At 68.4% G+C, this 56,486-nt stretch carries 53 protein-coding genes and 1 pseudogene (1 of these 54 running past the window's edge); 28 read left to right on the forward strand and 26 right to left on the reverse strand.

From position 1 onward, the window contains the following. Positions 1–157: 157 nt before the first annotated feature. The 3 genes from HNP73_RS21740 to HNP73_RS21750 all read left to right on the forward strand — a co-directional run bounded on the left by HNP73_RS21740 (position 158) and on the right by HNP73_RS21750 (position 2,782). Positions 158–340, forward strand: coding sequence for an excalibur calcium-binding domain-containing protein (locus HNP73_RS21740; RefSeq protein ID WP_221289003.1), 183 nt, complete (start codon positions 158–160; stop codon positions 338–340). Positions 341–1,185: 845 nt separating this feature from the next. Then, the gene (locus HNP73_RS21745) at positions 1,186–1,407 is read left to right on the forward strand and encodes a hypothetical protein (RefSeq protein WP_184155166.1); all 222 of its coding nucleotides are present in this window, start codon (positions 1,186–1,188) and stop codon (positions 1,405–1,407) included. Positions 1,408–1,885: 478 nt separating this feature from the next. Continuing rightward, complete coding sequence (locus tag HNP73_RS21750) at positions 1,886–2,782, forward strand: ArdC family protein (protein ID WP_184155169.1); 897 nt, start codon at positions 1,886–1,888, stop codon at positions 2,780–2,782. A gap of 97 nt (positions 2,783–2,879) precedes the next feature. Here HNP73_RS21750 and HNP73_RS21755 read toward each other — a convergent pair whose 3' ends face one another. Both HNP73_RS21755 and HNP73_RS21760 read right to left on the reverse strand, forming a co-directional pair. Next, entirely contained in the window at positions 2,880–3,440 is a 561-nt protein-coding gene (locus HNP73_RS21755) for a VirC2 family conjugal transfer protein (RefSeq protein WP_246400031.1), read from the reverse strand. Positions 3,441–3,499: 59 nt separating this feature from the next. Further along, positions 3,500–4,192 (reverse strand): nucleotide-binding protein, encoded by a 693-nt coding sequence (locus HNP73_RS21760; protein WP_184155175.1) that lies wholly within the window; start codon positions 4,190–4,192, stop codon positions 3,500–3,502. A gap of 492 nt (positions 4,193–4,684) precedes the next feature. On the opposite strand from HNP73_RS21760, the gene HNP73_RS21765 reads away from it, so the two are divergent. Genes HNP73_RS21765 through HNP73_RS21775 form a run of 3 tightly spaced genes read left to right on the forward strand, consistent with a single transcriptional unit; the run spans position 4,685 to position 8,813 of the window. Further along, on the forward strand, positions 4,685–5,218 hold the full coding sequence (locus HNP73_RS21765) for a DNA mobilization endonuclease VirD1/MobC family subunit (RefSeq protein WP_246400029.1): 534 nt from the start codon (positions 4,685–4,687) through the stop codon (positions 5,216–5,218). Continuing rightward, the gene (locus HNP73_RS21770; protein WP_184155178.1) at positions 5,215–6,927 is read left to right on the forward strand and encodes a relaxase/mobilization nuclease domain-containing protein; all 1,713 of its coding nucleotides are present in this window, start codon (positions 5,215–5,217) and stop codon (positions 6,925–6,927) included. The genes HNP73_RS21765 and HNP73_RS21770 overlap by 4 nt, the downstream gene beginning before the upstream one ends. After that, positions 6,927–8,813: a type IV secretory system conjugative DNA transfer family protein gene (locus HNP73_RS21775; protein ID WP_184155181.1), complete on the forward strand. Its 1,887-nt coding sequence runs from the start codon at positions 6,927–6,929 to the stop codon at positions 8,811–8,813. The genes HNP73_RS21770 and HNP73_RS21775 overlap by 1 nt, the downstream gene beginning before the upstream one ends. A 213-nt stretch (positions 8,814–9,026) precedes the next feature. On the opposite strand, the pseudogene HNP73_RS21780 reads toward HNP73_RS21775, so the two are convergent. The 16 genes and pseudogenes from HNP73_RS21780 to HNP73_RS21855 form a co-directional block, all read right to left on the reverse strand. Continuing rightward, positions 9,027–10,192: pseudogene (locus tag HNP73_RS21780) on the reverse strand (3-hydroxyacyl-CoA dehydrogenase family protein); the annotation flags it as partial. A 158-nt stretch (positions 10,193–10,350) separates the two neighbouring features. Then, complete coding sequence (locus tag HNP73_RS23545; protein ID WP_184155324.1) at positions 10,351–10,677, reverse strand: glutathione S-transferase family protein; 327 nt, start codon at positions 10,675–10,677, stop codon at positions 10,351–10,353. Positions 10,678–10,767: 90 nt separating this feature from the next. Continuing rightward, complete coding sequence (locus tag HNP73_RS21790; RefSeq protein ID WP_184155184.1) at positions 10,768–11,205, reverse strand: DoxX family protein; 438 nt, start codon at positions 11,203–11,205, stop codon at positions 10,768–10,770. Between the two features lie 28 nt (positions 11,206–11,233). Then, positions 11,234–11,866 (reverse strand): NADPH-dependent F420 reductase, encoded by a 633-nt coding sequence (locus tag HNP73_RS21795; protein ID WP_184155187.1) that lies wholly within the window; start codon positions 11,864–11,866, stop codon positions 11,234–11,236. Between the two features lie 199 nt (positions 11,867–12,065). Then, positions 12,066–12,905, reverse strand: a complete 840-nt coding sequence (gene ygiD, locus HNP73_RS21800) for a 4,5-DOPA-extradiol-dioxygenase (protein ID WP_184155190.1) — start codon at positions 12,903–12,905, stop codon at positions 12,066–12,068. Positions 12,906–13,078: 173 nt separating this feature from the next. After that, complete coding sequence (locus HNP73_RS21805) at positions 13,079–13,990, reverse strand: LysR family transcriptional regulator (RefSeq protein WP_184155193.1); 912 nt, start codon at positions 13,988–13,990, stop codon at positions 13,079–13,081. A 156-nt stretch (positions 13,991–14,146) separates the two neighbouring features. Beyond that, positions 14,147–14,842 carry a trimeric intracellular cation channel family protein gene (locus tag HNP73_RS21810; protein ID WP_184155196.1) on the reverse strand — a complete coding sequence of 232 codons (696 nt, stop codon included), beginning with the start codon at positions 14,840–14,842 and terminating at the stop codon, positions 14,147–14,149. 203 nt (positions 14,843–15,045) lie between these two features. Continuing rightward, on the reverse strand, positions 15,046–15,903 hold the full coding sequence (gene purU, locus HNP73_RS21815) for a formyltetrahydrofolate deformylase (RefSeq protein WP_184155199.1): 858 nt from the start codon (positions 15,901–15,903) through the stop codon (positions 15,046–15,048). Between the two features lie 2 nt (positions 15,904–15,905). Next, complete coding sequence (locus HNP73_RS21820; protein WP_184155202.1) at positions 15,906–17,300, reverse strand: L-serine ammonia-lyase; 1,395 nt, start codon at positions 17,298–17,300, stop codon at positions 15,906–15,908. A 104-nt stretch (positions 17,301–17,404) separates the two neighbouring features. Continuing rightward, a complete protein-coding gene (gene glyA / locus HNP73_RS21825) occupies positions 17,405–18,673 on the reverse strand; it encodes a serine hydroxymethyltransferase (protein ID WP_184155205.1) in 1,269 nt (422 codons plus the stop codon). Between the two features lie 19 nt (positions 18,674–18,692). Continuing rightward, positions 18,693–19,196 (reverse strand): sarcosine oxidase subunit gamma, encoded by a 504-nt coding sequence (locus HNP73_RS21830; protein WP_246400030.1) that lies wholly within the window; start codon positions 19,194–19,196, stop codon positions 18,693–18,695. Positions 19,197–19,219: 23 nt separating this feature from the next. After that, positions 19,220–22,219, reverse strand: coding sequence for a sarcosine oxidase subunit alpha (locus HNP73_RS21835; RefSeq protein WP_184155211.1), 3,000 nt, complete (start codon positions 22,217–22,219; stop codon positions 19,220–19,222). Continuing rightward, positions 22,216–22,530: a sarcosine oxidase subunit delta gene (locus HNP73_RS21840; RefSeq protein ID WP_184155213.1), complete on the reverse strand. Its 315-nt coding sequence runs from the start codon at positions 22,528–22,530 to the stop codon at positions 22,216–22,218. Before HNP73_RS21840 ends, HNP73_RS21835 begins: the two co-directional genes overlap by 4 nt. Positions 22,531–22,540: 10 nt before the next feature. Next, a complete protein-coding gene (locus HNP73_RS21845) occupies positions 22,541–23,794 on the reverse strand; it encodes a sarcosine oxidase subunit beta family protein (RefSeq protein WP_184155216.1) in 1,254 nt (417 codons plus the stop codon). Between the two features lie 189 nt (positions 23,795–23,983). Further along, positions 23,984–25,801: an amino acid permease gene (locus HNP73_RS21850; protein ID WP_221289005.1), complete on the reverse strand. Its 1,818-nt coding sequence runs from the start codon at positions 25,799–25,801 to the stop codon at positions 23,984–23,986. Positions 25,802–25,994: 193 nt separating this feature from the next. Further along, positions 25,995–27,218, reverse strand: coding sequence for an aminopeptidase P family protein (locus tag HNP73_RS21855; RefSeq protein WP_184155219.1), 1,224 nt, complete (start codon positions 27,216–27,218; stop codon positions 25,995–25,997). Between the two features lie 106 nt (positions 27,219–27,324). Between HNP73_RS21855 and HNP73_RS21860 the strand changes: the two genes are divergently transcribed. Continuing rightward, positions 27,325–28,203 carry a LysR family transcriptional regulator gene (locus HNP73_RS21860; RefSeq protein ID WP_184155222.1) on the forward strand — a complete coding sequence of 293 codons (879 nt, stop codon included), beginning with the start codon at positions 27,325–27,327 and terminating at the stop codon, positions 28,201–28,203. 16 nt (positions 28,204–28,219) lie between these two features. Here HNP73_RS21860 and HNP73_RS21865 read toward each other — a convergent pair whose 3' ends face one another. The 5 genes from HNP73_RS21865 to HNP73_RS21885 form a co-directional block, all read right to left on the reverse strand. Then, positions 28,220–29,314 (reverse strand): ABC transporter ATP-binding protein, encoded by a 1,095-nt coding sequence (locus tag HNP73_RS21865; protein ID WP_184155224.1) that lies wholly within the window; start codon positions 29,312–29,314, stop codon positions 28,220–28,222. A gap of 13 nt (positions 29,315–29,327) precedes the next feature. Beyond that, positions 29,328–30,140, reverse strand: coding sequence for an ABC transporter permease (locus tag HNP73_RS21870; protein ID WP_184155227.1), 813 nt, complete (start codon positions 30,138–30,140; stop codon positions 29,328–29,330). After that, complete coding sequence (locus HNP73_RS21875) at positions 30,137–30,937, reverse strand: ABC transporter permease (RefSeq protein WP_246400032.1); 801 nt, start codon at positions 30,935–30,937, stop codon at positions 30,137–30,139. Before HNP73_RS21875 ends, HNP73_RS21870 begins: the two co-directional genes overlap by 4 nt. Positions 30,938–31,080: 143 nt before the next feature. Further along, positions 31,081–32,214 (reverse strand): extracellular solute-binding protein, encoded by a 1,134-nt coding sequence (locus HNP73_RS21880; RefSeq protein WP_184155230.1) that lies wholly within the window; start codon positions 32,212–32,214, stop codon positions 31,081–31,083. Between the two features lie 101 nt (positions 32,215–32,315). Beyond that, positions 32,316–33,233 carry a LysR substrate-binding domain-containing protein gene (locus tag HNP73_RS21885; RefSeq protein WP_184155234.1) on the reverse strand — a complete coding sequence of 306 codons (918 nt, stop codon included), beginning with the start codon at positions 33,231–33,233 and terminating at the stop codon, positions 32,316–32,318. 93 nt (positions 33,234–33,326) lie between these two features. Here HNP73_RS21885 and HNP73_RS21890 point away from each other — a divergent pair, with 93 nt between their 5' ends. The 12 genes from HNP73_RS21890 (at position 33,327) to HNP73_RS21945 (ending at position 46,556) form a co-directional block, all read left to right on the forward strand. Continuing rightward, positions 33,327–34,118, forward strand: a complete 792-nt coding sequence (locus tag HNP73_RS21890) for a creatininase (RefSeq protein ID WP_184155237.1) — start codon at positions 33,327–33,329, stop codon at positions 34,116–34,118. A 64-nt stretch (positions 34,119–34,182) separates the two neighbouring features. Next, on the forward strand, positions 34,183–35,364 hold the full coding sequence (locus HNP73_RS21895) for an MFS transporter (RefSeq protein WP_184155315.1): 1,182 nt from the start codon (positions 34,183–34,185) through the stop codon (positions 35,362–35,364). 353 nt (positions 35,365–35,717) lie between these two features. Further along, on the forward strand, positions 35,718–36,443 hold the full coding sequence (locus HNP73_RS21900; protein ID WP_221289006.1) for an FCD domain-containing protein: 726 nt from the start codon (positions 35,718–35,720) through the stop codon (positions 36,441–36,443). Continuing rightward, positions 36,440–38,023 (forward strand): ABC transporter substrate-binding protein, encoded by a 1,584-nt coding sequence (locus HNP73_RS21905; RefSeq protein ID WP_184155244.1) that lies wholly within the window; start codon positions 36,440–36,442, stop codon positions 38,021–38,023. The genes HNP73_RS21900 and HNP73_RS21905 overlap by 4 nt, the downstream gene beginning before the upstream one ends. 76 nt (positions 38,024–38,099) lie before the next feature. Beyond that, positions 38,100–39,059, forward strand: a complete 960-nt coding sequence (locus HNP73_RS21910; protein WP_184155247.1) for an ABC transporter permease — start codon at positions 38,100–38,102, stop codon at positions 39,057–39,059. A 1-nt stretch (position 39,060) separates the two neighbouring features. After that, the gene (locus tag HNP73_RS21915; RefSeq protein ID WP_221289010.1) at positions 39,061–39,930 is read left to right on the forward strand and encodes an ABC transporter permease; all 870 of its coding nucleotides are present in this window, start codon (positions 39,061–39,063) and stop codon (positions 39,928–39,930) included. 18 nt (positions 39,931–39,948) lie between these two features. Next, a complete protein-coding gene (locus tag HNP73_RS21920; RefSeq protein WP_184155253.1) occupies positions 39,949–40,863 on the forward strand; it encodes a dihydrodipicolinate synthase family protein in 915 nt (304 codons plus the stop codon). After that, on the forward strand, positions 40,860–41,891 hold the full coding sequence (locus HNP73_RS21925) for an ABC transporter ATP-binding protein (RefSeq protein ID WP_184155256.1): 1,032 nt from the start codon (positions 40,860–40,862) through the stop codon (positions 41,889–41,891). Before HNP73_RS21920 ends, HNP73_RS21925 begins: the two co-directional genes overlap by 4 nt. Next, positions 41,888–42,841, forward strand: a complete 954-nt coding sequence (locus HNP73_RS21930) for an ABC transporter ATP-binding protein (RefSeq protein ID WP_184155259.1) — start codon at positions 41,888–41,890, stop codon at positions 42,839–42,841. The genes HNP73_RS21925 and HNP73_RS21930 overlap by 4 nt, the downstream gene beginning before the upstream one ends. Positions 42,842–42,916: 75 nt before the next feature. Further along, positions 42,917–43,951 carry an SIS domain-containing protein gene (locus tag HNP73_RS21935; protein WP_184155262.1) on the forward strand — a complete coding sequence of 345 codons (1,035 nt, stop codon included), beginning with the start codon at positions 42,917–42,919 and terminating at the stop codon, positions 43,949–43,951. Between the two features lie 30 nt (positions 43,952–43,981). Then, entirely contained in the window at positions 43,982–45,139 is a 1,158-nt protein-coding gene (gene nagA / locus HNP73_RS21940) for an N-acetylglucosamine-6-phosphate deacetylase (protein WP_184155265.1), read from the forward strand. Positions 45,140–45,524: 385 nt separating this feature from the next. After that, on the forward strand, positions 45,525–46,556 hold the full coding sequence (locus HNP73_RS21945; RefSeq protein WP_184155268.1) for a PLP-dependent cysteine synthase family protein: 1,032 nt from the start codon (positions 45,525–45,527) through the stop codon (positions 46,554–46,556). Between the two features lie 18 nt (positions 46,557–46,574). Here HNP73_RS21945 and HNP73_RS21950 read toward each other — a convergent pair whose 3' ends face one another. Together HNP73_RS21950 and HNP73_RS21955 are read right to left on the reverse strand one after the other, a co-directional pair. Continuing rightward, positions 46,575–47,576, reverse strand: coding sequence for a Gfo/Idh/MocA family protein (locus HNP73_RS21950; RefSeq protein WP_184155271.1), 1,002 nt, complete (start codon positions 47,574–47,576; stop codon positions 46,575–46,577). Position 47,577: 1 nt separating this feature from the next. Then, positions 47,578–48,546, reverse strand: coding sequence for a Gfo/Idh/MocA family protein (locus HNP73_RS21955; protein ID WP_184155274.1), 969 nt, complete (start codon positions 48,544–48,546; stop codon positions 47,578–47,580). Between the two features lie 160 nt (positions 48,547–48,706). On the opposite strand from HNP73_RS21955, the gene HNP73_RS21960 reads away from it, so the two are divergent. The 8 genes from HNP73_RS21960 (at position 48,707) to HNP73_RS23800 (ending at position 55,632) form a co-directional block, all read left to right on the forward strand. Next, positions 48,707–49,438 carry a GntR family transcriptional regulator gene (locus HNP73_RS21960; protein ID WP_184155277.1) on the forward strand — a complete coding sequence of 244 codons (732 nt, stop codon included), beginning with the start codon at positions 48,707–48,709 and terminating at the stop codon, positions 49,436–49,438. A 65-nt stretch (positions 49,439–49,503) separates the two neighbouring features. After that, complete coding sequence (locus HNP73_RS21965) at positions 49,504–50,178, forward strand: N-acetylmannosamine-6-phosphate 2-epimerase (protein ID WP_221289028.1); 675 nt, start codon at positions 49,504–49,506, stop codon at positions 50,176–50,178. Continuing rightward, positions 50,171–51,034, forward strand: coding sequence for an ROK family protein (locus HNP73_RS21970; RefSeq protein ID WP_184155280.1), 864 nt, complete (start codon positions 50,171–50,173; stop codon positions 51,032–51,034). The genes HNP73_RS21965 and HNP73_RS21970 overlap by 8 nt, the downstream gene beginning before the upstream one ends. A 14-nt stretch (positions 51,035–51,048) precedes the next feature. Further along, positions 51,049–52,368, forward strand: a complete 1,320-nt coding sequence (locus tag HNP73_RS21975; RefSeq protein ID WP_184155283.1) for an extracellular solute-binding protein — start codon at positions 51,049–51,051, stop codon at positions 52,366–52,368. A 74-nt stretch (positions 52,369–52,442) separates the two neighbouring features. Beyond that, positions 52,443–53,312 (forward strand): carbohydrate ABC transporter permease, encoded by an 870-nt coding sequence (locus tag HNP73_RS21980; protein ID WP_221289031.1) that lies wholly within the window; start codon positions 52,443–52,445, stop codon positions 53,310–53,312. Further along, on the forward strand, positions 53,309–54,127 hold the full coding sequence (locus HNP73_RS21985; RefSeq protein ID WP_184155287.1) for a carbohydrate ABC transporter permease: 819 nt from the start codon (positions 53,309–53,311) through the stop codon (positions 54,125–54,127). The genes HNP73_RS21980 and HNP73_RS21985 overlap by 4 nt, the downstream gene beginning before the upstream one ends. Positions 54,128–54,163: 36 nt before the next feature. Next, the gene (locus tag HNP73_RS21990) at positions 54,164–55,234 is read left to right on the forward strand and encodes an ABC transporter ATP-binding protein (RefSeq protein WP_184155290.1); all 1,071 of its coding nucleotides are present in this window, start codon (positions 54,164–54,166) and stop codon (positions 55,232–55,234) included. 191 nt (positions 55,235–55,425) lie between these two features. Then, positions 55,426–55,632 (forward strand): deoxyribodipyrimidine photo-lyase, encoded by a 207-nt coding sequence (locus HNP73_RS23800; RefSeq protein ID WP_343063426.1) that lies wholly within the window; start codon positions 55,426–55,428, stop codon positions 55,630–55,632. Between the two features lie 32 nt (positions 55,633–55,664). Here the strand turns inward: HNP73_RS23800 and maiA are convergent, their stop codons facing one another. Then, positions 55,665–56,144, reverse strand: coding sequence for a maleylacetoacetate isomerase (gene maiA, locus HNP73_RS22000; RefSeq protein ID WP_281379331.1), 480 nt, complete (start codon positions 56,142–56,144; stop codon positions 55,665–55,667). Between the two features lie 272 nt (positions 56,145–56,416). Here maiA and HNP73_RS23805 point away from each other — a divergent pair, with 272 nt between their 5' ends. Next, a protein-coding gene (locus HNP73_RS23805; RefSeq protein WP_281379327.1) for a hypothetical protein crosses the window boundary here: on the forward strand, positions 56,417–56,486 show its 5' portion. The gene runs 62 nt beyond the window's last position; only the first 70 of its 132 coding nucleotides appear in the window; its start codon is at positions 56,417–56,419; the stop codon falls past the right edge of the window.

Genomic DNA, 56,486 nt, shown 5'->3' on the forward strand with positions numbered 1-56,486 from the left:
CGAGGCTGAGGCGGAGGCGGCACGGCTCGGGATCTGGTCGACCGAGTTCGAGATGCCGTGGGACTATCGCCGGGCGCATTAGCGAAGGCGCGAGGCCGGCATTGAGCGGTTGCACGGCGATGCCTTAGGGTCTGGTCCGGGGAGCTGGGGGGCGGTCGTGCGGTTCATTCTGGTTGTTGCGGCGATGCTGGCGGCGCCGGTGGCGTCGGCAAGGGACTACGATTGCGGCGATTTCTCGACCCAGGCCGAGGCGCAGCGGGTCTACGAGGATGCCGGCCCGGGAGACCCCTATCGGCTCGATCGCGATCATGACGGGGTCGCCTGCGAAACCCTGCCCTGACGGATGCGACGGGCGCGTCCCGGCATCGGCCGGGACCGGGCTCTACTCGGCCGCGCCGGCCTCCCCGAGCCGGCAAGCCGTCTCGGCCCATTCGGGTGACGATCCCTCGCGCGAGCCCCCGCCGTTGTCCGTGGTTGCAGACCGGCCACGTGGCCCCAATGGCGCAGCTTCGAGCTAGCGGTTCAGTCTCCTTCTGGGAAATCACAGTGACAGTACCACTGACCGTTCTGCGAGAGCGTCCTACAGCCGACCACGTTGCAACGGCGATTGCTGGGTGCACATCCGCCAGCAATGAAGACGCAGCGATTATCTCTAATCTCTTCATCCTTGACTGTAATTCCTAAATCGCTTTCTATTAATGTTTTCCACTCCATTGGAGTAAGAGGCTGTAAAAACTTGCGTCCCTCTGAAGAGACTACGATCCGAAATCCATAAGGAAAGATAACACCTTGTGCGGCGTCCAAAAGTCCCGCTTCGCTTAGTGCCGCCACTACCGAATCTGGATCTACCTGGGGCATGATGTTCCCTACTAACTGGGGCGTCCTCGAAGCGTACAGTTCCCGCCTGAGTCGAAACAGTGCGATTTAAACGCGCGTGCGGAGCTGGTGCGAATGGCAAGATTGTGGCCACGCCAGACGGATCAGAACGCTTAGATCGACGAGCCACGGTCAGCCTCCTGTTTCGCAGCGATGACACCCTCGCGGATCGCAGCCAGGGCGTGCCCGGCGCGGACGCGCCGGCAACCACGAATACGGCTTCCGCTTCGCAGATCCTCCGCATTCGCGGTTGCCCCCTGCCCTCTTCCGATCCGCCGGCCGGTCGTCACCGAAACAACGGAGGCTGACATGACCCGCTACGTCCTTACCGTCCCCTACACCTTCGAGCGCAACGGCCAGACCGAGACCCGCTTCCGCCGCGTCGGCGCGATCTTCGAGAACGCCCGCCGCGAGACCGGCGAGGTCTTCCTCTCGGTGAAGCTCGACTTCCCCGTTGCCGCTACCGAACTCGTCGGCTTCCCGCCCCGGCCGGAAGACGACCCGGCCTCGGACGAGGTCACGCAGTCCTGACGGACCTCGGAGGGCGGCCGACAAGGCCGCCCTTTCCTTCGCTATGCGACGGTACGGATATACGGCAAAGCGGCAGAACGCCGATACGTCATAACGGCTGAGATCGCCAAGGCGATCGTGATGATCAACGGCCAAGACGGGAGATCGACGGGCCGAGGCCCGCTCACCCCCTCCCTGACGACTTCGCCATGCCTGACGTCCGCCCAGCATCCGGGCGCCCGCGCGTCAACCGGCAAGCGGCGGCGAGGGCCGCCGGCTCCGCCGCCCCCCGTGTCCTCGCCTCCGGCTGCGGGCCGCGCCAGGGGCGTCTCCGCCCGGTTGACCCGCGTCCGCCCGGCCGCGGGTCGGGCAGCGCCCTCCCCGCTCTGCCCACCCGGGAAATGCGGAGAGCATTTCCGGTCGGTCGACCGGGAGGCGCCGCCCAGACGGCGGGCCGAGGGCAGAAGACCCCGACCGCTCCACCACGAAGGAGACGGACATGACCGGCAAGTTCGACGCGCAGCAGGAAGTGACGGACCGCATTATCGCGGCGATCGAGGCCGGCACGCCGCCGTGGCGGAAGCCGTGGACCGGAGACCGGGGCGGCGCGGCCTTTCCGCTGCGGGCCTGCGGCGAGCCCTACCGTGGGATCAACGTCATCCTGCTCTGGCTCGAGGCCGACGCGAAGGGCTACACCTCGCCGCACTGGTTCACCTATCGGCAGGCGCAGGAGCTGGGGGCCCATGTCCGGAAGGGCGAGAAGTCGGCACCGGTGATCAAGTTCGGCACTTTCGACACCGAAAAGGCCGAGCCGGCGGGCGAGGATGCCGCGACACGCAAGGTGATGTTCACCAAGCTCTACCACGTCTTCAACGCCGACCAGATCGACGGGCTGGCGGAGGGCTACTATCGGCGGCCGGAACCGGCTCGCGACCTCGGCACCGAGCCGGACGCCGAGCTGGAGGCCTTCTTTGCGGCAACCGGTGCGGTCATCGAGACCAGCGACGACCCCCGGGCCTACTACAACCCGGTGGCCGATCGCATCCACATGCCGCCGGTTCGCACCTTCGAGTCCGCGGGCGCCTACTACGCGACCCTGGCCCACGAGGCGGCGCACTGGACCGGGCACGGCACCCGCCTCGACCGCATCAAGAAGTTCGCCGACCGGAAGGCCTATGCTTTCGAGGAGCTCGTCGCCGAGCTCGGCAACGTCATCCTTTGCACCCACCTCGGGCTCACCCCGGATTTCGAGCAGAGCGGCGCCTACGTCGAGAGCTGGCTCAAGGCGTTGAAGGAGGACAAGCGGGCGATCTTCCGTGCCGCCGCCGAGGGGCAGAAGGCGGCAGACCTGCTTCTGGCGCTTGCCGACGTCGACGAGAAGGAGGCGGCCGCATAGCGGCCTCCCCTGCCCTACTAAGAAATTTGGCCGGTTGGGCAATCTCTGGATTGCCCAACCGGCGTAGCGCCTCCGGCGCTGGCCCAAGGACCGATCCTCAGCCCTCTTCGTTCGCGGCTGGCAAGGTCGGTGCATGTCCGGCCGATACCCGTATTCCTCTCTCGAGGTATCGGGCCAGCGCGGCCATGCTGATAGCGCGTCCCAATCCGCCGGGAGTCTCCAGATCCAAAGGGTCGAGAGCCGCCTTGGCGGCAGCATAGAGCCCAGGGCTCAGCATCTTGGTAGTGTTGAGGCTGACCTTTCCGGCGGGATAGGTCGCAGGACTGATCCTCTCGCCCCGCTCCACCGCGTCGGCCAAGTCGGAAAGCGAACGAGAGAGCAGCCGTTGCAATGCGCGCTTCTCTCCCATGGATGCCGCGGCCTGGTCGAACAGCGGAAAGGCGCCCGGCTTTGGAGCCGGAACGCGTAGCTTCACCGGAACAGTTCCCTCGCTGTCCTCCGCTGGTGACCTCGTTGGCGCCGCCCTCGGAGGGCGAGCTTTCCGTGTGACAGGCTGAGGCCGCGCTTTCCTATCAGCTTGGGGTTCTGGGGCAGCCGTCGGCGGCGCGGCGGCAGGTTCCTCGGGTGCCTCTGCGGGAAGAGGCAACCCGCGCTTCATGTTGAACTCGCGCCGCTGCGCCTCGTAGCTCTTTTTCGGTTTGACGATGCCCGCCACTGCTATTCCTCCAGAGCCACGAGTACGTCTGTCGCCAGCTCGTCGGCTTCGGCCATGGCAATCTTGAAGTGCTTTGCCGAAATGCGGCTCGCTGGATCCAACTCCTTTGCACGGACGGTCAGGTGGAGCATGCCGTCCCTCTTCATGCTGGCGTAGGCATCGCGATCCCGCAGCTTGGTGGCTAACATGGGAAAGACTTCCAGCCGATCGATCTCGATCTGTCGGGACTTGTTCGGCGTGTGGGGGAGCTTCGTGACCAGCAACGCTATAAGCGTGTTGGTCCCCTCCTCCTCGATCTGGTCGTGGACAAACTCCATCGTGTTGACCGCCTCGTCGATGTCGTATGTCGTGATCGCCGTGGGGACGATGACCAGCGCCGAGTTCGCGACGACGATGCTGTTGATTTCGGACCCGCCACCGTGGGTGTCAGCGAGCATGAACTCGACCCCCTGTTTCTCGGCTTCCACGACCGCTTTCTCAAAGCTGTCGAGATCGGCTGCGAAGTAGATCTGACAGGTGTCGTCCCAGCGGCCGGCGGCTTTGGCGTAGCTGCGCCACTGCGAGATCGGGGCGTTCTCGTCGCCCTCGAGAAGGGCAACCTTGCGGCCGCGAGCCAGGAGGGCCGAGCAGAGGGCGCTCAGCGCCGTCGTCTTGCCGGCCCCTCCTTTCAACGAGACGAAACTGATCAGCTTCATTCGGTCCCTTCCACCACTTCCCAGAACCGCAATGCGGCATCACGGCGAAGCGGCAAAATTCGAAAACGCCAAAACGGCATAGCCACCGATACGCTTAAACTACCCTAGCGGCGATGCGTCAACGCGCGGATACGGCACAGCGTTGAAGCGGCGACGCGCCGTTGCGAAAAAGCGACAAACACTGAGATACGGAAAACAGCAAAGAAACGCAAAAGCGCCTGAAGGCCGGATACCCCATAAACGGCAAAGCGCGGTTAACATCAAAACGCCATAACCGCAGAACGTCATAAGTGCTATAATCAAAAAACGACGAAACGCATAAACGTGAATACCGCCGTGCGTCACTACGGCAGAGCCTTTTGGGGTCCGCGGGAGGGTCGAAGCAACGAGCGCCCCAGCGGCCCGCTGAGCCGCCGGGAGAAAGGGTTGAAAAGAGTGAGAGGGTTGGGTTAGATTGATGGCAGGATATATAAAAATGTAGAACATTTAACGATGACCCAACCCAAGGCCACCGACCGAGCCAGCAAGAGCGCCGCCAATGACGGCGCCGCCTCCGGCTGGCGCGATCGCCAGATGATCCGCGGCAAATGGCAGGATCCCGAGGCGGCGAAGAAGGAGCCGCGCGCCGATCGCACGATCTCGATCCGCCTGACCGAGGCCGAACTCGCCGAGTTCGACGCCCAGATCGCGGGCCTCGGCCTCAACCGAAACCGCGCCTTGCGGATCGCCGCTCGGCGGATCGGCGGCTTTCTGGAGGTCGACGGGGAGACGGTGGAGGCGCTGCGCTCGATCAACCGGCAGCTCGCCGGCGTCGCGACGAACATCAACCAGATCGCGCATTCGGCCAACCGGACGCACGATCCGGACTATCGCGCCTTCATGGCGCAGCGGGCCGAACTCGGCCGGATCCTGATCGAGACCCGCGGCGCGCTGCAGCGGATCCTCGACCTCGGTGCCCGGCGCGAGGACGGCCTCGGGCGGCTGAAGGCCGCGGCCGCGGCCGAGAGGGCAGGGGGGCCGGAATGAGCGTGCCGTCGGTTCCCGAACTCCTGCGACGCGGGGCGCAGGCGCCGGCCTGGGTCTCGGCGGTCGACGCGGTGATGGGCGAAGACTGGGCGCATCTCGAGCTCGGACGCGGCAGCGCCGTGCGGCTGCCGGTGGACGAGGGGCGGCGGACGGGAGCGCGGCGGCGGGCGGCGATCGGCGGGGCGCTGTCGCCGAACCCGCAGGCGCTGGTGAAGCTGATCTGCTCGGGCGGCACGGCGACGAGCGGCGCGCTGCGGGCGCAGATGGACTATCTGAGCCGGCAGGGCGACGTGCCGCTGGTGTCGTCCGAGAGCACCTTCGGAACCGAGCTCTGGGTCGGCGATGCGGCGCAGATCGCCGCTGCCTGGGGGCTGCCGGATGTTGACCGGGGCGGGGCCGACCGGACCTCGCACTTCGTGGTCAGCTTTCCCCAGGGGACCGATCCGGACGCGGCCGAGCGGGCAGGGCGGGCGTGGGCGGCGTCGCTCTTCGACAGCGGCGCCCATGGCGACCGCTGGGACTATTACACCGCCTTCCACAAGGACACGGCCTATCCGCACATCCATGTCGTCGTCGGCCGGCGCGGGCTCGACGAGGGGCAGTGGCTGCGGGTGTCGTCGCGCGGAGAGCTGACCTTCGACCGGCTGCGCGAGGTGCAGGTCGCAGTGGCGGCGCGGGAGGGGATCGCGCTGACCGGGACGACGCGGCTGTCGCGCGGGGTGCATGATCGGCCGGTGCCGGATGCCGAGTACCGTCGCGCCCGCACCGAAGGACGGGAGGCGGTGGCGCCGGCGCATACCGAGGCCTCGGCGCTCGCCACGGCGGCGGAGATCCTCGACTACGCCCGGAACTACCAGGGCGCGGCGGCATCGATCGCCGAACGGGCGCCGGAGCTTGCCGGTCGGCTGGAAGCCGCGGCGGCGACGATCCTTGCAGGCCAGGAACTTGTGGCGGAGCGCGCGGCGGCGCCGAGATTGACACCAGAGGAGGCCATGCGGATGGCGGAGACGATCGAGCAGCTGCAGGCCGAGGTGCGGCAGAACTTCGTCGAGCTCGAGGCCGACGTGCGGTCGGTCGAGAATCCGGCGAAGCGGGCGGAGTTCCTGCGCGACCTCGCCGGGCTGAAGGCCGAGGCGGCGCCGTTCATCCGCGACGATATGGGGTTGCAGGGCTACCGGGCCGAGGCGGTCCACGCGGACTACCGCGGGCTGGCGGTGCCGGCCGGCGATGCGCGGACGGCAGCGATCAAGGTCGAGGCCGACAGGGACGTGGCACGGCTCGCCGAGCGGTTCGGCTTGCAGCCCGAGGCGACGCTGGCGCGCTTCGCGGCCGGGACGGTGTCGATGGGGCTCGGGCGCGACTACCGGGCAGAGGAGCTCGCCGAGCGGGCGGCGGATCGCATGGCGCGGGGTCAGCCGGCCGAACGGGTCGACGAGGCGACGGCGCAACTCGCCGACTTCCACCGCCGTGTGGGGACGATCTACCGCGAGGCGGCCGAGCGGGTGCGCGAGATTGAACGCGAGGACCCGCGCGGCGCGCCCGACCTCGGGACGACGCGGGACGCCGTTGGTGGACGCGGGCAGGCTCGCGGCGGGGAAGGGGGCGCCAGGCCGTCGGCCGGTCGTGATGACGACGTGCCGGAAGGGCGCGGCAAGCCCGAGCGGCCGGGCCGGCGCCGCGACCGCGACGACGACGATCGGAGCCGGTGATGACGCGGCGCGGACAGGACATCCTGCTCGGCGGCGGCGTGGGGCTGATGGTCGGCATCCTGCCCGGCCTGCTCGCCGCCGGTGCCGTCGTCACCTGGCGGCTCGGCGGCGATCTGGGCGAGATCGATCTCGCGACTTATTTTCGTACGCTGCCTGCTGCGGCGCGCTGGGAGGGATTGCCGACGACAGCGGCGTTGATCGGGGTAGGGGTGGCGCTCGCCTTCGCCCTGGCCGGCATCGCGCTGCTGTGGCGACCGCAGCTGAGCCTACACGGCACGGCCCGCTGGGCCGAGCCGGGCGAGCTGCGTCGGGCCGGGCTGCTGGCGCGGCGGCTCGAGGAGGTGCGCGGGCCGATCTGGGGCAAGCTCGGATCGCCGAAGTCGCGGGCGCCGTACCTGAGCTCGGAGAAGATCGTGCATTCGCTGGTGGCGGCGCCGACCGGGGCAGGGAAGGGGGTCGGGGTCGTCATCCCGACATTGCTCACCTACCCGGGGTCGACCGTGGTGCTCGACGTCAAGGGCGAGAACTACGAGAAAACCGCGGCGCGGCGGCAGGAGCTCGGCGACCGGGTGTTCAAGTTCGCCCCCTACGCCAAGGATCGACGGACTCACCGCTACAACCCGTTCGACGAGGTGGCGGCGGCTCCGGAGCGGCGGCGGTTCTCCGAAGCGCTGCGGCTGGCGAACAGCCTCGTGGAGGCGAAGGGCAAGGGGACCGAGTCCTGGGTCGACGGTGCGCGCGAGATCTTCGCGGCGACGGCGGTGGTTGCGCACGAGCGCCGAACGCCGACGATCGCTGCGGTCTACGACCTGCTGACGGAGGCGGGAGCGCCGGGAGCGCTGCTCGAAGGGCTCGCGGCGAGCACGCAGTCCGGGGAGGCGCGGTCGGTGTTCAATCGCTTCGCCGGCCAGCCAGAGAAGGTGCTCGGCAGCTACATGTCGGTGCTCTTCGACGGTGGTCTGCGGCTCTGGGCCGACCCGGACGTCCGCGACGCGACCGCGGCAACGGATTTCTGGATCACCGACTTCCGCTCGGACCCGGCGAGCGTCTTCCTGTGCGTCAGCCAGAAGGACCTCGGCGTGCTGTCGCCGCTGATCCGACTGATGTTCCAGCAGATGTTCACACTGCTGCAGGAGACTGACCAGACCGAGAAGGATAAATTCGACGTGCTCTTCCTGCTCGACGAGTTCGCCTCGCTCGGAAAGATGCAGGAGATGGGACGGGCGATCACCACGGTGCGCTCCTCGGGCGCGCACCTGATGCTGATCGTTCAGTCGCTCGCCAACCTGCGTGAGGTGTATGGCACCGACGGTGCAGCGAACTTCATGGGCAACTGTGAGCTGCAGCTCTTCATGGCGCCGACCGATGCCGATACGCCGCGGTACGTTTCCGAGGCGATCGGCGACCAAACGCGGATGGTGCGGGTGAAGTCCTGGCGGCAGCGCGGCTGGGACGCAGCGTCGATCCAGGAGCGGCAGGAGGGAATCCGGCTGATCCGGCCGGAGCAGATCCGCATGCTGGGGCCGGATGCGGCGATCGCGTTGGTGCGGGATCAAAACCCGGTGCGGATGGCGAAGGTGCGGTACTACGAGGACCGGGGGCTCAGGGCGCTATACGAGGGGCAGAAGGGCGTCGGACCTTTCCAGGAGATCGGCGAGATGCCGGAGGCAATCCCGCCTGGGGGGGACAACGAGAAGAAAGTGGCCTCCAACAACGGACCTGAAAAGCGGGCCGAACCCTCGCTGGACTCGGGCCACGATGTCGTTGTGAAGTCAGCGATTCTAGAGACGCCGGTAGCGAAGCTTAGGATTGTCCGAGGAAAGCAGGTCGACCTCAGGCAGGCAATAGCTGTCTACCGACAAGGTCCGGAGGCTCTGAGAAAGTGACAGGGCTGACCAGACTCACCCAACCCTAAGTTGGTCAGTCCATCGTCGGAGTGTCGGAGTGACGAACTCGGCCGAAGCTCGCATTCTGGTCGTCCAGCGCGGAAGCCCTCTCGAGAGTGTGCACGTTGTGATTGCCGAAAGAGCGAGGCCTTCTGACCTGCCCCTGACCCGCCGCGCCCAGCCCGCCATCTTTTAGGCAGATGACGCCAGCTCTCAGGTGATTGACCTTCCGCTTTGAAACATCGGTCCACCGCGGCGGCGGGGAAAACCGTAGCCATGGATCTCTACCAGGTCGATATCAGCCGGCTGGGCTGCTATGCCCTCGCAGAGAATAGCCGCGCCTTCGGCGCCATTTCGGCGACCAGATGCTCAGCGATATCGGAAGGCGTCTCGCCCGGTGTCAGTGCAGCGGCGAGGAGTTGCGCCACGGCCGGTGAGGAACGCGGAGCACGGTCGCCCTGAACGTAGTCGTACCAACCCCCTCCGGTTTTCTGGCCCTTGCGACCGGCCCGGACGAGGAGGTCGCCGAGGGTCTCCGGTACGTCCTCTCCACGCCCGCGGGACCCTTCGCGCTGGAGAAACGCGATGTCGAGACCGCCTAGGTCCTGGGCTTCGAAAGGACCCATCGCGAAGCCATAGGCGCGCATTGCGGCGTCGACGCCGGCAATAGGAACGCCCTTGCGGACGAGGTCCTCGGCGGCGGCCCGGTAGCGCTTCAGGATACGGTTGCCGATGAAGCCGTCGCAGATGCCGGCTTGAACCGGAATCTTGCGGAGCCTGGCCGCGAGGGCGAAGCCCGTTGCCAGGGTCTCGGGGCTGGTGTCCGGCGTGGGCACGATCTCGAGGAGCTTCATCACGTTGGCGGGGCTGAAGAAATGAAGGCCGATGAAGCGGGCCGGGTTGGGAAGACCCTCGGCGATCGCGCGGGGATCGAGATAGGAGGTGTTGGTCGCGAGGATCGCGTCCGAGCGGCAGACGGTGCCGAGGGCGTCGAACACGGCCAGCTTGACCGAGATTTCCTCGAAGACGGCCTCGATCACGAGGTCGGTGTCGTCCAGGGCGGCGTAGTCCGTCGTCCCCTGGAGGTCGGCCATCCGAACCGCCCCGTCCGCCTCGGTGAGCCGCCCGCGCTTCACCGCCCCTTCGAAGATCCCGGCGACGTTGGCGAGGCCGCGCGCCAGCGCCTCGGCGTCGCGCTCGACGAGCGTCACCGGAATGCCGCCGTCGCGCAGGGCGGCGGCGATGCCGGCACCCATGGTGCCGCCGCCGACGACCGCGGCCGTGCGGAGGGTCTTCGGCTCGACCCCCTTGACGGAGGCGGGACGCAGGGCGGCGCGCTCGGCGAAGAAGACGTGGCGGAGGGCGGCGGCCTCATCGGCCAGCGGCACGAAGCCGGAGTTCAGCATCCGGAGGATGTCCGCGGACTCGTTGCTGACAATCGTTGCCCGCTGCTTGTCCCACAGAACCGGCACCGTCGCCCGTCCGGTGAAGGCCAGGTCCGCACGAGTGTAGATCTCGTAGAGATAGGTGGCGCCGTTCAGCTCATCACGGTCGGACCCCGGGTAGTCGCGAAGCGCCAGCCCTGGTCGGTCAGCGCCGGCTCTACGACCGAGACCGAGATCACATCGTCTAGCTTCTTCAGCTTGCGGCCGATCAACGTGCGCGAGGCCCAGGGACAGATCAGCGCGACGTAGAGGTGGTAACGCCCCGCTTCGGCTGCGAAGCCGCCCTCGCCAGTGGGCCCGGCGCTTCCGTCGGGCGTGACCCAGTTGCGGAAGCTTGAGGTCTGACGGACGAAGCCGCCCTTCTCGTCCTTGGCCTGGACCGGGTGCCACTCGGCAGTCCATTTACCATTCACCAGCATGTCTCGGTCCTCAAACGGATGTTGCGAGATACCTGCCGCGACCCAGCCATTTCGAACCGGGCCGCGGCAGGGGATGGCTGATGGTCAGGCTCAGCCGCGGCGGAGGGCGTAGGCGCCGTCGCCGAGCAGGGCCTGGACGATCAGCGCGACCACCCAGAAGGCCGGAAACTCCCAGCCACCACCCTCGTTGGAGAAGAAGAACCCGGCCGCGCCGTGCGGGGCGTAGATCGAGCCGAGCAGGACCGGCACCAGCCCCAGCGAAACCCAGCGCGTCCACACGCCGAGGATGAGCGAGATGCCGCCGAGGAGCTCGGCTGCGATGACGAGATAGGCGAGCGGCCCGGGGAAGCCGAGGCTCTCGAAGAAGCCAGCAGTGCCCGCTGGCGTGAAGACGAAGAGCTTCAGCCCGGCATGAGCTAGGAAAAGGGCGCCGGTGGAGACGCGCAGGACGAGCGCGGCGAGATCGGCGTTGCTGACGCCGGCAACGACAGACGGCCGGGCAGCATGGGAGGCGGTGGCGTAGGTCATGGTCAGGTTCCTTGCATGTGAGATGAAGTCAGGCAGCGCGCTGCCAGGTCGGGGCGATGTCGGTGCCGAGGCCGAGGCCGTAGCCGAGGGCGATGTTGAGGCCGGCGAGCGGCTCGAGGTACCGGGCAGAAGCGAGCCCGCCGGTCTCGATCGTCTCAAAGCCGGCGTTGACGGCGAGGTCGGAGACGGTCTTGCGGGCTTCGGCGTTGTCGCCGGCGACGAAAACGGTGACGGGACGGCCCGCTGCCTTGCCGCCGGCCTGAAGCACAGAGGCGAACACGGTGTTGAAGGCTTTCACCACCTTGGCACCGGGCGCGAGCTTCTGGATTTCCTCGGCCGCGCTGGTGGTATGACCGATGGTCAACGCGGAGTAGTCGGCGGTCATCGGGTTGGTGATGTCGACAAGGGTCTTGCCCGTGAGATCGCCAGCGGCGCGGATGATGTCCGCAGCGGCGTCGTAGGGCACCGCCAGCACGACCAGATCAGCCTTGCGGGCCGCTTCGGCGAGCTCCGCGCCAGTGATGCCGTTGCCAATCTTGCTGGCGACCACCTTCGCCTTCTCGGCGTCGCGCGATCCGAGGGTGACAGTGTGACTGGCCTTGGCGAAGAGCACGGCGAGGCCGGCGGCCATGTTGCCGGTGCCGAGGAGAGAAATGTTCATGTTGGTGTTCTCCTTTGAGGGGGACGCGCATCCGCGTCGTCTGTGGGGAGAACATGGACCTGTTCAGGAGGAATGATAATCCAGCCTACCTGAAGATGATTGCATCCTCAGTGGAAGAGGTCGGCTTACCGGGCTGGCTTCCGATGGGCTCGCCCGGCATGGGAATCCACCTAGCGGGCGCTTAGCGCGATCGCCAGTCTCAGATGTTGGTCTGATCGGGCGGCACCCCGTGGGGCAGCTGGGCGGCGCCATCCCCCGCTTCACAGACTACGTCGTTCATGCCCACGCCGTAGCAGCTCATCGAGAGCGATCCCATGGCGTAGCCGCGCAGCAGGGCCTGAGCATCGGTTTCCGCGGTCGCGAGCCCTGCGGTGTAGAGGAGCGGAATGAAGTGATCGGGCGTGGGAACCGCCAGATTGAAATCGGGATGCTCCAGGGACTTCAGAATGTCGGCCGGCGCCTCGGTCATCTGGCGAGCGACCATGTCGTCGAAGCGGCGGGCCCACTCGGTACCGGCGTCAGGGCGGTTCCACTCGATGCGGCCGAGGTTGTGCACGACGTTGCCACTCGACACGATCATGACGCCGCGTGCGCGCAGCTCGTTCAGCTTCGTGGCAAGCTCGATGTGATAGTCGAGCGGCTTGAGCGCGTTGATCGACAGTTGGACGACGGGAATGTCGGCTTGGGGGAAGAGGTGGGCGAGCACGCTCCAGGTGCCGTGGTCCAACCCCCATTGGTCACGGTCGGCGCCGACCCAGTGCGGCTTGACGACTTCGGCCACTTCGCCCGCCAGCTCCGGCAGGCCTGGTGCGGGATAGTCAAAGGCGAACAGCTCGTCGGGAAACCCATAGAAGTCGTGGATCGTGCGCGGCCGCGCCATCGCGGTCACGGCGGTCGCGCCGATGAACCAATGCGCCGATACCACCAGCACTGCACGCGGCTGCGGCAGCGCCCGCCCAAGCCTGCGCCATGCTCGCGTATAGCCATTGTCCTCGAGCGTGTTCATCGGGCTGCCGTGACCGACAAAAAGCGCAGGCATGATTGTCACTTCGACCTCCGTTGTGTGCCAGTAAGCTGCCGGACACGATGCCAGCGAACGTCGTCCGCCCCAGGATACCCGAAACTATCCTGCCTGCGCTCACATTCGTACCGGCAGCGGTGGCTCTCTTGGTCCCGCAGTCGGAATGCTTGCGATCGCTCGGGGAAGGCCGCTCACCAGCCAACCTCCCAGTGGGGCTGGCCACGGTACCGCGTGGCAAGGAAGTCGACCAGCACCCGCACCTTTGCCGCGAGATGACGGCTGTGCGGGTAGAGCGCGTGGACGCCGAAGGGCTCGGCGCTGAACGCGTTCAGGAGTGCGCGGACTTTCCCGGCGGCGATGGCGGGACCGGCAACGAAGCTCGGCACATAGGCGAGGCCCAGTCCGGCCTCGGCCGCGCCGAGGCACGCCTCGGCGTTCGAATAGTAGAGCCGGCCGGTCACCGGGACTGTGATGGTCTCGCCGTCCGTGCTCCGGAACGGCCAGCGACCGGGCTCGCGAAAGTTCGTGTCGATGATGCACGCGTGCCGGGGCAACTCGTCGGGTGTCGACGGCGCACCGTGCGCGGCGAGATAGGAGTTCGACCCTACGAGAACGATCCGCACGTCGCAGAGCTTACGGGCGATCAGACTTGTGTCGGTGGGGCGCCCGACGCGAACGGCGATGTCGAAGCCTTCGTCCACTAGGTTCACGACTCGGTCGGAGAAGTTGACGTCGAGCTCGATCTCGGGATAGCCCGCAGCGAAGTCGTTGAGCGCGCGCGCAAGCTCGACGGTTCCAAAGGTCAGGGGAGCCGTGAGACGCAGCCGACCGCGTGGGGTTTGTGCGACGTTCCGGATCGCCAAGTCGAGGTTGTCGATCTCGTCCAGAATGGCACGCACGCGTTCGAAATACGCCCGGCCGGCTTCGGTCTCGGACACGGCGCGCGTGGTCCGGTTCAGCAGGCGCACGCCGAGCTCGGCTTCGAGGCGGGAAACGAGCTTGGAAGCTTGTCCGGAGCTGGTGCCGAGCTTGACCGCGGCGCTGGTGAAGGAGCGGGCCTCGACCACTGCGACGAACATGCGATCACACTCAAGACGATCCATGGCTCCTCGCTCGCCGGAAGCAGTTAGTGCCCGCGCGCGTTCATTTCCCGGAGATTAGAGGAAATTGCATCCGTCGCTACCTGCCTATCAGCCAGCGCCGACGCCACGCCCACTCCTACTGAGCAAGGGGCGTGGCTTGGCCGAACCGCGATGGGGCTAAGGTCTCGCGTCGCCGGGGTCGCCATCCGACCCCGGAGCGGGCGATGCGGCGGCGGACCTTGGCGGAAAACTTCGGGGCGCACGTGGGCGATAGACGGGGATACGCCACCCGAAGCGAAGCGAGCCCGCGCGGAGTACGAAGGTGGCGACCGAGGCGGTCAGCAGCGACAGCGTTTCGGCCGTGGGAAACAGGTGGAGCATCAGGACACTCGCGAACGCGCCGACGAGACAGGCGCTGACATAGAGTTCGCCCTGACGCAGGACCAGCGGGATCTCGTTGGTGACCACGTCGCGCATCAGTCCGCCAAAGGTGCCGGTCGCGACACCCATGACCAGAATGATCGGCCAGGGGGCGCCGGCCTCGCGCGCAATCGACACGCCGGCGGCGGCCGCGACCGAAAGCGCCACCGCATCGAGCCAGACAATCGCCTGGTAGCGGGACTCGAGCCGGTGGGCGGCGAAGAACGCCAGGATCGCCGCGGCGCAGGCGACCGCGAGGTAGTGCGGGCTGCCGACCCAGAAGACCGGGTCTCGCCCGAGCACAAGATCGCGAAGTGTGCCGCCCCCGACGCCTGTCAGGCAGCCGAGAAAAAGAAATCCCACGATGTCGAGCTGGGCGCGGGATGCGACGAGACCGCCGGTCAGCGCAAAGACGAAGACGGCGATCAGGTCCAGGATTGCAGCGAGCGGCATCACTGACCACTCGGCGGGTTGGACTCCGCCCGCATCATTTCGCAGGAGCGCCTAGGCCTGGGCCCGGACAAGGGTCGCGCTGCCAAAGTCGCAGCAGCTTCGTCCTCATCATGGTCCGGCGAGATCGGCATCCAGTGGACACGTTCTCGTCGACTTCTGGGGCCTTGTAAGTCGCTCGTCCTCATGAACCTGCACATCGCAATCTACTTTCCGAAGACCACCGTGCGCGTGCTGCACAGGAGGACGCGGCGTTCGAGGTGGCTCTTCACGGCACGGGCAAGCACGCGGGATTCAGTGTCGCGGCCGATGGCGACGAGATCCTCGGCGGTATCAGCATGGCTGACCCGGGCGACGTCCTGCTCGATGATCGGACCTTCGTCGAGATCACTGGTCACGTAGTGCGAGGTGGCGCCGATCAGCTTCACGCCGCGCTGGTAGGCCTGCTTGTAGGGGTTCGCGCCCTTGAAGGCCGGCAGGAAGGAGTGGTGGATGTTGATCGCCCGGCCTGAGAGCTTGCGGGTGAGGTCGTCGGAGAGGATCTGCATGTAGCGGGCCAGGATGACGAGCTCGGCGCCGGTCTCATCGACGAGGGCGAGGAGCGCGGCTTCCTGCTGCGGCTTGGTCTCGGGCGTCACCGGCAGGTGGACGAAGCGGATGCCCTCGTGATCGGCGAAGCGACGTGCGTCCTCGTGGTTCGAGACGAGCGCGGCGACCTCTGCATGCAGCCAGCCGACGCGGATCTGGTAGAGCAGGTGCAGGAGCGCGTGGTCGAACTTCGAGACCATGGCAATCACTTTCGGCGGGCGCGCCGCGTCGACGACCTTCAGGTCGAGGCCAAGCTTTTCGGCGGTGGGGGCGAGCGCCTGCTCGACCGCCGTCGCGGTCAGCCCTTCGGGACCGAAGAATGCGACGCGCAGGAAGAAGCGATCGGTTGGCCGGTCCCAGTGCTGGTGGGTCTCGTGAATGTTGCCGCCGAGGTCGGCGATGGCCGTCGAGACGGCAGCGATGATCCCCGGCAGGGGAGCACTCGTCAGGGTCAGGATGAAAGAGGTCTCCGACACGTTCAGCACTCCGGGAGGTTGACGGCGAGCCCACCGGTGGAAGTTTCCTTGTACTTCACGCTCATGTCGCGGCCGGTCTGGCGCATGGTTTCGATGCAGGCGTCGAGCGGGACGACGTGGGTGCCGTCGCCGCGCAGCGCCAGCGAGGCGGCGGCGACGGCCTTGATGGCGCCGAGGCCGTTCCGCTCGATGCAGGGGACCTGGACCAGGCCGCGGATGGGATCGCAGGTCATGCCGAGGTGGTGCTCGAGCGCGATCTCGGCGGCGTTCTCGACCTGGGCGTTCGAGCCGCCGAGCGCGGCGCAGAGGCCGGCGGCGGCCATGGCGGCGGCCGAGCCGACCTCGCCCTGGCAGCCGACCTCGGCGCCGGAGATCGAGGCGTTGGTCTTGATGATGCCGCCGACCGCGGCGGCGGTCAGCAGGAAGTCGCGGATGCCGGCGTGGGTCGCGCCGACGCAGTGGTCGCGGTAGTAGCGGATGACTGCCGGGACGACCCCGGCGGCGCCGTTGGTCGGCGCGGTGACGACCTGGCCGCCGGCGGCGTTCTCCTCGTTGACCGCCATGGCGTAGACCGAGAGCCAGTCGTTGACGGTGTGCGGCTGGGCTAGGTTCAGGCCGCGCTCGGCGAGGAGCGCCTGGTGGATGGCGCGGGCGCGGCGGCGGACCTTGAGGCCGCCGGGCAGGGTGCCGTCGGTGGCGAGGCCGCGCTCGATGCAGGCGTCCATCACCGACCAGAGCCGGTCGAGGCCGGCGTCGAGCGGGCGGCCACCGCCGGCGGTCTCGTTGGCGCGCTTCATCGCGGCGATCGGGAGGCCGGAGGCCTCGCCCATGTCGAGCATCTCGGCAGCGGTGGCGAAGGGGTGGGGGCGGGTGACCTCGGCGTCGTCGCCCTTCATGGCCTCGGTCCGCATCTCGCGCTCGGTCAGCACGAAGCCGCCGCCGATCGAGTAGTAGGTTTCGGTGAGGTGCAGGTTGCCGGCGGCGTCGAAGGCCTTGAGCACCATGCCGTTGGCGTGGCCGGGGAGCGGCGGGCCGTAGTCGAAGACGACGCCCTTCTCGGGATCGAATTCGAGAGGCCCGATGCCAGGCACGTCGATCGTTCCGGTCTCGCGGAGGGTGCTCAGGCGGCGCTCGGCTTCGGTGGGGTCGAGGGTGTCGGGGACGAAGCCGAGCAGGCCGAGGATCACCGCGCGATCGGTGGCGTGGCCCTTGCCGGTGAAGGCGAGACTGCCGTGCAGGCTCGCCTCGAGCCGGACCGCGGCGCCCGAGCCAGGCACGCGGTCGGACCCGGCGCGCACCGCGTCTAGGAAGCGGGCGGAGGCGAGCATCGGCCCCATGGTGTGGGAGCTCGACGGGCCGACGCCGACCTTGAAGATGTCGAAGACGCTGAGGAACATGGATGTCCCCTTGCACTGGGTGGATCAGCGCCCACGTCGCTGACCTCACCGTGACGGTTTGGTCCCGCGCGGACGAACCCCGCGCGGAGAGAGCGATGTAAGTCTCAGCCCTCGTAGATCGGGTGGGCGTCGGTCAGCCTGCGCACCTCGGCCTGCACCTCGGCCTCGACTGCTGCGTCGCCTTCGGCGCCCTTCGTGGCAAGCGCATCCACGACCTTCAGCACCAGTTCGCCGACGCGGGCGAACTCGGCCTCGCCGAAGCCGCGGGTGGTGCCGGCGGAGGTGCCGAGGCGGACACCGGAGGTGACGAAGGGCTTCTCCGGGTCGAAGGGGATGGCGTTCTTGTTGCAGGTGAGGCCGGCGCGCTCGAGCGCGCGCTCAGCGTCGCGGCCCTTCACGCCCTTCGGACGGAGGTCGACCAGCACCATGTGGCAGTCGGTGCCGCCGGAGACGATGTCGAGGCCGCCCTTCTGCAGGGTCGCGGCGAGGGTCTTGGCGTTGGCGATGACGGCGGCGGCGTAGTCCTTGAACGACGGCTGCAGCGCCTCGCCGAAGGCGACGGCCTTGGCGGCGATGACGTGCATCAGGGGGCCGCCCTGGTTGCCGGGGAAGACCGCGGAGTTGAGCTTCTTCGCCAGGGCCTCGTCGTTGGTCAGGATGATGCCGCCGCGCGGGCCGCGCAGCGTCTTGTGGGTGGTCGAGGTGGTGACGTGGGCGTGGGGCACCGGGTTCGGGTAGAGGCCGGCGGCGATCAGGCCGGCGTAGTGGGCCATGTCGACCATCAGGTACGCGCCGACCTCGTCGGCGATGGCGCGGAAGCCGGCGAAGTCGATCTCGCGCGGGTAGGCGGAGGCGCCGGCGATGATCAGCTTCGGCTTCGTCTCGAGGGCGCGCTCGCGCACCGCGTCCATGTCGATCAGCTGGTCCTGCTCGCGGACCTCGTAGCTGACGACGTCGAACCACTTGCCGGACATGGTGACCGGCGAGCCGTGGGTGAGGTGGCCGCCGTGGGCGAGGTTCATGCCCATGATGCGGTCGCCGGGCTGGAGCAGGGCGAGGAACACCGCCTGGTTGGCCTGGGCGCCCGAGTGCGGCTGGACGTTGGCGTAGGCGGCGCCGAAGAGCTGCTTGACGCGGTCGATGGCGATGGTCTCGACCTCGTCTACGAACTCGCAGCCGCCGTAGTAGCGCTTGCCGGGGTAGCCCTCGGCGTACTTGTTGGTCAGCACCGAGCCCTGGGCGATCAGCACGTCGCGGGAAACGATGTTCTCGGACGCGATGAGCTCGATCTGGTGCTGCTGGCGGCCGAGCTCGCGGCCGATGGCGGCGGCGACGGCCTCGTCGGCGAGGCGGGGGGTGGTGGTGTCGAGCATGAAGCGTTTCCTTGTTTTCTCAGAGGCCGGCGGCAAGCTCGCGCTGGGCGAGGTCGAGGAGGGCGCGGACGTGGGAGGCGAAAGAGCGCCAGACAGTCAGGTGGAAGCGGTCGTCGGTCTCGCGGGTCAGCACGACCTGCGCGGTGTCGAAAACGGTGCGGGCGCCCGAGCCGACGGGCATCCGCGCGAGGTCGCGCGGGCAGCCGGTGGCGAGCAGGTCGAGGACCGCCGGGCCTTCGAGGGCGTAGGTGATCTCGCGGTCGGAGACCTCGACGGCGCTGTGCGGCGCCGAGATGCCGGCGAGCGTCGCGAGGACGGCGGCGCGGTCGGCCTCGGGGGCCTCGATCAGCCACTCGTCGGGGCCGAGGCATAGCGCGGTGCGGGAGCCGTCGGCGCTGCGGGCGCCGACCTCAGTGGGCAGCGAGAGGCCGGGCACCGTGGCGGGGTCGGCGAGGCGGAGCGCGATCCGGGTGGTCGGCGCCAGCTCCGTGATCGTGACGCCGGCGGCAAGTGTGGAAGTCATGGCGTTCATCCTGTCCTCCATCGTCAGGCGCTGATGCGGGTATTTTCGGGGTCGTAGAAGACCGTGCTCTTCACCACCTTCGCGGTGATCGTGCGGTCGGGCATCGGCACGTGCAGCGTCTGGCCGTCGCGGTCACGGCCGTCGACGACCACCGCCATGGCGATCGACCGGCCGAGCGCGTCGCTCCAGTAGGACGAGGTGACGTGGCCGAGCATGGTCATCGGCTTCGGCTGGCTTGGGTCGGCGACGATCTGCGCGCCTTCCTGCAGCACGACCTTCGGATCGTCGGTCAGGAGGCCTACGAGCTGCTTGCGGCCTTTCGCCACCATGTCGGGGCGGGCGAGCGAGCGCTTGCCGACGAAGTCGCGCTTGGCCTTGCCGATCGCCCAAGTGAGGCCGGCGTCGTCCGGGGTCAGCGTGCCGTCGGTGTCCTGGCCGACGATGATGTAGCCCTTCTCGGCGCGCAACACGTGCATGGTCTCGGTGCCGTAGGGGCAGATGTCGTACTGCTGGCCGGCCGCCATCAGCTTCTCCCAGAGGGCGAGGCCATGGCGCGCGGGGACGTTCACCTCGAAGCCGAGCTCGCCGGTGAAGGAGATGCGGAAGAGGCGGGCCGGGAAGCCGGCGACGGTGCATTCGGCGACGGCCATGTGCGGGAAGGCCTCCGCCGAGATGTCGATGCCCTCGACGAAGGGCTCCAGCAGCTTGCGGGCGTTCGGGCCCTGGAGGGCAATGGTCGCCCACTGCTCGGTGGTCGAGGTGAGCCAGACCTTCAGGTCCGGCCACTCGGTCTGCAGGTAGTCCTCCATCATGTTGAGGACGCGCGCCGCCCCCCCGGTGGTGGTGGTGACGTGGAAGCGGTCGGCGGACAGCCGGCCGATGACGCCGTCGTCGCGGATGAAGCCGTCCTCGCCGAGGAGGAGGCCGTAGCGGCAGCGCCCGACCCCGAGCTTTGCCCAGGGGTTGGTGTACATCCGCTCCATGAAGGTGACGGCGTCGCGGCCTGTGACCTCGATCTTGCCTAAGGTGGATGCGTCGAAGATGCCGACCGAGGCGCGGGCGGCGCGGCACTCGCGCGAGACCGCGGCGTGCATGTCCTCGCCCGGCTTCGGGAAGTACCAGGCGCGGCGCCAGAGGGCGACCGGCTCGAAGGCGGCGCCGTTGGCCTCGGCCCAGCCGTCGATCGGGGTCCTGCGGGTGACCTCGAAGGTCGCGTCCTTGTGGTAGCCGGCGAAGGTGCCGAACGTGGTGGGCGAGTACGGCGGGCGGAAGGTGGTCAGTCCGACCTGCGGCGGCGCCTTGCCAAGGGCGTCGGAGGCGATCATCAGGCCGTTGACGTTCGACATCTTGCCCTGGTCGGTCGCCATGCCGTTGGTGGTGTAGCGCTTCACGTGCTCGATCGAGCGCATCCCCTCGCGGACCGCGAGGCGGATGTCCTTGGCGGTGACGTCGTTCTGGAAGTCGATGAAGGCCTTGGCCTTGCCCGGGTCCTTGTCGGTTGGCAGCTCCTTGCAGGTGACGCCCGAGCCGGTGCGGTCGGCGGTGACCGTGTGGGTCTGCGCGGTCGCATCGTGGCCCGCGTCGCGGGCAGCAGTGGCGCCGGCGGTGGCGCCATCCTCGAGGGTGCTGGCGATGCCCCAGAGGCCGCGGCCCGCGCCAGCGATCTGCACCGCCTCGGTCTTCTTGCCCGGCAGGTAGACCTGCAGCGCCTCGTCCCACGCGAGCTTGCTCTGCGTGTGGCTGAAGAGGTGGAGGCAGGGTGTCCAGCCGCCACACATCAGCACGGCGTCGCAGCCGATGTCGCGCGGCGCGCCGGGCTTGCCACCCTCCATGCGGTTGACGCGGAGGGACTTCACCCGCAGCCGGCCGGAGGTGCCGGTGACGGTGCGGCCGAGCAGCACTTCGATGCCGAGGGCGCGGGCGCGGTCGGTGAGGGCTGTGTCAACCGCCGGGCGAACGTCGACGATGGCCACGGGCTTCGCCCCGGCGTCGGCGAGGTCGAAGGCGGCGTGCCAGGCGCTGTCGTGGGCGGTGACGATGGCCGGGCGGTCGCCGACCTTGACGCCGAAGCGGTTGAGATAGGTCTGGGCGGCGCCGGCGAGCATCACCCCGGGGCGGTCGTTGCCGTCGAAGACCAGCGGCTTCTCGAGCGCGCCCTGGGCGAGGACGACCTCCCTGGCGCGGACCTTCCACATCCGCTCGCGCGGGGCGTCGGAGGGGGCGGTGTCGAGGTGGTCGGTCAGGCGCTGGGCGAGACCGACGAGGTTCTGGTGGTAGTAGCCGATCGCCGTCGTCCGGGTCATGACGGTGACGTTCGGCAGGCCAGCGAGTTCGGCAAGCGCCTGGGCGAGCCAGTCCCAGGCGGGCTTGCCGTCGATGACGACCGAGGGCTCGGAGAGCAGCGTGCCGCCCGGTTCGGCATTCTCGTCGACGAGCATAACCGAGGCGCCCGCGCGGCCGGCGGCGAGCGCGGCGGCGAGGCCGGCGGGGCCGGCGCCGACGACGAGCACGTCGGTGTGGTGGAAGCGGCTGGCGTAGGTGTCGGCATCGGACTCGGTCGGCGAGACGCCGAGGCCGGCGGCGTTGCGGATGATCGGCTCGTAGACCCGGTCCCAGAACGAGCGCGGCCACATGAAGGTCTTGTAGTAGAAGCCGGCCGAGAACAGCGAGCCCATGTTGTCGTTGATCGCGCCCATGTCGAAGGCGAGGCTTGGCCAGCGGTTCTGGCTAGTCGCCTCGAGACCGGCGCGCAGCTCCTGGATCGTCGCTCGGGTGTTCGGCTCGAAGCGGCCGGGGCCGCGGCGCGTGCCCATTAGCGCGTTCGGCTCGTCGGAGCCGGCGGAGACGACGCCGCGCGGGCGGTGGTACTTGAAGGAGCGGCCCATCAGGTGGACGCCGTTGGCGAGCAGCGCCGAGGCGAGGGTGTCGCCGGCGAGGCCCTGGTAGGACTTGCCGTCGAACGTGAAGCGGACGGACTTGCGATGGTCGACACGGCCGCGGTTGGGGAGGCGGTAGCTGGTCATTTGGCGTCTCCTGTCGGGCTGGCGAGGAGGGCGTCGGCGTCCGGGCGGGGCTCGCCAGCCTTGTAGGTGGCGAGGAACTTGTCGCCGACGGTCTCGCGGGCGGCGTTGAAGAAGCGGGCGCAGCCGTTCAGGTGTCGCCAGCGCTCGAAGTGGACGCCCTTCGGGTTCGAGCGGATGAAGAGGAAGTCGCGCCACTCCTCGTCGCTGAGCGCCGCGGGATCGGCCGGGCGGGCGATGTGGGCCTCGCCGGCGTAGGCGAACTCGAGCTCGGGAAGGTCCTGCTCGCAGTAGGGGCAATAGATTAGAAGCATGGTCGGATCCTCAGTGCGCGACGGCGGCGGCGGCGGCTTCGTCGATCAGCCGGCCGGTGGTGAAGCGCTCGAGCGTGAACGGGGCGTTGATCGGGTGCGGCTCGTCCTTCGCGACCGTATGGGCGAGCACGTGGGCGGCGCCCGGCGTTGCCTTGAAGCCGCCGGTGCCCCAGCCGCAGTTGACGTAGAGGCCTGGCACCGGGGTTTTGCCAAGGATCGCCGAACGGTCCGGAGTCACGTCGACGATGCCGCCCCACTTCCGGAGCATTCGCATCCGGCGGAAGATCGGGAAGATCTCGCAGATCGCCGCCAGTGTGTGCTCGATCAGCGGCAGGCCGCCGCGCTGGGAGTAGCTGACGTACTGGTCGGTGCCCGAGCCGATGACGAGCTCGCCCTTGTCGGACTGGCTGATGTAGGCGTGCACCGAGTTCGACATCACGACGCACGGGAAGATCGGCTTGATCGGCTCGGAGACCAGCGCCTGCAGCGGGTAGGACTCGAGCGGCAGGCGAACGCCCGCGGTCTCCATCACCACCGAGGTGTGGCCCGCCGCGGAGACCGCGACCTTTTTCGCGGCGATGAAGCCCTTCGCGGTCTCGACGCCGGTGACGCGGCCGTCCGGGCCGCGGCGGATCGCAGTCACCGGGCAGTTCTGGATGATGTCGACGCCGCGGGCGGCGGCGCCGCGGGCGTAGCCCCAGGCGACGGCGTCGTGGCGGGCGGTGCCGGCGCGGCGCTGCAGCGCGGCGCCCATCACCGGGTAGCGGGCGTTCGGATTGATGTCGAGCGGCGGGCAGAAGAGCTTCGCCTCCTTCGCCGACAGCCATTGGTTGTCGACGCCGTTCAGCCGGTTCGAATGGACGTGGCGCTGGAAGGACTGCACGTCGTGGACGTTGTGGGCGAGCATCAGCACGCCGCGCTTCGAGAACATGACGTTGTAGTTGAGGTCCTGGGAGAGGTTCTCCCAGAGGTCGAGGGCATGGTCGTAGAGCCGGGCGCTCTCGTCGTAGAGGTAGTTGGAGCGGATGATCGTGGTGTTGCGGCCGGTGTTGCCGCCGCCGAGCCAGCCCTTGTCGATCACCGCGACGTTGGTGATGCCGTGCTCCTTCGCGAGGTAGTAGGCGGCGCCGAGGCCGTGGCCACCGGCGCCGACGATCACCACGTCGTAGGCGGCCTTCGGCTCGCGATCGGGCCACTGCGGCGTCCAGTTCTTCTGGCCGGTCAGCGCGCCCTTGACGACCTGGGCGAAGGAAAAGTGCGTCATTGCGAACCCTTTCTGAATTGTCCCGCTTCTACAGCGGATCGATTCGGCGACCCAGATCGCCAACGAGACCAGCTTCCGCGACCTGCCGCACGTGATCAGGGTCTTTCGGACGGGCGACCCGGGAAGGTCGCCCGCTCCGGTGTTGATCGCCGCTCAGGCTGGCGCCGCCGTCGCGTTCGGCACGAAGATCTACTCGTGCACGTTGTGGGTGCCGCTCGACACTATGTGCCGCACCGGCAGATCGCGGGAGCCGAGAGCCTCGTTCACTTCGTCCTCGTGCAGCCAGACCGAACGCCCGTCCGGGTGAGTGGCGATCACGACGCGATCGGGTCTGAACGCAACCACGGCCTCCTGAAGGGCCACGAGCGGTCGGTAGTCGCCCAAGGCACCCGTGGCCTTCAAGCCCTTCGCGCGCAGCGCAGCCAGCGTGCTGTCGAGGCGCTCCTGCGCGGCCTTGACCGTCGCCTGCCATACCCAGACGGCGCCGGCGTGCTCGGTCTGGTGGGTGTCCACTGGGTTTGCGGGCACACAGACGAAGTATTCCGCCTTGTCGGACCGATCCATCTGGTGCAACTCGCGGAGCAACTCGGGAGCACCGACGGTCTCGTTGGCGAGCACCAGCACGCGGGAGGCGCCGGGAACGGCAGGCGCATCGTGGAACTCGCCGAGGCGGTTCTGGCGCCACTTGTTTGCGGCGAAGCCGACCAGCACGACGCCCCAGGCGAGCAGGCTGAGCAGGAGCTGCGAGCGAGTGGCCTCGCCCATGTACATGCCGACTAGAATCGCCAGCATGGCGACGATGGCGGCGATGGTCAGGTACGGGAACAGCCACATCTTCAGGCGCAGCCTTGCCGGGTCGGTACGCCGGCGTAGCACCAGCTGCGAAACGGCGATTAGCCCGTAGACGAAGAGGATGACCGCACCCGAGGAGTTCAGGAGGAACAGGAAGACACCCGTGGGCGAGATCGCGGCCGCGATCACGCAGAGGAAGCCCACGACCGTCGAGGCGAGGATCGCGTTCGCCGGCACGCCCTTCTTGCTGACGTTGACCAGGCGGGCAGGGGCCTCACGTCGGCCCGCGAGCACGAAGAGCATGCGCGAGGCGGTATAGAGGCCGGAGTTCAGGCACGACAGCACCGCTGTCAGCACCACCGCGTTCATCACGTGGTCGGCATAGGGCAGGCCCATGGCCTTGAAGGCGGCGACGAAGGGGCCGGCGTGCACATCCTCGTTGTTCCACGGCATCATGACCACGAGCAGGAAGACCGAGCCGACGAAGAAGGTCATCAAGCGAACGATTACCGAGTTCATCGCCTTGGTGACGGCGCGCTCGGGGTTCTCGGATTCCGCCGCCGCGATGGTCGCGACCTCGGCGCCGACCATCGAGAAGATGACGATGACGATGCTGGAGAAGATCGCCGGAATCCCGTGGGGGAAGAAACCACCGTGCGCCCAGAGGTTGCTGAAGTCCATCGATCTGCCGGGCCAGAACCCGAGGACGAAGAGGGAGGCGAGGGTCAGGAAGACCACGATGGCGCCCACCTTGATGCCGGCGAACCAGTACTCGAACTCGCCGAAGGAGGAGACCGAGAACAGGTTGGTGGCGGTCATCGCCACCATCAGGATGAGCGAGAGCAGCCAGAGCGGCGAGTCGATCCAGTACTGGAGCACCTGCGCCCCGGCGACTGCCTCGAACCCGACCACGATCACCCAGAAATACCAGTAGAGCCATCCGACGGAGAACCCGGCCCAGTCGCCGAGCGCGTCGCGGGCGTAGTCGGCGAAGGAGCCGGTGGACGGGCGCGCGACCGCCATCTCGGCGAGCATCCGCATCACCAGCACGATGATGGCGCCGGTCAGCGCGGAGGTCACGAAGGCAGCCGGACCGGTGGTCTTGATGAGGGTGCCCGAGCCGATGAACAGTCCGGCGCCGATGGCGCCGCCCAGGGCGATCATCGTCACATGGCGCTGCTTGAGACCCTTGTGGAGCTCTACGGGCGGGTTCACGCGCGAGCCCCCGGTGCGGTTCTGCCTGCGAGGGCAGCTGCAATGCAGAAAGCCGCCGCCCCAGCAGGACGGATACGGTATGCCATCGTCGTTTCCTCCAAAGTCTTGCTTTTGCGCCGGACCCGCCGACAAGCAGCGGGTCGAGGTCGGAATCGGTCGTCCGAGGCCGGCTGGAGCCGGCCGGGGGGGTCGATCACTTCACGATCAGATGCTCCGGCCCATACGGGAAGCCGGTGACGTTCCTGTTGCCGTCCTCGGTGACGACGAGGATGTCGTGCTCGCGGTAGCCCCCGGCGCCCGCCATTCCCTCGGGGATGGTGATCATCGGCTCCATCGACACGACCATGCCGGGCTCGAGCACGGTCTCGCAGTCCTCGCGGAGCTCGAGGCCGGCTTCGCGGCCGTAGTAGTGGCAGAGCACGCCGAACGAGTGGCCGTAGCCGAAGCTGCGGTACTGGAGCAGGTTCTTCTCCGCATACATCGCGTTGAGCTCCTTGGCGATGTCCGAGCACTTGTTGCCGGGCACCAGCAGCTCCTTGCCGCGATCGTGGACGTCGCAGTTGAACTGCCAGAGCCGGATGTGCTCGTCGGTCGCGCTCTCGGCGAAGAGGGTGCGCTCGAGCGCGACGTAGTAGCCGGCGACCATCGGGAAGCAGTTTAGCGAGAGGATGTCGCCCTTCTCGATCTTGCGGCTGGTGACCGGGTTGTGGGCGCCGTCGGTGTTGAGGCCGGACTGGAACCAAGTCCAGGTGTCGAGGAGCTCGCCGTGCGGCCAGGTCCTGGCGATCTCGCGGACCATGGTGGCGGTCGAGTGCAGCGCCACCTCGTGCTCGGGGGTCCCGACCTTCGTCGCCTCGACGCAGGCGGCGCCGCCGATGTCGGCGATGCGGGTCATCTCGGTGATGTGGGCGATCTCCTCGGCCGACTTGATCATGCGGAGTCGCATGGAGGGCGCGGCGATGTCGACGAACTCCATGCCCGGGAACTCGGACTTGAGCAGGTTCAGGGTATCGATGTTGATGTGGTCGAACTCGATGCCGAGCCGCTTGACGCCGCCGGTCAGGGTGCGGACGGCGTGGAAGTAGTTGTCCTTCTGCCAGTCGGTGTAGGTGACGTTGCCGCCGAAGGTGCGCCGCGCCGGCTGGCCGCCGTCGATGCCGGCCGAGATCGAGGTCGCGGCGTCGGGAGTGACGACAAAGCCGTAGCGCCGGCCGAAGTAGCAGAAGAGGAAGTCGGAGTAATAGTTGATGCAGTGGTAGGAGGTGAACAGCGCCGCGTCGATCTTTGCATCGGCCATGTGGGCGCGGATCGCGTCGAGCCGGCGCTGCATCTCGGCCGCCGAGAAGGTTGGCGTCACCTTGGGGCCATTCTTGGTGTAGTCCTGAAGGCGCTCACGCTCGAGCACGAGGCTGGTCATCGGGGATTCCTCCTGTGGTTAATGACGGGGAGTTTCCCGTTCCGAGCGCCCTCTTGTCAAAAGATGGTTTCTCAGGGAACAATGAGGTGAGCTCATGGAGGAGGCTATGGTTCAAGCACCGCTCGGCGCGCTCCGCACGTTCGAGGCCGTTGCCCGGCACGGCAGCTTCAGCCGGGCAGCCAACGAGCTCTGCGTGACCCAGTCGGCGGTCAGCCACCAGATGCGCGGGCTCGAGGCCTGGTTCGGAGTGCCCTTGTTCGAGCGGCATGGCAACCGTATGGCGCTCATGCCCCACAGCGCGGAGCTCGGCGCGGCGCTCGGGCGGTCGTTCGGGGACATCGAGGCATCCTGCCGGCGGGCGCGGCGGGCCGGCGGGCCGGTGACGCTGACAGTTGCGGTGATTCCGTCGGTGGCGATCTGCTGGCTGATTCCGCGGCTCGGCGCCTTCCGTGCTCTGGCGCCGGGGTTCGAGGTGCGGATCGTCTATGCGATCCACGGGCAGCCGATCGACTTCAACGACGTCGATCTCGCGGTGGTCTTCGCTGACGCGCCGCCGGATCTGGCCGGGATGGCGGTCACGCCGTTCCTGCCCGGGCTGACGGCGCCGGTCTGCGCCCCGCACCTCGGGGGTCCGCGCACCGCGGCCGAGATGCTCGCCGCCGGGTTGCTGCATGACACCGACGCCAGCGGCTGGCGCGACTGGTTCGACGCGACGGGCGAGCCGGAGGTGGCGGTGGCCGCCGGGCCGGTCTTCGAGGACTTCAACCTGTTGCGCGCCGCGGCGCTGGCGGGGCAGGGGGTCGCGCTCTGCGCGCTGGCGATCATCGCCGATGACCTGCGCGAGGAGCGGCTGGTTCAGCTCTCCGACCGGCTGATCCGGGCCGAATACGGCTACTACATCGTGACCCAGCGCACGGCCGAGGAGCCGTCCGGGGCGGTCGGCCGGTTCCGCGCGTGGCTGCTGTCGACGGCGCCAACGCCTTAGGCGGGCGACCGCCGGATCAGCCGCCGGGCAGGACGTGGCCGGCCTCGGGGCCCCAGGACATCCAGACCTTGTCGCCGGGCGAAAGGGTTAGGCGGGCGAGCTCGTCGTGGCTCTTCTGCGCCCGCAACTCCTCGCCGCCGGGACCTTCGAGGTGGACGACGGCGGTGGCGCCGACGAACTCCTCGGCGAGGACGGTGGCCTCGAGCGCGTTGCCGCTTTCCGGGCGGCTGCCGCTCAGCTGCATCCGGTCGTCGGAGACGACGAACGTCGCATCGTCGCCCGGACGTAGTGCGGCGGCCAGCTCGCCCAAGGGGGCCGCGAAAGTGCCGGCAGGGGTCTCGACGCGGATGCCGCCGCCGGCCGCCTCGGCAACCCGACCCGCGAAGACGTTCGAGGATCCGAGGAACTCGGCGACGAAGCGGGTCCGCGGCGAGCGGTAAATCTCCTGTGGCGCGCCGATCTGCTCGATGCGGCCGCGGCTCATAATGACGACGCGGTCGGCCATCGAGAAGGCCTCGGACTGCGAATGGGTGACGTAGACGAAAGTGATCCCGAGCTCGCGCTGCAGGTTCGAGAGCACCGCCTGCATCCGCACCTTGAGATGGGCGTCGAGTGCGGAGAGCGGCTCGTCGAGGAGCAGGATCTCGGGCTCTGTGACCAGCGAACGGGCGAGCGCGACGCGCTGGCGCTGGCCGCCCGAAAGGTGGGCGACGTTGCGATCGGCGAACTCGGTGATCTGCATCCGCTCGAGCCACTTGTCGGCGCGCTGGCGCCGCTCGGCCTTGCCGACCCCGCGCATCCGGAGGGAGAACTCGACGTTCTCGCGCACTGTGAGGAAGGGAAAGAGTGCGAGGCTCTGCCAGACCATCGGCGTGTCGCGCTGCCACGTAGGCAGGTCGTTGATCCGCTCGCCTGCAAGACGGATTTCGCCCTCGGTCGGGGCCTCGAGGCCGGCGAGCATCCGCAGCGTGGTAGTCTTGCCGCAGCCGCTCGACCCCATGATGGCGAGGAACTCGCCTTTGTGGATCTCGAGGTGCATCGGCTCGACGGCGACGAAGTCGCCGAAGCGCTTGCCGACACGGTCGAAGGCGACGAGGGGTTCGCTGGTCATGACGGCGTTTCCTTCACTGACCGGCTTTCCCGCCGGTGCTGCGTTTCATCAGGAGGATCTGGGCGAGGATCACCAGGGTCATCGAGGTAAGGAAGACGAAGGTCCCGATCACGTTGATCTTCGGGCTGACCTGGCCCTGCAGGAAGCCGAGGACCTTGACCGGCAGCGTCTCGTTGAGGCCAGAGACGAACCACGACACCGCGAACTCGTCGAAGGAGACTGCCATGGTGATGAACAGAGCCGCGAAGATCGCTGGCCGGCAGAAGGGGATGATGACATGGCGCATCGCCACCCATTGCGAGGCCCCGAGGTTCCAGGCGGCGGCCTCGAGCGAGGCGTCCATCTGCGACAGCCTGAGCCGGATGATCGCCATGGCGAAGGGGGCGCACATCACGACGTGGGCGATGATGACCGAGTGGATGCCGCCCGAAAGACCGATGTTGGCGAGGAAGGCGAGCATCGCGAGCCCGAGGATGACGACCGGAATCGTCGGCGGCAGCAGCGCCAGCGCGAGATAGAGCGACTTGCCGAAGAAGTTGTAGCGGAAGTCGGTGTAGGCAGCGCCGAAACCGAGGGCGGTCGCGAGCACCGAAACGGTGATGCCGGCGATCAGCGTGTTGCGCAGGCCCTCCCAGACCAGCGGGTCGGCGGCCACCTGCTGGTACCAGGTGAGCGAGAAGCCTCCGAGCGGCAGGGAGGGGAAGCGGTCGACGTTGAAGGAGAAGACGAAGCTCGCGGCGATCGGCGCGAAGACGAAGGCGAAGGTCAGGAGCAGGTAGGCCCGGAGGCCCCACTCAACCGGCGCGCTACGGTTGAAGTCGCTCATCGGCCACGCTCCTTGTAGGCGAACCGCACAGCGGCGAAGGCGATCACGAGCAGCGTCGCGATCATCACGAGCGCCACGACGGCGGCCCGTGGCCACTGCTGGCCCGACTTGGTGGTGTCGGTGATCAGGATCGAGAGGGTCGGAGGGTCGCCGCCGCCGAGGTAGAGCGGGCTGACGAAGTCGCCGAAGGTCAGGATGAAGCAGAAGAGCGCAGCGATGGTCAGACCGACCCGGGCCGCCGGGACCACCACCTCGAAGACGGTCCTGAGTCGGCCGCAGCGCAGGTTGTGCGCGGCCTCGACAAGCGTGCGGTCGACGAAGATCAAACTGAACAGCTGCAGGAGGATCACGAGCGGAAGGCACAGGGTCAGGTAGCCGACCATGGTGCCGAAGTTCGAGTTAAGCATCGGGAACGGCCCGAGCCCGATCTTCGCGAGCAGGGCGTTGATGATGCCGTTGTCGGAAAGGAAGATTTGCCAAGAGTAGACCCTCACCAGGTAGCTGGTGAAGAACGGGATCACCATCAGGAAGATCGCCCAGCGCCGTGCGGTCTCGGAGAGCTTGAAAGCGATGGCGTAAGAGGCCGGGAAGGCGACGGCGCTCGTCACGATCGCCGCGGTCGCCGAGAGCAGCAGCGTGCGAAGGTAGGCCTCCCAGAACACCGACCGACCGAGCATGCGCGACCAGTTGTCCGGGTTGAAGTCCGGCTCCATGCGGAAGTTGCGCACCGACCAGAAGCTCAGCGCCACCAGGAAGAGGAGCGGCGCGAGGAAGAAGATCATCTGCCAGAGCAGCATCGGTAGCGAGAAGGTCAGGCCGTATAGCGAGACCGTCTTGCGGGCGCGACCCGGCGCGGGAGCTCCCGCAGGCCGTGCCTGACCCGGCATCTCCCTGCGGGCCGGCACGGGCCCGGCCGCAAGGCCGGACCGATCGGAGGCGGTCATGCGCCCTTGTAGTCCGACCAGAAGTCGTTCCAGTCCTCAAGGCTCTGCTGGAACGGCAGCTGGCGGTACTTGATTCTGCCTTGGCGGATCATCTCGACCGCGTTGCTCGGATCGTCAAGAAGCATCCCCTGGCGCTTGGCCTCCGCGGGGTCCTCCTTGGAGAGGAGCTCCCATCCCGCCTTGTTCGGTATCAGCGCGGGATAGGCGGCCATGGTCGCCGACTTCACCTGGCCCTGGGCCGAGGTGATGTACTGGATCCATTTCTTCGCGAGATCGGCCTTGGCCGAGCCCTTGCCGATCGAGAAGGACTCGGTCCACTGCAAGCCGCCCTCCTCGGGGATGACGCTGCGGACCTTGGCGCCGTTGCGCTCGAGGGTGCCGGTTATCCAGTCGCCGATCCCGGCCATCGCCAGCATCTGGCCGCTCTGCAGCGAGGAGAAGGTACCGCCGTAGTCGAAGAAGCCGCCAATCTGCGGGCGGAGCGTCATCATCTTCTCCTGCACCGCCTCCCAGGCATCCTCGTCGATGTCGTAGGGCGAGGCGTTGCCCTGCAACAGGCTAATCTGGCCGAGGTTCGGCAGGTGCCAGTCGAAGTGCCCGACCTTGCCGGTCAGCTTCTCGGACCAGTAGACGTTGTAGGTCGAGGCCTCCTTCTCGGTGATCGCGTCGGTGTTGTAGGCAACGCCCAGGAAGCCAAACCTGGTCAGGACCGAAAACAGCTTGCCGTCCTGCCAGTGCCCGGGAAATTGCTGGAACTCCGGGAAATACTCGCCGAAGGGATAGTCCGCCGGATCGAGCTCCTCGATGTATCCGGCCGCGTTCAGCTGCTGGACGTATTCGGCGTCCGACAGGATCACGTCGAAGGTGCCGGGAGGCGACTGGGCGATCAGGCCGAGCATGTTGTCGCCACCGGTATAATATTTCGGCTTGAACTTGACGTTGTGCTCGGCCTCGAAGGCGGCCACCACGTCCGGCTCGGCATGGCCATACCAGGCGAGCATGGTGAGCTCGACTGGTTGCGCGAAGGCGCGACGATTGAGGAACGGCGTCGCAAGAACGCCTCCGGCAAGAGCCGTCGCGCCCTTGAGGAAATGGCGACGCGTCCCGGAGGACGAGCTCAGGTCTGACATTGGCGTTTCTCCACCTTGTGGCACAGAAATCCTAACAGAAAGGGTTCCATCAGGAAAATCGATTGACAAAATAGAACCATAAATCTGGCAAATGATCGCGCCTACAATCCGCGCAACTCGCCAAGCGCGCGAGTGGGGTCGCCCGAAGTGCCAGCGGCGTCGAGCTGGCTGATCACATGGTTGATCAGGCCAAGACCGGCGCTGGTCAGACGAGGGTGTTTGTAGAACAGACCAACCCGAATGTCCTCGAGGGATGGCAGACCCTCCTCGGGACCGAGCACACGCATGCCGGGCAGCAGCGTATGCCGCGTCAGGGCGCTCACCCCGAGGCCGTTGACGACGGCGTTCTGCAAGCCGGAGATGCCAGGGCTCGTGTAGGCGATCCGCCACCGGATGCGGGCGGCATCGAGGGCGCGTATCATCCGGGCGCGGTAGGTGCATCCGTCGGGGTGGGCCGCGATCGGTAGACCCGCCTTGATGCTGATTCGCCCGTGCTCGGCACCCGCCCAGATCGGACGCTCGATCCAGGAGCGGGAGAGATACTGCTTGCGCTCGGTATCGACCATCGCGATCACGAGGTCGAGCTCGTCCGCACGCATCCGCTCGAGGATCACCGAGCTGAGGCCGCAGTGAACCTCCAGGAGAACTTCGGGATGCTTCCGGACGTGGTCGGTGATGACCCCCTGCAGGAACGCAACCCCATAGTCGCTCGGCAGGCCGACGCGAAGGATGCCCGAATGCCTGGCGCGGCTAAAGAGAGCCGCCGCCTGATCGTTCAGCCGCAGAATATCGCGCGCATAGCTCAGCAGCATCTCGCCATCGGGCGTAAGCCGGAAGGATCGGCCCTCCTGGCGCAGAAGCGGCCGGCCAACGAGCTCCTCGAGGCGGCGCATCTGCAGCGATATCGCGGGCTGGCTTCTGCCAAGCGCCGTCCCGGCCTTCGTGAAGCTACCGAGGTCAATGACGGAGACGAATGCGCGCAGCAGGTCAGTCTGCAGATTGATCAGCGGATGATACATGTTCGATGCTGATGGCAGGATGAGAACAATAAATTTATCATATACGGGGGTTCGGGTCTATCCCGCTCGATGTGTCCGACCTGGAGGTTACCCATGCCGAATGCCACCGTCTTCGCCGCCGAGCTGGCCTGGCCCGACTACGATGCCCGGGTCCGGGATGGCGCGGTTCCGATTCTGCTGCCGATCGGCTCGATGGAACAACACGGCCACCATATGCCGATGCACGTCGACGTGCTGCTGCCGGTGGAGTTCTCGCGGCGCGTTGCCGAGCAGGTCGGCGCGCTGGTCGCGCCACCCTTCACCTACGGCTACAAGTCCCACCAGAAGTCTGGCGGCGGCAACCACCTGCCGGGGACGACGAGCCTCGACGGCGCCACCCTCGTTGCCGCGCTGCGCGACGTCATCAAGGAGTTCGCGCGGCACGGCGTGCGCCGCATCTGCCTGATGAACGGCCATTTCGAGAATTCCTGGTTCATCGTCGAGGGCATCGACCTGGCGTTGCGCGAGCTGCGCTGGGACGGGATCGCCGAAATGAAGATCGTGGTGCTGTCCTACTGGGACTTCGTCGATCCGGCGACGATCGAACGGCTTTACCCGGATGGCTTCACCGGCTGGGCCCTTGAGCACGGCGGGGTGCTGGAGACCTCGCTGATGCTGGCGCTTCATCCGCACCTCGTCGCGCTCGAACGGGCCGTCGACCATCCGCCGGCCGTCTTCCCGCCCTACGACGTCTATCCGCCGCGCCCGGACTGGACGCCGCCCAGCGGTACGCTGTCCTCGCCGCGGCAGGCGTCGAAGGAGAAGGGCGAGATCCTGCTCGAGGTCTGCACCACCGGCATCGTGCAGGCGCTCTGCACCGAGTTTCCGGCTGCCGCGCACACGTAAGCACCGGCGCCTGCGGGCCAGACATGCTGCGGAACCCTCAATGCCACGCGCGCGGGCTGACCTCATGCGGATCGGCTTCGCGGCGCTGACCGTCGCCTATGTTCTCAGCCAGTTCTATCGCGCTTTCCTCGCGGTGCTGGCGCCGGTGCTGAACGCCGACATCGGCGCGAGTGCCGAGGATCTCGCCTTCGCCTCGGGCATCTGGCTGGCGGCGTTCGCCGGGCTCCAGCTGCCGATCGGTTACGCGCTCGACTACCTCGGTCCGCGCCGCACCGCCGGCGGGCTCGTGCTGGCCGCAGTCGGGGCGGCGGTCTTCGCCGTCGCCCATGGCCCGACCATGGTGACGGTCGCGATGGCGCTGATCGGAGCCGGCTGCGCGCCGGCACTGATGGTCTCGCTCTACATCTTCGCCCGAGCCTACCCGCCCGCGATGTTCGCGAGCCTCACGGGACTGCTGATCGGCGTGAGCTCGGTTGGCAACCTCGCCGCCGCGACCCCGATGGCCTGGGCGGCGGAAACTATCGGCTGGCGCGCCTGCCTCTGGGGGCTGGCGATAGTGACGCTCCTGATCACGCTCGCGCTCTTCGCCTTCGTCCGTGACTCGCCCCGCGCCGCCGCCGCCGGGCACGATGGCGCGGGGCTTCTCGCGCTGATGCGGGCGCCTTCCGTGTTGCTTCTCGTGCCCCTCACCTTCGCCCACTACGCCCCGGTCGCGGGTGTCCGCGGGCTCTGGGTCGGCCCCTACCTCGCGGACGTCTTCCATCTCGACGCGCTGGCTCTCGGCAGCGCATCCCTCGCGATGGGCATCGCGATGATCCTCGGGAGCCTCGCCTACGGCCCGCTCGACCGGCTGCTCGGAACTCGCAAGGGGGTGCTGCTCGGCGGCAACCTCGCGCTCGCAGCGGCGCTCCTCGGGCTCTGGGCCTGGCCAGCGGCGGAGCTCGGCCTCGCCGTCTCGCTCCTCCGCGCCGTCGGCTTCTTCGGCTCTTCCTACCCGCTGATGATCGCGCACGGGCGGAGCTTCTTTCCCCACCATTTGGCGGGGCGCGGCGTCACGTTCCTGAATCTCCTGGCCATGGGTGGCGCCGGCCTGGCGCAGATCGCGAGCGGGCGGGTCTATGCTGCGGTGACCGCCGGCCGGCCAGCCGACGCCTCTGCCGCTCACGCGTCGGTCTTTCTCTTCTTCGGCCTGCTCGTGCTTGTCGCTTGCGTTCCTTACACCTTTTCGCGCGACAGACTCGATTGAAGAGGTACGGCCGGGTTTGGGCGCCGGGCGCGACGGGGGCTCGGCCTCGTCGGCGCGCTACTCTGCGCTGCCGGCTTCTTCGAGTTTCCTACCCGCTGATGATCGCGGTCTCGGGGTTGCCCGCTGACTGGCGGCGAGAATCACCTGACCCGGTTCTAGCTCTTGTCGCCTCGGGTCGTTCAAGCGAAGACTCCCGGTTTTCTAGCCGCAGCGCGGGCTGGCGCCGGCTCCTGTCATTCGGCGCCAAGCGCGCGACTCTGTAGCGACACCCGGGACGACCTCCACATTTCTATGTTGAAAGGATATCCTACAAGTGGATATAGGGCAGATAACCCATCGGCGAGGAAATGGATGTGAGGCCCATCTCCGCACTCAAGAGGCCCCCTTCGCTGCATGTGTCCGTCCAGGAAAGCCTGCGGAGCTACATTGCCGAGAACCACCTCGAAGCGGGCGCGCCGCTGCCCGCAGAGGGCGACCTTGCCCAGCAACTCGGCGTCAGCCGCAACTCGGTGCGCGAGAGTATTAAGGCGCTCGAGTCTGTCGGCGTGCTCGAGGTCCGGCGCGGCAGCGGCGTTTTCGTCAAGGCGTTCTCGTTCGAGCCGCTGCTCGACAATCTCACCTACGGGCTCGGGGACGTCCTCACCCAGATCGAGAACGTCGTCGCCGTGCGCCGCGCGCTCGAGCTTGGCATGATCGACCGGACCCTCGAGCAGATCGAGCCCGAAGATATCCGCGACCTCCGTACCACGCTCGGAGCGATGCGCGACCACGCCGAGCGCGGCGAGGCGGCGCCCGAGGCCGACCGGCAGTTCCATGTCTTGCTGTTCCGGTGCCTCGACAACGCCATCCTGACACGGCTGATCGAGGTGTTCTGGCTCGCCTTCTACCGGGCGTCGAACTTCACTGATCTGACCAACCCCGATCCCCTGCAGACGTGGCGGGATCACGTCGCGATCGTCGATGCGATCGAGGCTCGCGACCTCGCCTCGGTGCGGGACCAGCTCGACAGACATTACCAGGGGATCATGCAGGTGATCGCCTTCAACAAATTCGGCCATTCCAACGGGAGGGAACTATGAGACTGGGAATGCTCGCTTCGGCGCTGGCGGTGACGGCCGCGCTCGCCACCGGCTCGACGATGCTCGCGCTGCCGGCCGTGGCGCAGGACGGGGCCACCATCACGGGCGGCTTCGATGTCGGCCCGGGCGGCCTGCAGGGCAACTTCAACCCGCTCGCCGCCACTGCGGGCTTCACCTGGCTCGTCACCTATTTCGAGCCGCTGGTGATCTGGAACGCCGAGCTCACGAGGATCGAGGGCGCGCTCGCAGAGTCCTTCGAGGTCAGCGACGACCAGCTCACCTATACCTTCAAGCTCGCCGAGGCCAAATGGCATGACGGCGAGGCGTTCACCTCGGCCGACGTGGCCTTCACCATCAGGCTGGCGCAGAACGACAAGTCCGGCTCGGTGCTCGCCGCGCGCCTCGGCTCGATCGCCTCGGTCGAGACGCCCGACGAGCGCACGGCCGTGATCAAGCTGTCGAAGCCGGCCGCCAATATGCTCGACACGTTGACCAAGCTGATGATGCTGCCCGAGCACGCGCTCTCGAAGATCCCAGTCGAGGAGCTCGCCAAGAACGCCTGGTGGTCGGCGACGCCGATCGGGACCGGTCCGTTCAAGTTCTCGCGCTACGCGACTGACCAGTACGTCGAGGTAGTGGCGAATCCCGACTACCGCGGCGGCGCTCCCGAGGCCGCGCGGCTCATCAACCGCTACTTCAAGGATCCGGCGGCCGCCATCGCCGCGCTTCGGGCCGGCGAGATCCAGTTCACCTACGTCGACTCGAACGACGTCTCGACCTTCGCCGACGCCGCCGCCTTCGAGGTGATCGAGGGGCCTTCCCTCGTCGTCAATTACGTCGGCTTCAATCAGGAGGTCCCGCTCTGGAAGGACCTGCGCGTCCGGCAGGCATTCATGTACGCCATCAACCGGGACGCGATCATCCAGAGCCTCTACGGCGGTGCGGCCGAGGCGGCGAACTGCGTCTATACCGTCGATCAGTTCGTGCCGGAGGGGATCGAGGCGTTCGCCTACGATCCGGAGAAGGCGAAGGCGTTGCTCGACGAGGCCGGCTGGGCCGAGCTGAACGGCGACAAGCCGATCACCATCCTGACCTACTACACCTCGCCGCTCGTGACGAACGTGCTCGCGGCCATGCAGGCGATGCTCGCTCAGGTCGGGATCAACATCGTGCCACGCGCCGTCGACACGCCCACCTACAACTCGATCGTCTATGGCGAGACCTACGGGGACTTCCCGCTGATCTTCGCCGGTCTGCAGAACGGCCCCGATCCGAGCAACATCAACATCGGGCTGAACGAGAGCCAGATCCCGCCGGCCGGCGCCAACATCATGCGGGTGCAAATGCCGGAAGTGACCGCTGCGCTCGACGCCGCGCTCGGCGAGACCGATGCCGCCGCGCGTGACGTTGCCTTCCAGGAGGTGTGCAAGGCGACAAACGCCAACTTGCCGTGGGCGACGATGTGGGTGGCGAACCGCTACGGCGTCGCCTCGACGAAGCTCGAGAACTTCGTCTGGACCCCTGCCCCAGCCGGTGGACCCTTCCAGGCGCATCCCGAGAAGTGGTCGGTCGCACAGTGACCTGACGCGGTGATCTGAACCAGCCCGGGGCGGCCGCACGCCGGCCGCCTCCAGCCCAGCTTTCGGATGGCGCACCATGCTTCGCTACACCTTGCACCGCCTTCTCATCGGAGCGGGGATGCTCCTCGCGCTCTCGGTCCTGATCTTCATCCTGCTCCGGCTGACGCCGGGTGACCCGATCGACGCCTACATCGACCCCAACGTCGCGATATCCCAGGAGGAGATGGCGGCACTGCGGACCCGGCTCGGGCTCGACCAGCCGCTCCCCGTGCAATACTTCGCGTGGCTGTCGCAGGCGGTGCAGGGGAACCTCGGCTACTCGATACAGCGCTTCGACCAGACGGTTGCGGGGCTGATCGCGCAGCGGATGGGGCCGACACTGCTCCTGATGGCCGCGGGGCTTACCATCGCCATCGTCGTCGGGATCACCGCTGGCGTCATCGGAGCGATCCGCCGCAACACCTTGCCGGACCTCTCGCTGTCGGTGCTGGCGCTCGTCGGCATCTCGAGCCCGGCCTTCCTGACGGCGCTCCTCGGGCTCTACGTGTTCTCGGTGCGCCTGCACTGGACCCCGTCGGGAGGAATGCTGACCCCGGCAACGCCGTTCTCGCTCCTCGATCTCCTCCACCACCTGATCCTCCCGGCGATCGTGCTGTCGGTCGGATACACCTCGCTCATCATGCGCTACACCCGCGCCTCGATGCTCGAGGTTCTGAACCAGGACTACGTGCGGACCGCGCGCGCCAAGGGCGTCAAGGAGTTCTGGGTGATCGTCAAGCACACGCTCAGGAATGCGCTGCTGCCGGTCGTCACGCTCATCGGCTCGACCATCGGCCTCGCGGTCGGGGGGGCGATCTTCATCGAGACCGTCTTCAATTGGCCGGGGATGGGGCTCCTGCTCGTCGATGCCGTCGGCACCCGCGACTATCCGGTCATCATGGGCGCGACGCTCGTCATCGGCGCCGCCGTGATCGTGGTCAACATCCTGACAGACCTCACCTATGCGGTCGTCGACCCACGCATCAAGGTGGCCTGACATGAGCGCACTCACCCTCTCTGCCTCCGGTCCGCTGGCGCGGTCGATCGTCCGCTTCGTCGACAACCGGGCCGCGCTCTTCGGGCTGGCGGTGCTCGTCCCGATGCTGCTCGCGATCCTCACTTACCCGCTGTGGCTTCCCTACAAGCCGAACGACATCGACCTCCTGGCGATGAACGCCGGCCCGTCGGCCACCCACTGGTTCGGCACCGACGGCGTAGGGCGCGACGTGTTTGCCCGGACGCTCGAGGGCGGGCGCATCTCGCTCCTCGTCGCGGTTTCCTCGGTGGTGCTCTCGACCGCGATTGGCTTTCTCGTCGGCGCGATCTCGGCCTTCGGCGGACGCTGGGCGGATGCGATCGCCATGCGCAGCGTCGACCTCGCGATGACGCTGCCGCCGATCATCTTCCTGCTCGTGCTCGCCTCGATCATCGGCTCGGGCATCTGGTCGACGGTCATCGTCATCGCGCTGCTCTCGTGGCCGGTGCTGTCGCGCATGGTCCGCGCCCGCCTGCTCGAGCTGCGCGAGCGCGACTTCGTCATGGCCTCGCGCGGCATGGGCGCGGGCATGGGACACCTGCTTTTCCGCCACGGCCTGCCGAACTCGATCGACATCCTCGTGGTCTACGCGACCCTTCAGGTGGCGAACGCCATCCTGCTCGAGGCCGGGCTCTCGTTCCTCGGCCTCGGCGTGCCGCCCCCCGCGGCGAGCTGGGGCAACATGCTGAACGCGGCGCGCTCGACCGCGGTGCTCGAGCAGTTCCCCTGGCAGTGGCTGTTCCCCGGCGGGGCGCTGGTGGTGACGGTTCTCGCGATCAACTTCATCGGTGACGGCCTCCGTGACGCCTTCGACCCCCGTGCCGACCTCTAAGGACAGGAAAGACAGAAAATGCCGAAGTTCCAGGGCGTCGTGCCCCCCGTTGTCACCCCGTACAACGCCGACTTCTCGGTCGACTACTCGTCCTACACCCGGGTGCTCGAGCACCTGATCGGCGGCGGCTGCCACGGCCTCTTCGTGCTCGGCTCGACGAGCGAGGTGACGTTCTTCGACGAGGCGACGCGGCGGAAGATCCTCGAGCATACGGTCAAAGTGGTGAACGGTCGGGTGCCGGTCATCACCGGCGTCCTCGACCCCGCTACCGACCGGGTGATCAGCCACGCGAAGGTGGCGCAGTCGATCGGGGTGGATGCCGTGGTGGCGACGGCGCCCTTCTACACCATCACCAGCCAGTCCGAGATCCTCGAGCACTTCCGCATCCTGCGCGGCGCGCTCGACCTGCCGGTCATCGCCTACGACATCCCGGTCTGCGTGCACGTGAAGCTCGCCCGCCAGACGGTGGTGACGCTGGCGAGGGAAGGCGCGCTCGCCGGCCTCAAGGACAGCTCGGGCGACGACGGCAACTTCCGCTACGTGCTTTTCGACCTCGCCGACGACAAGGACTTCTTCCTGATGACCGGGTCGGAGATCGTCGTCGACAGCGTGCTCCAGATGGGCGCGCACGGGGTAGTGCCGGGCCTCGCCAACGTCGATCCGCACGGCTACGTCCGGCTCTGGGACGCGGCGCAGAAGGGCGACTGGACGGCGGCGAAGAAGGAGCAGGAGCGGCTCTGCCGTCTCTTCGAGATCGTCTGGGTGGCCGCGGGACGGGTCAGCGGCGGCGCCACCGGCGTCGGCGGCTTCAAGACCGCGATGCGCAGCCTCGGGATCATCGACACCAACGCCATGGCCCGCCCGCGCCAGCCGCTGAACGACGCCGAGGCCAAAGGCGTCGACGACATCCTGCGCGCGGTGGGGCTCAAATGAACGCGATCGCCACCGGCACCGACCCGATCCTCGAGATCGACGGCCTGCGCACGGAGTTCCGCCTGCGCGGCGGCACGATCACCGCGGTCAACGATCTCGACCTCACGATCCGCCCGGGCGAGACGGTGGCGCTCGTCGGCGAGTCGGGCTCCGGCAAGTCGGTGACGAGCCTGTCGGTGATGCGGCTCCTCGCCCGCAAGGTCGGCGCGATCGCCGCGGGCAGCGTCCGCTTCCGTGGCAAGGACGGCACGGTGCGCGACCTCGTGACCCTCGACGAGGAGTCGATGCGGCAGGTGCGCGGCAACGACATCGCCATGGTGTTCCAGGAGCCGATGACGAGCCTGAACCCGGTCTACACCATCGGCGACCAGATCTCGGAGCCGATGCGCGTCCACCAGGGCACGCCGAAGGGCGAGGCATGGGACGCGGCGGTGGCGCTCTTGGAGAAGGTCGGCATCCCCGATCCGCGCCGGCGCGCCGGGCAGTACCCGCACGAGCTCTCGGGCGGCATGCGCCAGCGCGCCACCATCGCCATGGCGCTCGCCTGCGACCCGATGCTGCTCATTGCCGACGAGCCGACCACGGCGCTCGACGTGACTATCCAGGCGCAGATCCTCGAGCTAATGCAGGCGCTCCAGCGCGACACCGGGATGGGGATGCTGTTCGTGACCCACAACCTCGGCGTCGTCGCCGAGATCGCCCATCGGGTCGCGGTGATGTACGCCGGCCGCCTCATCGAGGACGGGCCGGTGCGCGAGGTATTCCGCAACCCGCGCCACCCCTACACGGTCGGGCTGCTCAAATCGATGCCGAAGCTCGGCGACGCGACGCGCATGAAGAAGGCCGGCGAGACGCTCAACGCCATTCCCGGCATGGTTCCGAGCCTCAGGAACCTGCCCTCCGGCTGTTCGTTTGCGCCGCGCTGCAGCTACGCGATCGACGCCTGCCGCGCCGCCGTCCCGCCGCTCGCCGCTGTGAGCGAAAACCATCACAGCCGCTGCATCCGCTGGCAGGAGGTCCGCCCATGATCGAGACGTTGCTCGCCGTCCGCGACCTCGCCAAGCACTATCCGTCGCAGGGCACGACGCTCCGCATCCTCGAGAACATCTCCTTCGACGTCGCGAAGGGCGAGGTCGTCGGGCTCGTCGGCGAGTCGGGCAGCGGCAAGACCACGATCGGCCGCGCCGTGCTGCGCCTGATCGAGCCGACGTCGGGCACCGTCACCTTCGACGGCACCGAGCTCACCACGCTCTCCGCCGGCGAGATGCGCCGCCAGCGACCGCGGATGCAGTACATATTCCAGGACCCCTTCGCGAGCCTGTCGCCGCGCATGACCATCGGCGAGATCCTGACCGAGGGGCTGAAGATCCAAAAGATCGGGACCGCGAAAGAGCGCGAGGAGCGCGCGCGCAAGGCGCTCGAGCATGTCGACCTGCCGGCCGACGCCTACAACCGCTATGCGCACGAGTTTTCCGGCGGCCAGCGCCAGCGCGTCGGCATCGCCCGTGCCCTGGCGCTCGCGCCCGAGTTCATCGTCGCCGACGAGCCGGTGTCGGCGCTCGACGTGTCGATCCAGGCGCAGGTCGTCAACCTGCTGCGCGAGCTGCAGCAGCGGCTCGGACTGACGATGCTCTTCATCAGCCACGACCTCGCGGTCGTCGAGTTCATCTGCGACCGGGTGATCGTGCTCTATCTCGGGCGGATCATGGAGATCGCCTCGAGCGAGGACCTCTACGCGAGCCCGCAGCATCCCTACACCCGCGCGCTCCTCTCAGCGATCCCGATGCCCGACCCGGACGCCAAGGCCGACCGCCAGATCCTGAAGGGCGACGTGCCGAGTCCGGCCAACCCGCCGTCGGGCTGCGTCTTCCGCACCCGATGCCCAGTGGCGCTCGAGGCCTGCGCGGGCGCGGTTCCGGCGTTGCGCGAGGTCGCTCCGGGGCACTTCAAGGCCTGCATCCGCGACGACCTCGGCTGACAAGGCCGGGGCGCGAGCCCCGTGGGATTTCGCGGCCCGCTTCGCAGGACCGCGCCGAACAGGAGGCAAGACGACATGAGCGAGACCAAGTCCCTGATGCACGCCGAGGTCGAGGAGATCCCGGCTGCAGCGAAGCGGTTCCTGACCGAGTCGCGCGACAACGTGGTGGCGGCGGGCGCGGCGATGCGGGCGGCCGACCCGCGGGTGCTGGTGACGGTGGCGCGCGGGTCCTCCGACCACGCGGCGACGTACCTGAAGTACGCCGTCGAGCTCGTCGCCGGGGTGCCGGTCGCCTCGGTGGGGCCGTCGGTCGCCTCGATCTACGGGCGGACGTTGAAGCTCGACGGGGCGGCGTGCCTCGGCATCTCGCAGTCGGGCAAGAGCCCCGACATCGTCGAGATGATGAAGAGCGCCGGCGCCGGCGGGGCGCTGACGGTGGCGCTCACCAACGTCGCCGACTCGCCGATGGCTGGGGCCTGCGACCACAGCCTGCCGCTCAGGGCGGGCGTCGAGCGCAGCGTCGCGGCCACCAAGACCTTCATCACCTCGGTGCTGGCGGCGCTGGCGCTGGTGGCCGAGTGGCGCGAGGACGACGACCTGCGCGCGGCGGTGGCGGCGCTGCCCGACCAGTTCGCCGCGGCGCTCGCCTGCGACTGGACGCCGCTCGCCGAGCGGCTGGTGCGGGCGAACTCGGCCTTCGTGCTCGGACGCGGCCCGGGCTTCGCCATTGCCAACGAGATGGCGCTGAAGTTCAAGGAAACGAGCGGCATCCACGCCGAGAGCTACTCGGCGGCGGAGGTCCTGCACGGGCCGGCGGCGCTGGTCCAGGCGGGCTTCCCGGTGCTGGCGCTCGGGGTCGACGACGCGGCGCTGCCGCAGGTCATGGCCACCGCCGACCGGCTGGCGGGGCAGGGGGCCGACGTGTTCCTGACCGCGAAGGGCGCGGGCGGCGCGGTCAAGGTGCTGCCCTCGGTCGAGGGCGTGCACGCGCTGACCGCGCCGCTGGTGCTGGCGGCGTCGTTCTATCGCTTCATCGAGGCGCTGGCGCGGCGGCGCGGCTTCAACCCCGATACGCCGCCGCATCTGCGCAAGGTGACGGAGACGGTGTGAGCGCGGCGCAGGATCAGGCAGGACAGCGAGATGAGCGCAGCCACGGCAGTGACCGTCTTTACCGGCGCGGCGGTCTTCGACGGCGACCGGCTCCACGAGGATGCCGCCCTCGTCGTCGAGGACGGGCGGATCACGGCGATCGTTCCTGCGGCCGAAGCCCCCGATGGCGCGCGGGTCGAGCTCGACGGCGGAACGCTTGCCCCGGGGTTCATCGACATCCAGGTGAACGGCGGTGCCGGCATCCTCCTGAACGACAAGCCCGACGTGGAGGGGATCGCGGCGATCTGCGCGGCGCATGGCCGGCTCGGCACCACCGGGCTCCTGCCGACGCTGATTACCGACACTCCGCAGGCGACGCGCGCGACCATCGAGGCCGGGGTCACCGCGGCGGGGAGCGTGCCGGGCTTCCTCGGGCTGCACCTCGAGGGGCCGCACCTCGACCTCCGGCGCAAGGGCGCGCACGATCCTCGGCTGATCCGGCCGATGACGCCGGACGATCTCGACATGCTGTGCGACGCCGCGGCCCGCCTGCCGGCGCTCGTCGTCACGCTGGCGCCGGCCAGCGCCACGGCCGAGCAGGTCGCGGCACTCGTGGAGGCGAGAGCCATCGTCAGCCTCGGGCATTCCGAAGCCACCCTCGCCGAAGCGCGGGCGCTGTTCGGCGCCGGAGCGCGCATGGTGACGCATCTCTTCAACGCCATGAGCCAGCTCGGCAACCGCGAGCCGGGGCTGGTCGGGGCGACGCTCGACGACGCGGGCGTCTCCGCCGGGCTGATCGCTGACGGCATCCACGTCGCACCGGAATCGATGCGCGCGGCGCTCGCCGCGAAGCGGGGTACCGACAGCGTGTTTCTGGTCACCGACGCCATGGCGCCTGCCGGCACCGACATCACCGAGTTCACGCTGAACGGGCGGCGCATCCTGCGGCGCGACGGCCGGCTGACGCTCGAGGACGGCACCCTCGCCGGGGCGGACGTCGACTTTCCCGGCGTCATCCGGGTGATGGTGCGGGACGTCGGGCTGACGCTGCCGGAGACGCTGCGCATGGCGACCTATGCTCCGGCGGCGGCGCTCCGTGCCACCGACCGGATGGGCCGCCTCGCGCCGGGGCTCGCCGCCGACCTCGTGCATCTCGACGCCGACCTCGCGCTCGGGGGCGTCTGGCGCGGCGGCGCGCCGCTGGACTGAGCCGGCAACGCGCCCTCCGGGCGTGCCTTCAGAGAAGTTCGCGCGGCGGAGTGATGCCGCCGACCAACCAATTGCGTCAAAAAGGAGAATACGATGCCTCGTCCATGAAGTCCCTGACTGCGCTCGGTCTCGTCCTGGCGCTCGGCTGGGCTGCCCCGGCGCTTGCGGATGACGTTTCGCTGACTTGGGAGGAGCTGCCCCCGGTTCCGGCCAACGCCAGCACCTGGAACGACGCCATCCCGGTCGGCGAGACCTGGTGGCGGCAGCTCGGGCTCGCCGGCCCGATCACCGGCGTGCATGGCGACTATCTCCTCGTCGGCGGCGGTGCCAACTTCCCCGAGCCGGGCAAGACGTCGAACGAGGCCACCACCCTCGGCAAGGTCTATTGGAACGAGCTCTTCGTCCTCGACCTCGCCAAGGAGACACCCACCTCGTCAAGCTCACGTTCAGGGGGCTGCCGGGCATCCCGGTCTATCTCAAGGCCGAGAGCACCCCTCCGACCGGCAGCCTCAAGCACCGGCTGGCGCGGTCGCTGTTCCTCTACGGCATCTGCAACGGCCGCATCGGCCCCGGAACGACGCTGGTCGAAGCCTCGTCGGGCTCCACCGCGGTGTCCGAGGCGTACTTCGCGGAGCTTCTCGGCCTGCCCTTCGTCGCCGTCATGCCGCGCTCGACGAGCGGCCAGAAGATCGCGGCGATCGAACGCTTCGGCGGCACCTGCCGCTTCGTCGACCACGCCGGCGAGGTGTACGCCATCGTCGAGCGCCTCGCCGGGGAGGCCGGCGGCCACTACCTCGACCAGTTCACCAACGCCGAGCGGGCGACCGACTGGCGCGGCTACAACAAAATCGCCCAGAGCATCTTCGAGCTGATGGAGGCCGAGGCCGAGCCGGTGCCGGAATGGGTGGTGATGAGCGCAGGCACCGGCGGCACCTCGGCGACCATCGGCCGCTACCTGCGCTACCGCAATCTCGCGACCCGGCTCTGCGTGGTGGACGTCGAAGGCTCCGCCTTCTACGACGCCTGGAAGAGCGGCGACCGCGGCTTCATCACTCCCGGCAGCCGGATCGAGGGCATCGGCCGCCCCAGCGTCGAGCCGTCGTTCCTGCCCGAAGTCATCGACCATATGATCCGCGTGCCCGACGCCGCCTCGATCGCGGCGGCGCACGTCCTCTCGGAGCGGCTGTTCCGCCGGGTCGGCTGCTCCACCGGCACGAACTTCTTCGGGCTGCTCTCGATCGCCGCCCGGATGGCGCGGGAAGGGCGGGCCGGGGCGCTCGTCACGCTGATCTGCGACAGCGGCGACCGGTACGCGTCGACCTACTACGACAGCGGATGGCTGGCGAGGAACGGCCTCGAAATCCAACCCTGGCGCGACCGTATCGAGGATTTTCTCGACCATGGCCGGGCTGCCTGACGTCGATCGCCAGTGGCGTCAGCGCGGCACCGACTGCTCCACCTCCACCTCGCGGCGCTCGCGGGCGGCGCGGAGGGCCGCCTCGATGCAGGCGACGACGTGCAGCCCGTCCTCGCCGGTGACGGGCGGCGGTGAGCCTGCCCGCACCGCCTCCGCGAACGCCTGCCACTGCCGCTCGAGGGCGCGCCCGGCGATGTCGTCCTCGTACGAGGCAGGCACCGCTTGCCACCGCTGGCCGCGGCCGAGCTCGACGCCGCTGAAGAAGTCGACCCTCAGCACGCCTTCGTCGCAGACGATCTCGTCGCCGGAGATGAACGCGCCGTCGCGATAGCCGATGCTCGCCACCTGCCCGGCGGCGTCCTCGCCGAAGCGGAGGAGGAGGAGCGCGCTGTCGTCGGCTTTCTGATCGTGGAAGGCGGTGGCGGTGACGGCGCTCACATGGGTCGGCCGTCGCCCGGCGAGACCGATCAGCCGGTCGAGCGCATGGATGCCCGCGGTGAACAGCATCCCCCCGCCGCGCTCCGGGTCGAGGTGCCAGTCGCGGCGGTTCTCCTCCATCCAGAGCTTGATCATCCGGCTGGAGCCGAAGCGCATCCGTCCGATCTCGCCGCTCTCGACGATCCGCCGCGCCGCGAGGAAGGGCAGGGTGAAGCGCATGGTGTGGCCGGGCATCAGCGTCACCCCGGCGGCATCGGCGGCAGCGAGGATGCGCCGGCACTCGGCGACGGTCGGCGCGAGCGGCTTCTCGAGCATGACGTGCCTGCCCGAGCCGGCGGCGGCGATGGCCACCTCGGCGTGCAGTTGGTGCGGCAGGGCGACGACGACCGCGTCGATCCCGGGATCGGCGAGCAGGTCGCGATAGTCGCGATAGCCCTTGCAGCCGAACCCGGCGCAGAACGCCGCGAGCCCGGCCTCGTCGTTGCGGCAGGCGGCGACGAGCCGCGCGTCGTCGACCGCTGCGAGCGCCCGCGCATGGGCGGCGCCGAAGTGGCCCGCCCCGATGATCCCGACCCGCAGCATCTCAGCCACCTCCGGCATAGCAGCGATCGATGAGGTCCATGGCGCGCCAGTGGTCCATGAGCGAGACGACCGGCCTCCGTCGCGACCTCACCCGATCGATGGTGTCGGCCATCAGCGCATCGTAGCGACGGCCGAGCGGCGTCGCCGCGAGCTCCCGGGTCTCCCCGTCGTCGAGCGTCGCGACCCGCAGCCGGTCGCCGGTGTCGATCAGGGTGGCGTTCTTCGCCGAGACCCGCCACTCGAAGCTGCCGCCCGTCATCGAGGCGAAGGTGTACCCGGCCTCGACGATCCCCATGGCGCCGTCGGCGGCCCGCAGCACGACGAGCGCGTAGTCCTCGACCGGCGTTCCTTGCAGAGGCCGCCCGAACGTGACGTGCTCCACGGCGACGTCCTGTTCCCCGGCCAGTCCGAGGAACGCGTCAACCCCGTGAAGCCCCAGGTTGCGCAGGGCCCCTCCGCCGCTGACCGCGGCGTCGAGCACCCACCCGCAGCCATCCTTCACGTATCGCTCCGGCGGGCCGTTAATCAGGCAGAAGCGGGAATGCGAGAGGGCGCCGAGACGACCGGCCTGTCCGAGCACGCGGACCTCGCCGGGCAACGGCCCGACCCGGTGGGCGAGCGCGACGGCGACGAAGGCGCCCGCGCGCTCCGCCGCTTCGGCCAAGGGCCGCAGCACGGCACCGGAGACGCCGACCGGCTTCTCGACCAGCACCGGCAGTTGTTCGCCGACGAAGCGTCCCGCCAGAGCCATCATCTCGGCCGGACGCCCCATGACCACCGCCAGATCCGGCCGCAACGCCAGCGCCTCGTCAATGGTTTCGACAGCCGGGCAGCGATGTGCCGAGGCGAATTCGGTCGCACGTTCGGACGCCGGATCCCACGCCGCAACGATCTCGGCATCGGCGACTCGCGCCGCTGCGGCGTGCATCCCGGCATGCCAGTGACCGACGCCGAAAAGCGCGAGCTTCACCTTCCCCCCGCAAAAACGCGCTCACATGGTAATGGCGGCGTGACGGGTCGTCCAGCGAGCGCCTCGCCGCTGTAGTCACCGATCCGAAGCTGTTGTAGCCGGGGACGAGGCGGCACAGGATGGTTGGAACGGCATGTGCAGGGACGGTCCCATCGAAGAATTGGCGGGGCGGCTCAAGCAATGCCTGGTCGAGCGTGGCCTTCAGCCGATTTGGATCAGCATCCGGGACGAGATCGCAGCAGCCATTGCCGAAGGTCTGATCCGGCCCGGCATGCCGATGCCGAGCGAACGCCTTCTCGCGAACGAACTCGGGGTCTCGCGGATGACGCTCCGCCGCGCCCTCGGCGCACTGAGCGAGGACGGCCTCGTGGCACGCCAGCAGGGCGCCCGGACGGCCGTGGCGCGCAGACTGGAGAAGTCGGTCTCGCGACTGGTCGGCTTCTCCGAGGACATGCGGGCGCGTGGCCGGACGCCCGGGGCGGTCCTGATCGCCAGCACGGTGGCGAGACCGACCAAGGCCGAGATGGCAGCGCTCGGGCTGGAAGGGGATGCGAGCGTGGTGCGCATCGAGCGCGTGCGTCTGGCCGACCTGGAGCCTGTCGCCATCGAGCGCGCGGTGCTCCCTGCGGCGATCCTCCCCGATCCGTCCATGGTCGGCGAGTCGCTCTATGCCGCGCTCGACGCCCTGGGTATGCGGCCGGTGCGCGGGAGCGAGCGGTTCCGCGCCGTGGTGGCTCTGCCGCGGGATGTGCGCCACCTGTGCTGCGCGCCCGGCGCTCCCCTCCTCAGCATCGAAAGGCGCTGCTTCGCCGCGGCGGGCGTCCCCGTCGAATTCACCGAAACCCGCTATCTCGGCGAGGCGTACGACTTTACCGTGGATCTCATCCGCTAGACCAGTCAAATACCAGTTTGCAGGCGAAGCCTTTCGTGGCATTACCCTCATGGGGAGGAAAGCCGATGCTCGACAGACTGAGGGGCAAGCTCGTCGTCTCGTGCCAGCCCGTTCCCGACGGGCCGATGGATCGGCCGGAGATCGTCGCGGCGTTCGCGCTGGCCGCCCTCGCAGGCGGCGCGGCGGGCCTTCGGATCGAGGGGGTGGCGAACGTCGTTGCCGTACGTGCCGCGACGGACGCGCCGATCATCGGGATCATCAAGCGCGACCTCGACGACTCTCCCGTGCGAATCACGCCGTATCTCGAGGACGTCGACGCGCTCGCCGACGCGGGCGCGGACATCATTGCCGTGGACGCCACCCTGCGACCGCGCCCGGTCGCGGTGCAGCCATTGATCGAGCGCATCGCCGCGCGCGGGCTGATCGCCATGGCCGACTGCGCGACCGCCGAGGAGGGCCAGGCGGCGCACGACGCCGGGGCATCCGTACTCGGCAGCACCATGTCCGGCTACACCGGGGGCGACGTGCCGGCCGAACCCGACTACGAGCTGGTGGCGGCGCTCGGGCGCGTCGGCGGCTTCGTCGTGGCCGAGGGGCGCTATCACCGGCCCGAGCAGGCCGCGCGCGCCCGGACGCTCGGGGCGGACACGGTGGTGGTGGGGTCGGCCATCACGCGAACCGAGCACGTGACGAGCTGGTTCGTTCAGGCGTTGGCGGAGGGGAATCGCAAGGATGGCTGAGTCGGTTCTGGTCCTCGACGTGGGAGGGACCAAGACGCTCGCGGCCCTGGTGCGCGGCGCCGAAGTGCTCGCGGAAGCGCGGGTGCCGACCGACGCCACGGCGAGCCCCGACGTCTGGATCGACGCCGCCGGCCGCGAGGCCCAAGCCTGGGCGGGACGCTTCGACCGGGTCGTCGCCGCCGTCACCGGCATCGTCGCGGACGGCCGCTGGTCGGCGCTCAACCCCGGCACGCTGGCCATTCCGGACGGCTTCCCGCTCGAAGAGCGGCTGCGCACCCGTTTCTGCGTCCCCGCCGTCGCGCTCAACGACGCGCAGGCCGCCGCGTGGGGCGAATACCGGCACGGCGCCGGGCAGGGCGCGGACATGGTCTTCGTCACGGTTTCCACGGGCGTCGGCGGTGGCATCGTCCTCGGCGGGCGGCTCGTGCGCGGCCGCGGGGGGCTCGCGGGCCACTTCGGCATCGCCTACCCCCTCCCCGAGGACAGCGCGTTCGCCCACGTCGAGGACGGCATCGCCGGCCGCTGGGTCGCGGCCGAGGCCGCGCGCGAGGGGCACGGGCTGGACGCGCGCGGGGTATTCGAAGCCGCCGGGAGGGGAGAGGCGTGGGCGGAGGCGCTCCTGTCGCGACAGGCGCACCGCGCGTCGCGCCTCCTCGCCAACATCCAGCTCGCGATCGCGCCCGACGTTATCGTCGTGGGCGGCGGCATCGGGCTTGCCGACGGATACCTGGCGCGCCTCGAGGCGGCGCTCGCGTCGACGCCCCCCGTCCGTCGGCCACGGCTCGTCGCCGCGGCACTGGGAACCCGGGCGGGCCTCGTTGGCGCGGCTGACATCGCGAAACAGGATGCGGTTTAGAGGGAGAGACTCGCATGCAAGCAAAGACACTGTCGGCCACGCTCGCCTTCCTTGCCCTCGCGACACCGGGGCTGGCCGAGGTTACGGTCCTCGGGTGGCCGGGCGGCCCGGAAGAAATCGCGCTCCGCGCGGCGGCCGAGGCGTACAATGCCCGGGAAGGGCTTCCCGAAGAGGATCGCGTAGCGCTCCTCTTCACCTCGCGTGATGGATTCTACGACAAGCTCGCCGCCGATCTCGCGGCGGGCACCACCGCGTTCGACGCTCAGCAGATCGCGACTTACTCGATCGGCCGCTACGCGCCCTTCATGACGCCTGTGGATCTCGGTCCCGATGCGGCCACGACCTTCGGCGACTCCGTGCTCGCCACGATGCAGTTTGACGGCAAGCAGTACGGCGTGCCCACCGACCTGTCCCTGCACTTCCTCTATTATCGGACCGATCTCGTTGACGCACTGCTGAAGGACGCGGATGCCTCCAAGCGCTATGCCGAGATCGCACAGAAGTACCTCGGCGAAGCCCTGACCCCGAAGGCGCCCGACGAGTGGACGTGGCGCGACTGGGCGGCGACGGCGCTCTATTTCACCAAAGGCGTCAACCCCGACAGCCCGACGCGCTACGGCACCGTGCTGCAGATGAAGAACCTGCTCTTCAACATCATGGTGTTCCAGTCGCTTCCCCGCGCCTATGGCGGCGACTGGACCGACGAGGTGGGCAAGGTGACCGTCGATTCCGAGGCCTACCGGACCGGCCTCGATCTCTACAAGATGCTCTACGACGCCGGCGCCACGCCGCCCGACTCCACCGGCTACGAATTTGCCGAAGCCAATGCCGCCTATGCGTCCGGGCAGGTGGCGACGATGGTGCAGTGGAACGCCGCCGCGGCCGAGCTCACCGATCCCGAGAAGGCGCCGGTGGTGGCCGCCGTCACCGCCACCATCGCGCCTCCCGCCGGCCCGGCGGGCCGCTTCACCCATGTCCACAGCCTCGGCCTCGGGCTGAACGCGGCCTCCACGCACAAGGAGGGCGCGCAGCGCTTCCTCCAGTGGCTCGCCACCCCCGAGGCGATGGCGACCTACGCGCGCGCCGGCGGCGCTCCGGGACTTACTGGCGCGGCCCTCGAAGCTGTGGTCGGTGAACGACCCGACCTCGCGCCGCTTGGCGAGTACGCAAGCCAGTACGGCTACGTCATGCGGGGCGGCACCAGCGCCAATGCACTCGCGATCTACCAGCTCCAGGCGGCCGAGTTCACCGGCTACTGGGCGGGCACCCAGAGCCTCGACCAGGCCCTCGCCAACACGACCAAGGGCATGACCGGGTTCCTCGCCGGGAAGTGACGTTCCGCACCTGAACCGGGCGCCTGCGCGGGAGCTTCCCCCGCGCGGGCGCGCCACACGGCGGGAGGACCGACATGATGGCTCCGAAGACGCGGGAAAACCGGCTGCTGGCAACACCGCTGGTGCTCTATCTCCTGCTGCTACTCGGGTTTCCCTCCCTTCTCAACGTCTTCTACAGTCTTTCCGACGTGACCTTCGAGACCCTGCGCACCCCGCGCCTTTCGGGTTTCGGCAACTTCGCCGCGGTGCTTTCCGACCCGGCGTTCTGGCGCGCAGTCTGGTTCTCCCTGCGGTTCGGCGTGCTGACCGCCACAGTCGAGGTGGCGCTCGGGCTCTTCCTCGCGGTGTTCCTGTCGCCGCTCCTGCAGGCAAGGCCGTGGCTGCTCGCGCTGCTCACGCTGCCGATAATGATCGCGCCCGCGATGATGGGCCTGATGTACCGTCTGGTGCTCCACGAGTTCGTCGGGCCGCTGCCCTACTACCTCTTCGAGTGGTTCGGCAATTCGCCCGCCTTCCTGAGCCCCGGCTGGGTGTTCTGGACCGTTTGCGTGATCGAGATCCTCCAGTGGACGCCGTTCGCGCTCCTCCTCTTCCACCTCGCCTATTCCTCAATCCCCGCTGACGTCCGTGAGGCCGCGCGCATGGACGGGGCGCGGGGCTGGCGCACCTTCCGCCGGGTGGAGCTGCCGATGCTGATGCCGACGCTGGCGCTCGCCGCGGTGATCCGGCTCATCGACGGCATCCGGGTCTTCGACAACATCTACGTGCTGGTCGGCGCGGGCCCGGGCGGGTCCACGACCTCGCTGCCGATCTACATCTACACGTCGTTCTTCCGCGGCGGTTCCCTCGGACCGGCGCTCGCGGCCTCCGTGCTCTTCGCGCTCGCGGCCTTCGCGGGACTTTTCCTCGCGCTCCGCGCCGCCGACCGGAGGGCAGGGGCATGAACGCCCTCCGCTGGGCGGTGCTCGTCATCGCCGTCCTCGTCATGAACATGCCGGTCATCGTGACCATCGTGACATCGCTCAAGCCGCCCGCGGAGATCATGTCGAATCCGGGGCTGATCGTGCAGTCGCCGACGCTCGCCAACTACGCCACCGTCGTCACGGTCAGCGACCGCCTCAACGTCTGGGCCTACCTGACCAACAGCGTCATCGCCGCGCTCATCGGCTCGCTCCTGCCGCTCGCGCTCTGCCTGCCGTTCGCCTTCGCCGCGGCGCGGCGCGGCTTCGGGCGCCGGTTGCTCTTGCCGCTGGTGGTGAACCTCCGCGCGCTGCCGCTCATCATCTTCGCGATCCCGATCTATCTCATGTATCAGGCCGTGGGCCTGCTCGACACGCGGATCGGCCTCGGGCTCGTGCTCGCCGTCGTGAACCTGCCGCTGACCATGCTCATCCTGCTCAACGCGATCGCGGAGATCCCCCGCGAGCTCGACGAGGCCGCCGCCATGGACGGCGCGCGGACCGGCCGGCTCATCGCGCGCATCATCCTTCCGACCGTGCGGCCCGCGCTCGCCACCGCCTTCGTCTTCGGCTTCATCACCGCGTGGAACGAGTTCCTGTTCGGGTTGATTCTGACCACCCAGCACGCCGTGCCGATGACAGTCGGCGCGTCGTTCTTCTTCGCCACCGGCGGCGGCGGGGTGCAGTGGGGCGTCGCGGCGGCGGTGATCGTGGTGGCGAGCCTGCCGCCCGTCATCCTCGGGCTCGCCATGTACAAGCAGATCGGCCGCGCCATGGTGGCCGGCGCGGTGAAGGGCTGAAGCGACGGAACCGAACTGACGCGAGGGGAAAAGCCAATGGGACGGCTGGCGCTTGAGGGTGTGAAGAAGTCGTTCGGCGGCGTGGACGTGATCCGCGGCGTCGACCTCGCCATCCGCGACGGCGAGTTCGTGGTGATGGTCGGCCCGTCCGGCTGTGGAAAATCCACGCTCCTGCGGCTCATCGCCGGGCTCGAGCCGGTGACGGCCGGCCGCATCGAGATCGACGGGCGCGACGTGACCGCGCTCGAGCCGGTGGACCGCCGCCTCGCCATGGTGTTCCAGAGTTACGCCCTCTACCCGCACATGACGGTGCGCGGAAACATGGCCTTCGGCCTCGAGACCGCGCGGGTGCCGAAGCCGGAGATTGACGCCAAGGTGGCCGAGGCGGCGCGCATCCTGGCGCTGGAGCCGCTGCTCGACCGGTTGCCCAAGCAGCTCTCGGGCGGCCAGCGCCAGCGCGTTGCGATCGGCCGCGCGATCGTTCGCGATCCCGTGGCCTTCCTCTTCGACGAGCCGCTGTCGAACCTCGACGCCGCCCTTCGCGTCCAGACCCGCCACGAGATCGCCAAGCTGCACCGGAGCCTCGGCCGCACCGCCGTCTATGTCACCCACGACCAGGTCGAGGCGATGACCCTCGCCGACCGGATCGTGGTCATGGACGCGGGCTCGGTGCGCCAGTTCGACACGCCGGAGGCGCTCTACCACCGGCCCGCCGACCTCTTCGTGGCGCAGTTTATCGGCAGCCCGAAGATGAACGTCCTTCCCGCCCGGGCCGCGGACGGCGGCGTGTCGATCCTCGGGGGACCGCCCGTTGCCGTGCCGCTCCCTTCGCGGGGGCGCGCGCCGACGCAACTGGGGGTCAGGCCCGAACATCTGGAGTTCGCCGCGCCGGAGGCGGGGGCGTTGACCGGAACCGTGTCGGATGTCGAGTACCTGGGCGCCGACTCGATCGTCTTCGTGGCGCATGCCGAGGGCACCGAAGTCACCCTCCGCGTCCCAGGCCGCGCCCCCGTCCGTGTAGGCGAGGCAGTGGGTGTCGCCATATCTCCCGCCGCCGTCCATCTCTTCGATGGAGAGGGCCGCGCGCTGGCGGGTGGCGAGAGGTAAGGCAAGCATCCGGTGGCGCCCCTCTCTCGGCTTTCGATCCAGCCCGATCCTCCGCGGAAGCGCGCGCCTGCCGCCTGCTTTGCAATATAGGAGGCGCATGAACGCAGAGACTTCGGACGAGATCGCCATCCACTGGTTCCGCCGCGATCTGCGGCTCGCGGACAACCCGCTCTCGCGGCCGCCGCGGCACTGTGGTTCCGGTCGTCGTGCTCGATCCCGAGACCGAGGCCTTGGGGGCGGCCAGCCGGTGGCGGTTGGGACTGGCACTCGTCGAGCACCTTGCGGAGAGTCTCGAGAAAGCCGGGAGCCGGCTCGTTCTTCGCCGCGAGCGGGCGGAGGAAGCGTTGCCGGCCCTCATGCGAGAGACCGGCGCCACCGAGGCGATCACGGTCTCGTAGGTCCCCCGATCGCGGATCGAATGCGCCTGACTTCATGCCTGGAAGTCGGGCTGCCAAGTGAGGTGGGCATCCGCAAAGGCAGCGATCGTCTCGCAACGTGCCCTGAGAGCGTGGAGCTGCGGGTAGCGAGTCGTGTCGACGCCGAAGCGCTCGGCCGAGCACATACCCGGCGCATCGCCGAAGGCAAAGGCACCCTTCCTCTCCCTGCCGAGCATGGCTTCGCAGGCGTTGAGGCCGGGGGTGATCCAGTGCCGGCACCAGGTGTCGAGGCCGTCCTGGTCCTGCCCAAACGTCTTCTTCAGGTAGCGAAGTACCCGCAGATTCTGCAGCGGGTGGATGTCGCAGGCGATCGCTTGGGCAAACGCCCGGGCATGCGCGCGAAGGGTCACGCTCTCCGGCAGCAGCCGCGGCTCGGGATACATCTCGTCTAACCATTCAACAATCGCGATCGACTGGGTCAGCACCGTTCCGTCGTCGGTTTCCAGCGACGGCACCAGCCCCTGCGGGTTCAGCGCAAGGTAGCTCTAAGAGCGCTGGTCCCCCCGGCGAAGATGGACGGAATGGGTTTCGTAGCCGAGACCCTTGAGGTTTAGGGCGATGCGAAGGCGATGCGCCGCTGAGCTGAGGAAAAAGCCATTCAGGACCATCCAGGCCTCTCACAAATCGTCCCGGTCGGACATCAAGGGGTAGGTGACGGGCGCGCAGCGGGTCAACCGCGCTTCAGGTGCCTCCACACTTGCTCGCTTTCGCTTCGAGGCGTTTTGGCTGACAATTGATCCGCCGAGTGCGTGACGCGACGCTCTTCGGCGACCACCACATGCACGGGCCGCGCCTTTACACCCTGCTGAAGACCA

Source organism: Amaricoccus macauensis (assembly GCF_014201905.1).
Classification (GTDB): Bacteria; Pseudomonadota; Alphaproteobacteria; order Rhodobacterales; family Rhodobacteraceae; genus Amaricoccus; species Amaricoccus macauensis.

Bases quoted from the DNA above. Each gene is read 5' to 3' on its own strand.
- HNP73_RS21760 (WP_184155175.1), bottom strand. From the start codon at position 4,192: ATGAAGCTGATCAGTTTCGTCTCGTTGAAAGGAGGGGCCGGCAAGACG.
- HNP73_RS21990 (WP_184155290.1), top strand. From the start codon at position 54,164: ATGGGACGGCTGGCGCTTGAGGGTGTGAAGAAGTCGTTCGGCGGCGTG.
- HNP73_RS23545 (WP_184155324.1), bottom strand. From the start codon at position 10,677: ATGCTGGTGAATGGTAAATGGACTGCCGAGTGGCACCCGGTCCAGGCC.
- HNP73_RS21950 (WP_184155271.1), bottom strand. From the start codon at position 47,576: ATGCTGCGGGTCGGGATCATCGGGGCGGGCCACTTCGGCGCCGCCCAT.
- HNP73_RS21840 (WP_184155213.1), bottom strand. From the start codon at position 22,530: ATGCTTCTAATCTATTGCCCCTACTGCGAGCAGGACCTTCCCGAGCTC.
- HNP73_RS21865 (WP_184155224.1), bottom strand. From the start codon at position 29,314: ATGACCAGCGAACCCCTCGTCGCCTTCGACCGTGTCGGCAAGCGCTTC.
- ygiD (WP_184155190.1), bottom strand. From the start codon at position 12,905: ATGCCTGCGCTTTTTGTCGGTCACGGCAGCCCGATGAACACGCTCGAG.
- HNP73_RS21880 (WP_184155230.1), bottom strand. From the start codon at position 32,214: ATGTCAGACCTGAGCTCGTCCTCCGGGACGCGTCGCCATTTCCTCAAG.
- HNP73_RS21810 (WP_184155196.1), bottom strand. From the start codon at position 14,842: ATGCCGCTCGCTGCAATCCTGGACCTGATCGCCGTCTTCGTCTTTGCG.
- HNP73_RS21910 (WP_184155247.1), top strand. From the start codon at position 38,100: ATGCTTCGCTACACCTTGCACCGCCTTCTCATCGGAGCGGGGATGCTC.
- HNP73_RS21870 (WP_184155227.1), bottom strand. From the start codon at position 30,140: ATGAGCGACTTCAACCGTAGCGCGCCGGTTGAGTGGGGCCTCCGGGCC.
- HNP73_RS21775 (WP_184155181.1), top strand. From the start codon at position 6,927: ATGACGCGGCGCGGACAGGACATCCTGCTCGGCGGCGGCGTGGGGCTG.
- HNP73_RS21835 (WP_184155211.1), bottom strand. From the start codon at position 22,219: ATGACCAGCTACCGCCTCCCCAACCGCGGCCGTGTCGACCATCGCAAG.
- HNP73_RS21750 (WP_184155169.1), top strand. From the start codon at position 1,886: ATGACCGGCAAGTTCGACGCGCAGCAGGAAGTGACGGACCGCATTATC.
- HNP73_RS21830 (WP_246400030.1), bottom strand. From the start codon at position 19,196: ATGACTTCCACACTTGCCGCCGGCGTCACGATCACGGAGCTGGCGCCG.
- HNP73_RS21845 (WP_184155216.1), bottom strand. From the start codon at position 23,794: ATGACGCACTTTTCCTTCGCCCAGGTCGTCAAGGGCGCGCTGACCGGC.
- HNP73_RS21745 (WP_184155166.1), top strand. From the start codon at position 1,186: ATGACCCGCTACGTCCTTACCGTCCCCTACACCTTCGAGCGCAACGGC.
- HNP73_RS21770 (WP_184155178.1), top strand. From the start codon at position 5,215: ATGAGCGTGCCGTCGGTTCCCGAACTCCTGCGACGCGGGGCGCAGGCG.
- HNP73_RS21795 (WP_184155187.1), bottom strand. From the start codon at position 11,866: ATGAACATTTCTCTCCTCGGCACCGGCAACATGGCCGCCGGCCTCGCC.
- HNP73_RS21895 (WP_184155315.1), top strand. From the start codon at position 34,183: ATGCGGATCGGCTTCGCGGCGCTGACCGTCGCCTATGTTCTCAGCCAG.
- HNP73_RS21970 (WP_184155280.1), top strand. From the start codon at position 50,171: ATGGCTGAGTCGGTTCTGGTCCTCGACGTGGGAGGGACCAAGACGCTC.
- HNP73_RS21890 (WP_184155237.1), top strand. From the start codon at position 33,327: ATGCCGAATGCCACCGTCTTCGCCGCCGAGCTGGCCTGGCCCGACTAC.
- HNP73_RS21765 (WP_246400029.1), top strand. From the start codon at position 4,685: ATGACCCAACCCAAGGCCACCGACCGAGCCAGCAAGAGCGCCGCCAAT.
- HNP73_RS21885 (WP_184155234.1), bottom strand. From the start codon at position 33,233: ATGTATCATCCGCTGATCAATCTGCAGACTGACCTGCTGCGCGCATTC.
- HNP73_RS21875 (WP_246400032.1), bottom strand. From the start codon at position 30,937: ATGCTGCTCTGGCAGATGATCTTCTTCCTCGCGCCGCTCCTCTTCCTG.
- HNP73_RS21755 (WP_246400031.1), bottom strand. From the start codon at position 3,440: ATGAAGCGCGGGTTGCCTCTTCCCGCAGAGGCACCCGAGGAACCTGCC.
- HNP73_RS21860 (WP_184155222.1), top strand. From the start codon at position 27,325: ATGGTTCAAGCACCGCTCGGCGCGCTCCGCACGTTCGAGGCCGTTGCC.
- HNP73_RS21820 (WP_184155202.1), bottom strand. From the start codon at position 17,300: ATGTTCCTCAGCGTCTTCGACATCTTCAAGGTCGGCGTCGGCCCGTCG.
- HNP73_RS21925 (WP_184155256.1), top strand. From the start codon at position 40,860: ATGAACGCGATCGCCACCGGCACCGACCCGATCCTCGAGATCGACGGC.
- HNP73_RS21980 (WP_221289031.1), top strand. From the start codon at position 52,443: ATGATGGCTCCGAAGACGCGGGAAAACCGGCTGCTGGCAACACCGCTG.
- nagA (WP_184155265.1), top strand. From the start codon at position 43,982: ATGAGCGCAGCCACGGCAGTGACCGTCTTTACCGGCGCGGCGGTCTTC.
- HNP73_RS21965 (WP_221289028.1), top strand. From the start codon at position 49,504: ATGCTCGACAGACTGAGGGGCAAGCTCGTCGTCTCGTGCCAGCCCGTT.
- HNP73_RS21930 (WP_184155259.1), top strand. From the start codon at position 41,888: ATGATCGAGACGTTGCTCGCCGTCCGCGACCTCGCCAAGCACTATCCG.
- HNP73_RS21920 (WP_184155253.1), top strand. From the start codon at position 39,949: ATGCCGAAGTTCCAGGGCGTCGTGCCCCCCGTTGTCACCCCGTACAAC.
- HNP73_RS21805 (WP_184155193.1), bottom strand. From the start codon at position 13,990: ATGGATCGTCTTGAGTGTGATCGCATGTTCGTCGCAGTGGTCGAGGCC.
- HNP73_RS21905 (WP_184155244.1), top strand. From the start codon at position 36,440: ATGAGACTGGGAATGCTCGCTTCGGCGCTGGCGGTGACGGCCGCGCTC.
- HNP73_RS21985 (WP_184155287.1), top strand. From the start codon at position 53,309: ATGAACGCCCTCCGCTGGGCGGTGCTCGTCATCGCCGTCCTCGTCATG.
- glyA (WP_184155205.1), bottom strand. From the start codon at position 18,673: ATGCTCGACACCACCACCCCCCGCCTCGCCGACGAGGCCGTCGCCGCC.
- HNP73_RS21855 (WP_184155219.1), bottom strand. From the start codon at position 27,218: ATGACCAGCCTCGTGCTCGAGCGTGAGCGCCTTCAGGACTACACCAAG.
- HNP73_RS21975 (WP_184155283.1), top strand. From the start codon at position 51,049: ATGCAAGCAAAGACACTGTCGGCCACGCTCGCCTTCCTTGCCCTCGCG.
- HNP73_RS21935 (WP_184155262.1), top strand. From the start codon at position 42,917: ATGAGCGAGACCAAGTCCCTGATGCACGCCGAGGTCGAGGAGATCCCG.
- HNP73_RS21915 (WP_221289010.1), top strand. From the start codon at position 39,061: ATGAGCGCACTCACCCTCTCTGCCTCCGGTCCGCTGGCGCGGTCGATC.
- HNP73_RS21790 (WP_184155184.1), bottom strand. From the start codon at position 11,205: ATGACCTACGCCACCGCCTCCCATGCTGCCCGGCCGTCTGTCGTTGCC.